The organism is Halomonas sp. YLB-10 (assembly GCF_003856855.1).
Taxonomy (GTDB): Bacteria; Pseudomonadota; Gammaproteobacteria; order Pseudomonadales; family Halomonadaceae; genus Halomonas; species Halomonas litopenaei.
In genome coordinates this window covers 801,519-858,022 of record NZ_RRCU01000001.1, presented here as the reverse complement: position 1 = coordinate 858,022, position 56,504 = coordinate 801,519, and the positions used below count along the sequence as shown (strand labels likewise).

The 56,504-nt window shown below is 64.1% G+C and carries 50 protein-coding genes and 8 tRNA genes (2 of these 58 cut by a window edge); 32 read left to right on the top strand and 26 right to left on the bottom strand.

Translation table 11 applies throughout. From position 1 onward, the window contains the following. From EBB56_RS03570 to dctP, 3 genes are all read right to left on the bottom strand, one after another. Positions 1–242: the start of a TRAP transporter large permease gene (locus EBB56_RS03570; RefSeq protein WP_124802791.1), read on the bottom strand. 1,108 nt of this gene lie to the left of the window's left edge; only the first 242 of its 1,350 coding nucleotides appear in the window; its start codon is at positions 240–242; its stop codon lies off the left edge, out of view. Continuing rightward, positions 242–799: a TRAP transporter small permease subunit gene (locus tag EBB56_RS03565; RefSeq protein WP_197037048.1), complete on the bottom strand. Its 558-nt coding sequence runs from the start codon at positions 797–799 to the stop codon at positions 242–244. Before EBB56_RS03565 ends, EBB56_RS03570 begins: the two co-directional genes overlap by 1 nt. A gap of 67 nt (positions 800–866) precedes the next feature. After that, complete coding sequence (gene dctP / locus EBB56_RS03560) at positions 867–1,862, bottom strand: TRAP transporter substrate-binding protein DctP (RefSeq protein WP_108131311.1); 996 nt, start codon at positions 1,860–1,862, stop codon at positions 867–869. A gap of 291 nt (positions 1,863–2,153) precedes the next feature. Between dctP and EBB56_RS03555 the strand changes: the two genes are divergently transcribed. Continuing rightward, positions 2,154–2,852: a GntR family transcriptional regulator gene (locus EBB56_RS03555; protein ID WP_045992163.1), complete on the top strand. Its 699-nt coding sequence runs from the start codon at positions 2,154–2,156 to the stop codon at positions 2,850–2,852. A 112-nt stretch (positions 2,853–2,964) separates the two neighbouring features. Continuing rightward, a complete protein-coding gene (locus tag EBB56_RS03550) occupies positions 2,965–4,488 on the top strand; it encodes a YdiU family protein (protein ID WP_124802789.1) in 1,524 nt (507 codons plus the stop codon). 90 nt (positions 4,489–4,578) lie between these two features. Here EBB56_RS03550 and EBB56_RS03545 read toward each other — a convergent pair whose 3' ends face one another. Then, a complete protein-coding gene (locus EBB56_RS03545; RefSeq protein ID WP_045992161.1) occupies positions 4,579–8,523 on the bottom strand; it encodes a NahK/ErcS family hybrid sensor histidine kinase/response regulator in 3,945 nt (1,314 codons plus the stop codon). 391 nt (positions 8,524–8,914) lie between these two features. Here EBB56_RS03545 and EBB56_RS03540 point away from each other — a divergent pair, with 391 nt between their 5' ends. The 6 genes from EBB56_RS03540 to ttcA all read left to right on the top strand — a co-directional run bounded on the left by EBB56_RS03540 (position 8,915) and on the right by ttcA (position 15,271). Further along, on the top strand, positions 8,915–9,172 hold the full coding sequence (locus EBB56_RS03540; protein ID WP_045992160.1) for a DUF4212 domain-containing protein: 258 nt from the start codon (positions 8,915–8,917) through the stop codon (positions 9,170–9,172). 38 nt (positions 9,173–9,210) lie between these two features. Further along, on the top strand, positions 9,211–11,004 hold the full coding sequence (locus EBB56_RS03535; RefSeq protein WP_108131315.1) for a sodium:solute symporter family protein: 1,794 nt from the start codon (positions 9,211–9,213) through the stop codon (positions 11,002–11,004). Positions 11,005–11,106: 102 nt separating this feature from the next. Beyond that, positions 11,107–12,930, top strand: a complete 1,824-nt coding sequence (locus EBB56_RS03530) for a DUF294 nucleotidyltransferase-like domain-containing protein (protein WP_108131316.1) — start codon at positions 11,107–11,109, stop codon at positions 12,928–12,930. Continuing rightward, positions 12,927–13,619 carry a 3'-5' exonuclease gene (locus tag EBB56_RS03525; RefSeq protein ID WP_311767522.1) on the top strand — a complete coding sequence of 231 codons (693 nt, stop codon included), beginning with the start codon at positions 12,927–12,929 and terminating at the stop codon, positions 13,617–13,619. Before EBB56_RS03530 ends, EBB56_RS03525 begins: the two co-directional genes overlap by 4 nt. A gap of 72 nt (positions 13,620–13,691) precedes the next feature. Beyond that, complete coding sequence (locus EBB56_RS03520) at positions 13,692–13,931, top strand: hypothetical protein (RefSeq protein WP_239452527.1); 240 nt, start codon at positions 13,692–13,694, stop codon at positions 13,929–13,931. 380 nt (positions 13,932–14,311) lie between these two features. Next, positions 14,312–15,271 carry a tRNA 2-thiocytidine(32) synthetase TtcA gene (ttcA, locus tag EBB56_RS03515; protein ID WP_083970319.1) on the top strand — a complete coding sequence of 320 codons (960 nt, stop codon included), beginning with the start codon at positions 14,312–14,314 and terminating at the stop codon, positions 15,269–15,271. Between the two features lie 160 nt (positions 15,272–15,431). Here the strand turns inward: ttcA and fnr are convergent, their stop codons facing one another. The 10 genes from fnr to ccoN form a co-directional block, all read right to left on the bottom strand. Next, complete coding sequence (gene fnr / locus EBB56_RS03510; RefSeq protein ID WP_045992157.1) at positions 15,432–16,172, bottom strand: fumarate/nitrate reduction transcriptional regulator Fnr; 741 nt, start codon at positions 16,170–16,172, stop codon at positions 15,432–15,434. A 154-nt stretch (positions 16,173–16,326) separates the two neighbouring features. Next, positions 16,327–17,013, bottom strand: coding sequence for a sulfite exporter TauE/SafE family protein (locus EBB56_RS03505; protein ID WP_108131317.1), 687 nt, complete (start codon positions 17,011–17,013; stop codon positions 16,327–16,329). Beyond that, positions 17,010–17,240, bottom strand: a complete 231-nt coding sequence (gene ccoS, locus EBB56_RS03500; RefSeq protein WP_253555352.1) for a cbb3-type cytochrome oxidase assembly protein CcoS — start codon at positions 17,238–17,240, stop codon at positions 17,010–17,012. Before ccoS ends, EBB56_RS03505 begins: the two co-directional genes overlap by 4 nt. Then, positions 17,237–19,711 carry a heavy metal translocating P-type ATPase gene (locus EBB56_RS03495; RefSeq protein ID WP_124802787.1) on the bottom strand — a complete coding sequence of 825 codons (2,475 nt, stop codon included), beginning with the start codon at positions 19,709–19,711 and terminating at the stop codon, positions 17,237–17,239. Before EBB56_RS03495 ends, ccoS begins: the two co-directional genes overlap by 4 nt. Then, positions 19,711–20,235, bottom strand: a complete 525-nt coding sequence (locus tag EBB56_RS03490) for a FixH family protein (protein ID WP_124802786.1) — start codon at positions 20,233–20,235, stop codon at positions 19,711–19,713. Before EBB56_RS03490 ends, EBB56_RS03495 begins: the two co-directional genes overlap by 1 nt. Further along, positions 20,235–21,653: a cytochrome c oxidase accessory protein CcoG gene (gene ccoG / locus EBB56_RS03485; protein WP_260425276.1), complete on the bottom strand. Its 1,419-nt coding sequence runs from the start codon at positions 21,651–21,653 to the stop codon at positions 20,235–20,237. The genes EBB56_RS03490 and ccoG overlap by 1 nt, the downstream gene beginning before the upstream one ends. Positions 21,654–21,769: 116 nt before the next feature. Next, positions 21,770–22,711: a cytochrome-c oxidase, cbb3-type subunit III gene (ccoP, locus tag EBB56_RS03480; RefSeq protein ID WP_045992152.1), complete on the bottom strand. Its 942-nt coding sequence runs from the start codon at positions 22,709–22,711 to the stop codon at positions 21,770–21,772. Beyond that, positions 22,708–22,920, bottom strand: coding sequence for a CcoQ/FixQ family Cbb3-type cytochrome c oxidase assembly chaperone (locus EBB56_RS03475; protein WP_045992151.1), 213 nt, complete (start codon positions 22,918–22,920; stop codon positions 22,708–22,710). Before EBB56_RS03475 ends, ccoP begins: the two co-directional genes overlap by 4 nt. Positions 22,921–22,922: 2 nt before the next feature. After that, on the bottom strand, positions 22,923–23,540 hold the full coding sequence (gene ccoO / locus EBB56_RS03470; RefSeq protein WP_108131320.1) for a cytochrome-c oxidase, cbb3-type subunit II: 618 nt from the start codon (positions 23,538–23,540) through the stop codon (positions 22,923–22,925). 23 nt (positions 23,541–23,563) lie between these two features. After that, positions 23,564–24,988, bottom strand: coding sequence for a cytochrome-c oxidase, cbb3-type subunit I (gene ccoN / locus EBB56_RS03465; RefSeq protein ID WP_045992149.1), 1,425 nt, complete (start codon positions 24,986–24,988; stop codon positions 23,564–23,566). A gap of 165 nt (positions 24,989–25,153) precedes the next feature. Here ccoN and EBB56_RS03460 point away from each other — a divergent pair, with 165 nt between their 5' ends. The 10 genes from EBB56_RS03460 to EBB56_RS03415 all read left to right on the top strand — a co-directional run bounded on the left by EBB56_RS03460 (position 25,154) and on the right by EBB56_RS03415 (position 34,281). Further along, positions 25,154–25,864 (top strand): alpha/beta family hydrolase, encoded by a 711-nt coding sequence (locus EBB56_RS03460; RefSeq protein ID WP_124802784.1) that lies wholly within the window; start codon positions 25,154–25,156, stop codon positions 25,862–25,864. A 179-nt stretch (positions 25,865–26,043) separates the two neighbouring features. Then, positions 26,044–26,119, top strand: a tRNA-Val gene (locus EBB56_RS03455). 40 nt (positions 26,120–26,159) lie between these two features. Then, a tRNA-Asp gene (locus tag EBB56_RS03450) sits at positions 26,160–26,236 on the top strand. Between the two features lie 29 nt (positions 26,237–26,265). Next, positions 26,266–26,342: transfer RNA gene (locus tag EBB56_RS03445), tRNA-Asp, on the top strand. Positions 26,343–26,405: 63 nt separating this feature from the next. Continuing rightward, a tRNA-Val gene (locus tag EBB56_RS03440) sits at positions 26,406–26,482 on the top strand. Between the two features lie 3 nt (positions 26,483–26,485). Beyond that, positions 26,486–26,562: transfer RNA gene (locus tag EBB56_RS03435), tRNA-Asp, on the top strand. Between the two features lie 430 nt (positions 26,563–26,992). Next, a complete protein-coding gene (locus tag EBB56_RS03430) occupies positions 26,993–29,005 on the top strand; it encodes an NADPH-dependent 2,4-dienoyl-CoA reductase (protein ID WP_124802782.1) in 2,013 nt (670 codons plus the stop codon). A gap of 337 nt (positions 29,006–29,342) precedes the next feature. Continuing rightward, positions 29,343–31,265, top strand: coding sequence for a PrkA family serine protein kinase (locus EBB56_RS03425; RefSeq protein ID WP_108131323.1), 1,923 nt, complete (start codon positions 29,343–29,345; stop codon positions 31,263–31,265). A 63-nt stretch (positions 31,266–31,328) separates the two neighbouring features. Continuing rightward, positions 31,329–32,615, top strand: coding sequence for a YeaH/YhbH family protein (locus tag EBB56_RS03420; protein WP_045992146.1), 1,287 nt, complete (start codon positions 31,329–31,331; stop codon positions 32,613–32,615). A 100-nt stretch (positions 32,616–32,715) separates the two neighbouring features. Next, a complete protein-coding gene (locus tag EBB56_RS03415; protein WP_124802780.1) occupies positions 32,716–34,281 on the top strand; it encodes a SpoVR family protein in 1,566 nt (521 codons plus the stop codon). Positions 34,282–34,409: 128 nt separating this feature from the next. Here the strand turns inward: EBB56_RS03415 and EBB56_RS03410 are convergent, their stop codons facing one another. Then, a complete protein-coding gene (locus EBB56_RS03410; RefSeq protein ID WP_045992144.1) occupies positions 34,410–34,724 on the bottom strand; it encodes a high-potential iron-sulfur protein in 315 nt (104 codons plus the stop codon). 346 nt (positions 34,725–35,070) lie between these two features. Between EBB56_RS03410 and EBB56_RS03405 the strand changes: the two genes are divergently transcribed. After that, positions 35,071–35,346: an Lrp/AsnC family transcriptional regulator gene (locus EBB56_RS03405; RefSeq protein WP_045992143.1), complete on the top strand. Its 276-nt coding sequence runs from the start codon at positions 35,071–35,073 to the stop codon at positions 35,344–35,346. Between the two features lie 115 nt (positions 35,347–35,461). Continuing rightward, a complete protein-coding gene (locus tag EBB56_RS03400) occupies positions 35,462–36,334 on the top strand; it encodes a DNA/RNA non-specific endonuclease (RefSeq protein ID WP_260425275.1) in 873 nt (290 codons plus the stop codon). Between the two features lie 201 nt (positions 36,335–36,535). Here EBB56_RS03400 and EBB56_RS03395 read toward each other — a convergent pair. The 3 genes from EBB56_RS03395 to EBB56_RS03385 form a co-directional block, all read right to left on the bottom strand. Then, positions 36,536–36,622, bottom strand: a tRNA-Leu gene (locus EBB56_RS03395). A 65-nt stretch (positions 36,623–36,687) separates the two neighbouring features. Beyond that, positions 36,688–36,774 (bottom strand) — tRNA-Leu (locus EBB56_RS03390). A gap of 65 nt (positions 36,775–36,839) precedes the next feature. Then, positions 36,840–36,926: transfer RNA gene (locus EBB56_RS03385), tRNA-Leu, on the bottom strand. A 263-nt stretch (positions 36,927–37,189) separates the two neighbouring features. Between EBB56_RS03385 and rnr the strand changes: the two genes are divergently transcribed. The 9 genes from rnr (at position 37,190) to EBB56_RS03340 (ending at position 45,346) form a co-directional block, all read left to right on the top strand. After that, a complete protein-coding gene (gene rnr, locus EBB56_RS03380; protein ID WP_124802778.1) occupies positions 37,190–39,637 on the top strand; it encodes a ribonuclease R in 2,448 nt (815 codons plus the stop codon). A 165-nt stretch (positions 39,638–39,802) separates the two neighbouring features. After that, positions 39,803–40,543, top strand: a complete 741-nt coding sequence (gene rlmB / locus EBB56_RS03375; protein ID WP_185696378.1) for a 23S rRNA (guanosine(2251)-2'-O)-methyltransferase RlmB — start codon at positions 39,803–39,805, stop codon at positions 40,541–40,543. A 164-nt stretch (positions 40,544–40,707) separates the two neighbouring features. After that, positions 40,708–41,079 carry a 30S ribosomal protein S6 gene (rpsF, locus tag EBB56_RS03370; RefSeq protein ID WP_045992140.1) on the top strand — a complete coding sequence of 124 codons (372 nt, stop codon included), beginning with the start codon at positions 40,708–40,710 and terminating at the stop codon, positions 41,077–41,079. A 45-nt stretch (positions 41,080–41,124) separates the two neighbouring features. Continuing rightward, positions 41,125–41,352, top strand: coding sequence for a 30S ribosomal protein S18 (rpsR, locus tag EBB56_RS03365; protein WP_016853668.1), 228 nt, complete (start codon positions 41,125–41,127; stop codon positions 41,350–41,352). Positions 41,353–41,362: 10 nt separating this feature from the next. Beyond that, complete coding sequence (locus EBB56_RS03360) at positions 41,363–42,214, top strand: hypothetical protein (protein WP_124802776.1); 852 nt, start codon at positions 41,363–41,365, stop codon at positions 42,212–42,214. A 16-nt stretch (positions 42,215–42,230) separates the two neighbouring features. Beyond that, a complete protein-coding gene (rplI, locus tag EBB56_RS03355) occupies positions 42,231–42,677 on the top strand; it encodes a 50S ribosomal protein L9 (protein WP_045992138.1) in 447 nt (148 codons plus the stop codon). Between the two features lie 209 nt (positions 42,678–42,886). After that, positions 42,887–44,275: a replicative DNA helicase gene (dnaB, locus tag EBB56_RS03350; RefSeq protein WP_045992137.1), complete on the top strand. Its 1,389-nt coding sequence runs from the start codon at positions 42,887–42,889 to the stop codon at positions 44,273–44,275. 78 nt (positions 44,276–44,353) lie between these two features. After that, on the top strand, positions 44,354–44,647 hold the full coding sequence (locus EBB56_RS03345; protein WP_045992136.1) for a hypothetical protein: 294 nt from the start codon (positions 44,354–44,356) through the stop codon (positions 44,645–44,647). Between the two features lie 396 nt (positions 44,648–45,043). After that, a complete protein-coding gene (locus EBB56_RS03340) occupies positions 45,044–45,346 on the top strand; it encodes a DUF6482 family protein (protein ID WP_045992135.1) in 303 nt (100 codons plus the stop codon). A gap of 141 nt (positions 45,347–45,487) precedes the next feature. Here the strand turns inward: EBB56_RS03340 and EBB56_RS03335 are convergent, their stop codons facing one another. Then, positions 45,488–45,868: a thiol-disulfide oxidoreductase DCC family protein gene (locus tag EBB56_RS03335; RefSeq protein WP_124802774.1), complete on the bottom strand. Its 381-nt coding sequence runs from the start codon at positions 45,866–45,868 to the stop codon at positions 45,488–45,490. Then, the gene (locus EBB56_RS03330) at positions 45,865–47,445 is read right to left on the bottom strand and encodes a cryptochrome/photolyase family protein (RefSeq protein WP_124802772.1); all 1,581 of its coding nucleotides are present in this window, start codon (positions 47,443–47,445) and stop codon (positions 45,865–45,867) included. The genes EBB56_RS03335 and EBB56_RS03330 overlap by 4 nt, the downstream gene beginning before the upstream one ends. Positions 47,446–47,553: 108 nt before the next feature. Here EBB56_RS03330 and hemH point away from each other — a divergent pair, with 108 nt between their 5' ends. After that, on the top strand, positions 47,554–48,624 hold the full coding sequence (hemH, locus tag EBB56_RS03325) for a ferrochelatase (RefSeq protein ID WP_124802770.1): 1,071 nt from the start codon (positions 47,554–47,556) through the stop codon (positions 48,622–48,624). A gap of 91 nt (positions 48,625–48,715) precedes the next feature. Here the strand turns inward: hemH and EBB56_RS03320 are convergent, their stop codons facing one another. The 6 genes from EBB56_RS03320 to EBB56_RS03295 are packed head-to-tail and all read right to left on the bottom strand — an operon-like array spanning position 48,716 to position 54,578. Next, positions 48,716–49,099 (bottom strand): Na+/H+ antiporter subunit G, encoded by a 384-nt coding sequence (locus EBB56_RS03320; protein WP_045992131.1) that lies wholly within the window; start codon positions 49,097–49,099, stop codon positions 48,716–48,718. A gap of 15 nt (positions 49,100–49,114) precedes the next feature. Then, positions 49,115–49,384, bottom strand: coding sequence for a K+/H+ antiporter subunit F (locus EBB56_RS03315; RefSeq protein ID WP_045992130.1), 270 nt, complete (start codon positions 49,382–49,384; stop codon positions 49,115–49,117). Then, positions 49,378–49,878 carry a Na+/H+ antiporter subunit E gene (locus EBB56_RS03310; RefSeq protein ID WP_045992129.1) on the bottom strand — a complete coding sequence of 167 codons (501 nt, stop codon included), beginning with the start codon at positions 49,876–49,878 and terminating at the stop codon, positions 49,378–49,380. The genes EBB56_RS03315 and EBB56_RS03310 overlap by 7 nt, the downstream gene beginning before the upstream one ends. Next, on the bottom strand, positions 49,875–51,383 hold the full coding sequence (locus EBB56_RS03305; protein WP_108448056.1) for a monovalent cation/H+ antiporter subunit D: 1,509 nt from the start codon (positions 51,381–51,383) through the stop codon (positions 49,875–49,877). Before EBB56_RS03305 ends, EBB56_RS03310 begins: the two co-directional genes overlap by 4 nt. Next, positions 51,380–51,724: a Na+/H+ antiporter subunit C gene (locus tag EBB56_RS03300; protein WP_045992127.1), complete on the bottom strand. Its 345-nt coding sequence runs from the start codon at positions 51,722–51,724 to the stop codon at positions 51,380–51,382. The genes EBB56_RS03305 and EBB56_RS03300 overlap by 4 nt, the downstream gene beginning before the upstream one ends. A gap of 1 nt (position 51,725) precedes the next feature. Then, entirely contained in the window at positions 51,726–54,578 is a 2,853-nt protein-coding gene (locus EBB56_RS03295; RefSeq protein WP_124802768.1) for a monovalent cation/H+ antiporter subunit A, read from the bottom strand. Between the two features lie 320 nt (positions 54,579–54,898). Here EBB56_RS03295 and EBB56_RS03290 point away from each other — a divergent pair, with 320 nt between their 5' ends. Together EBB56_RS03290 and EBB56_RS03285 are read left to right on the top strand one after the other, a co-directional pair. Beyond that, positions 54,899–56,200 carry a DASH family cryptochrome gene (locus EBB56_RS03290; protein ID WP_124802766.1) on the top strand — a complete coding sequence of 434 codons (1,302 nt, stop codon included), beginning with the start codon at positions 54,899–54,901 and terminating at the stop codon, positions 56,198–56,200. 204 nt (positions 56,201–56,404) lie between these two features. After that, positions 56,405–56,504, top strand: the 5' end (the start) of a protein-coding gene (locus EBB56_RS03285) for a lytic murein transglycosylase (RefSeq protein WP_124802764.1). It continues 1,199 nt past the right edge of the window; 100 of the gene's 1,299 nt are visible here — the first part of the coding sequence; the start codon lies at positions 56,405–56,407; its stop codon lies off the right edge, out of view.

Sequence of the window (56,504 nt, the reverse complement as noted above, 5' to 3'; positions counted from 1 at the left end):
CGGCCGGTGGGGGAGGAGGCCACGGCAGCACCCATCAGGATGAACATCGGAATCGCGACGAAGCCGAACGACGCCAGGCTGCCGAAGAAGGTCTCGCCGAAGTAGGTCAGCTCGCTGACGCCCCGGTCCATCACCAGGGCGGCGAGCGACACGCCGCCGAGGGCGAAGGCGATGGGCGTGCCGATGGCCATCAGCACGAACAGGGCGGTAACGATAAGGATGCCACTGGTAACTGGATCCATCAGCGTGCTCCTCCCAGTATTTCCGCCAGGTACTGCAGCGCCAGCAGGGTCGAGCCCAGTGCCAGCGGCACCAGCGCCGGCCACAGCGGCGGATTCCATACCGTGCCGGTGGTCCAGCCTCCGTGGTAGGCCTCCAGCAGGTAGAGCCAGGAGCCGTAGGCCAGGGCGATGCAGAAGGCCAGGCCGCACAGCGAGGCGATCAGGTTCATGGCGCACTTGATGCCGCCCTTGAGCGCATCGGGCAGCACCGTGACCGCCACCTGGCCGCCGGTCAGCAGCACATAGGGGGCGCCCAGCAGCATCGCGCCGGTGATCGAGAAGATCGCGAATTCGGTCTGCCAGGTGGTGCTTTCACCGAGCAGGTAGCGCACGAAGATCATGTGGCAGACGGCCAGCACCCCTGCAAAGAGGGCGGCGCCGGCCACCACTGCCATAGCGATGGATAGCCGGTCCATCAGCCGACAGAAAGCGCCCACCGGGCCGGAGGCATGTCGCCGGGAACCGGGGGCTGCGGGTGCAGAGACGTGGGGGGGAGAGTGGGACGGTGTGTGTGACATGGAGCCTCCGAGGTGACACGACAGCGACGAACGACGAGGCGCGGCCAGCGGCCGCGCCCACCTCGGTCTATTCCACCGCCAGGGCGGCGTCGATCAGTGCCTGGCCGTTGTCGACGTTCTCGGCAAAGCTCTTGTAGGCGCTCTCTTTCGCTACCTCGAGCCAGGCGTCGTAGTCTTCCTGGGACATCTGGACCACTTCGACGCCGTTTTCCTCGAACACTTCCACCATGGTCTGGTCGAGCTGGGCGGCCTGCTCGGCGAAGTACGCCTCGGCCTTCTCGCCAGCGTCGATCAGTGCCTGCTGCTGCTCCTCGTTGAGCCCGTTCCAGCTCTGTTCGGAGATCAGGATCGGCTCGTACATGAACCACAGGGCGTTCTCGCCCGGCGCCGTCAGGCAGCTGACCTGCTCGTAGATGCGATAGGAGACGAAGGAACCCGACGAGGTGTTGGCGCCGTCGAGCACGCCGGTCTGCATGGCGGTATAGATCTCCGACGATGGCATCGAGGCGATGGAGGCGCCGGCGGTGGCCAGCATCTCGTCGAAGGCCGGGCCAGCCGCACGCATGGTCTGTCCCTGCACCGTGTCGGGCGAGGTGATGCACTGCTGGTTGGAGGCAAAACCGCCGGCCAGCCAGGCGTCGGCCAGCACGCGAGCGCCGGCGTCCTCGATCACCTGCTTGATCATGTCCATGAACTCGGAGTCGTTGAGGCGCTGGGCACGCTCGTGATTACGCACCAGACCCGGCATCAGGGTGGCCGAGAATTCGGGATGGCGACCGCTGGCGTAGTCCAGCGGCAGCGAGGTCATGTCCAGGCGGCCGCGTACCAGCGCGCCCCACTGCTCCTTGGCCTTGAACAGGGACTGGCCGGGATAGACCTGCAGGGCCAGGTCGACGCCGGCGGCTTCGACCTCCTTGGCCATCAACTGGACCATTTCGTCGCGCACGTCGCCCTGGCCACCGGGAAACTGGTGGGACACGCGCAGGGTGGTCTCGGCGCTGGCAATAGACGCGCTGGCGGTGGCGATGGCGGCGACGGCGAGAGTGAGAGCTTGGCGTTTCATGGTGACTCCTCGAGGCGTTGTTGTTGTGATGATTGTTGTAGTGGGTGTTGTAGCGAGCGTGATGATCAGTGTTGTGGTGGTGGGATAAACGCGCCGAGGTCGGCGCGGGGGATGGAGGCCAAACATTTTTTATCTGCTATGATGTATACATCAATAGCCAGCATGTATATTCCTGTCAATTCGTAGGGCTTAGACCATGGTGGGGTGAGGGCGCCGAGGGGTCAGTCGCATCAGGACAGGATATGCTGGAACGATTCGAGTTCAGCCAAGGGACAGCCAGGGGACAGCCATATGAGCAAGAAGCCCTCCAACGCCCAGCGTCTGCGGGACTCTCTCGAGGACGACATCATCAATGGTCGGCGCACACCGGGTGAGCGACTGGACCCCGAAGAGCTGTGCAGGACCTACCAGGTATCGCGTACCCCGGTGCGCGAGGCCATCCAGCAGCTGGTGGCCAGTGGCCTGGTGACCGTCTACCCCAAGAAGGGCACCTTTGTCGCCAGGCTAGGGCTCGAGCGACTGATCGAGATGTTCGAGGTGATGGCCGAACTCGAGGGCATGTGCGGTCGACTGGCGGCGCGGAGAATCTCAGCCGATGAACTCAAGGCCTTGCGCGACGCCTTCGAAGGATGTCGCCGCGCCGGCGAGACCGGTGACAGCGACGACTACTACTACGAGAACGAAGCCTTCCACAGCGTCATCTATCAGGCCAGCCACAACGCCTTCCTGGCCGAAGAGGCCCAGACCCTCAAGCAGCGGCTCAAGCCCTATCGACGCCTGCAATTGCAGGTGCGTTCACGCATGCAGAGCTCGCTCGATGAACACCGTGAGGTGCTCCAGGCGATCGAAGCCGGTGATGCCGAGAGCGCCGAGCGCATCCTGCGTGACCACGTGCTGATCCAGGGCGAGCGCTTCAGCGACTTTGTCTCCAGCGTGCGCAAGCTGGAGGAGGGTGGGGGCGAGTTGCGACGCGCCACTGCCTCGAACTAGCCGGGCTCTGCCGTACCGGGATGGTGGTGTCGCAAGCAATGTCGCTTGACGACCACCACAGGCAGGGCCGAGGGTAGTCGGCATCCCACTTGCCAGCCTGAGGTAGCAGCCCATGTTTCCTGCCTTTTCCGGGCGCTATGCGTCCCTGCCCGATCGTATGCGCGCCGAGATGGCGCCCACCCCTGTGGCGGCGCCGCGTCTGCTGGCCTTCAATCGTCCGCTGGCCGAGGCGCTGGGTTTCGACCTTGACGCCTTCGACGCGACCCGTGCCGCCGAGGTGCTCGGTGGCAACGCCGTGCCCGATGGAGCGACGCCGATCGCCGCGGCCTACGCAGGGCATCAGTTCGGCAACTTCGTGCCACAGCTCGGCGATGGTCGGGCGATCCTGCTGGGCGAGCTAGCCCATCGAGACGGCGGCCTGCGTGAGGTCCAGCTAAAGGGCGCCGGACGCACGCCCTTTTCCCGCGGCGGTGATGGTCGCGCGCCGATCGGACCGGTGCTGCGCGAGTATCTGGTGTCAGAAGCCATGGCCGCACTGGGGGTGCCCACCACCCGGGCGCTGGCGGCGGTGGCCAGCGGCGAGCAGGTGGTGCGCCAGATGGTGGAGCCCGGGGCGGTACTGACCCGGGTAGCCTCGAGCCATGTGCGGGTCGGCACCTTTCAGTATTTTGCCGCCCGCCGTGACAGCGAGGCGCTGTCGCTGCTGGTGGACTTCTGCATCGAGCGACACTACCCCGAGCTGGCCGACTTGCCCGAGGCCGAGCGCGCGCTGGCGCTGGTCGAGGCGGTGGTCGAGCGCCAGGCCAGCCTGGTCGCCCAGTGGAAGGGGCTCGGCTTTATTCATGGGGTAATGAACACCGACAACTGCGCGATCTCGGGGGAGACCATCGACTATGGTCCCTGCGCCTTCATGGACGCCTTCCACCCGCACAGGGTGTTCAGCTCCATCGATGAGCGCGGGCGCTACGCCTGGGACAACCAGCCGGCCATCGCCCAGTGGAACCTGGCGCGCCTGGCCGAGACGCTGCTGCCGCTGATCAGTGACGATCAGGAGCGAGCGGTGGCGCTGGCCACCGAGGCCATCGAGGCCTTCGCCGAGTGCCATGACGCCGCCTGGACGGCGGTGCTGCGTGCCAAGCTGGGACTCGGGGCTGATGACTCGCAAGGCCAGCCGGAAAGCCGCTCGACCGATGGGCAGGGGGGCCCGTTGGCAGACGAGGACCTGGCCCTGGGCGAGGACTTCCTCAAGGCCATGGAAGAGGGCAACGCCGACTTCACCCTGAGCTTTGCCCATCTGCCCCTGGCGCTGGCCGGCGATGAGGCAGCGCTTGCCGAGGGCTTTGAGCGCAGTGGCAGGCTCGAGGCCTGGCTGCCGCGCTGGCGCGAGCGTCTGGCCCGTGAAGGCGTCGCCGACGAGGTCGTCGGCGCGCGCCTGGCGGCGGCCAACCCCCAGTTGATACCGCGCAATCATCTGGTCGAGAAGGCCATTCGCGCCGCCATCGATGACGACGACCTGAGCGTATTCGAGACGCTGCTCGCCGCCGTGACCCGGCCCTACCAGACCCCGGATGATACCAGCCTGCTGGCCCCGCCCGGGCGCGACGAGCGAGTGCTCAGAACCTTCTGCGGTACCTGAGGGGCCCCACCGGCACGCCGTCGCCGCCGGTGGGCTGCTTGCCAGCAGGGCTTACGCCGACAGAACTTTCGCCAGCACGGCTCGCGCCGGCTACTGCGGTGCCTGGCTGGCCTGCAGGGTGCGCGTCAGCAGTGCCCGCAGGGCGGCCGGGCGCACCGGCTTGAGCAGCAGCTGGTAGCCGCCGCGGCGGACCTCTTCGGCCACCTCCTCGGTGCGGTCGGCGGTGATCACGATACCGGGCACCGCGCCGGTCAGGCGCTCGCCCAGGGCGTCCAGCGCCATCAGGCCGGTGACCTCGTTGTCCAGGTGATAGTCGGCGAGGATGGCGTCGGGGTCGTCGTCCAGATGGCGCAGCACCGACTTGGCGCCACCGATGGAGGTGGCGGTGAACACCTCGCAGCCCCAGCCCGACAGCATCGCCTTCATGCCCTCGAGGATCAGCGACTCGTTGTCGATGCACAGGATGCGCTTGCCGTCGAGCTTGCTGGCGACCTTGCGCGCAGGCCGGGAGTCCGTGTCCTCGGCCGGGGCCTTTGCCTCGACCCTGGGCACGCTGACCGAGAATACCGTGCCCACGCCGACCCAGGAGCGCACCCGGATGGGGTGGTCGAGCACCCGGCTCATGCGGTCGGCGATGGACAGGCCGAGGCCCAGTCCCTTCTCGCTTTCCTTGTGGCGCGAGGCCTGATCCAGGCGACGAAACTCCTGGAAGATCTCGGCCTGCTTGGCCTCGGGGATGCCGGGGCCGCTATCCCATACCTCGATCAGCAGGCGCTCACCGCGCCGTCGAATGCCCAGCAGCACCCGGCCTTCCTGGGTGTAGCGGATGGCGTTGGACAGGAAGTTCTGGATGATCCGGCGCAGCATCTGGCTGTCGCTGTCCACCCACAGGGCCGAACCCACCACCTTGAGGTCCAGGCCGCGGTCTTCGGCCATCACCGCAAACTGGGCCTGCAGCGGGCGCAGGATGTCGGTCAGCGCAAAATGGCTGCGTCTGGGAGTCAGCGCGCCGGCGTCCAGCTTGGAGATGTCCAGCAGGGTGCCGAGCAGCTCTTCGGCGGACTGCAGTGAGCTGTCGATATGGCCGATGGTGCGCTTCATGTCCTCGGCGCCCATGTCCTGGGACAACGCCGAGGTAAACAGCCGCGCCGCGTTGAGCGGTTGCAGCAGGTCATGGCTGGCTGCGGCCAGGAAGCGCGTCTTGGAGGCGTTGGCGTCCTCGGCCACCTGCTTGGCCTGGCGCAGGGCCTGCTCGGCTTCGGCGCGCACCCGGTTCTCCTGGCGCAGCGCGGCGTTGGCTTCGGACAGGGCCAGGGTGCGCGAGCGTACCCGCTCCTCCAGGGTCTCGTTGGTTTCCTTGAGGGCGATCTCGGCCCGCCGGCGTTCGGTAATGTCCTGATAGAGCGCGAAGAAGCCGAGGATCGCGCCGCTGTCGCCGAAGTGCGGAGTATAGGTCACCAGCATGTAGCGCAGGCCTTCGTTGGTGATCTCGAGCGACACCTCGAAGCTGACCCTTTCGCCACTCAGGGTGCGCTGAATCCAGGGAATGCGCTCCTCGGCCATGGTCTCCGGAATCACCTGGGTCACCTTCTTGCCGATGACCTCGTTGCGGTTGATGTTGAAGGCCTGCTCGTAGGCACGGTTGGTAAAGAGGTAGCGACACTCCCGGTCGAAGTAGGCGATCAGCGCCGGCACGTTGTCGGTATAGATGCGGATATTGTTTTCCGAGCGGATCAGCGCTTCTTCGGTGCGTTTCTGCTGGGTGATGTCCTGATAGGTGTAGACGAAGCCGCCACCGGGCATGGGGTTGCCCTGGACCTCCAGCACGCTGCCGTCCTGGCGATATCGCACGTAGCGGTGGGGCTGGCCCTCGCGGATGTTGTCGAGCAGCAATTCCACGTGCTCTTCCGGGTCGCCGGGGCCGTACTCGCCGTTATGGGCGTTGTAGCGGAAGATGCGGTCGATCGGGGCGCCGACACGGATCAGGTGGTCAGGGAAGCGGAACAGCTCCAGATAGCGCTGGTTCCACACCACCAGGCGCAGGTTCTGATCCACCACGCTGATGCCCTGGTTGATGTTCTCGATGGTGGCCTGGAGCAGGGCGCGATTGAACTCCAGCACCTGGGAGGCCTCATCGACGATGGAGATGACGTCGGAGATGCCGATGCCACGCCCCTGCAGCGCCGAGTTGACGACGATCCGCGCCGACGAGGCGCCCAGCACCGAGGCCAGAAAGCGCTCGGTGAACTGGATCACGTCGATGGACGCTCGGGCACTGTCTTCCAGCGCCTTGCCGTTGCGCCGGGCGTAGTCCGAGAAGGCGCGGTCGACCTGGCCGGCGCTGAGGAAGCGCTGGCACAGCACCTTCAGGTCGCCGACCGTGGTAGCCCCGGTCCAGGGGCGATTGACCGAGGTCTGGCGGGTCTCGACGCTGTCGACGAACAGCGACGCCTGAATCCGTTCCACCACCCGCTGAGGGGTTACCTGGGAGACAAAGATGTAGGCCACCAGGTTGACCCCCAGCGACAGCATCACGCCGTGGGTAAAGCTGTCACCCACGTGCAGGCCGAACAGCGAGGTCGGTGACAGCCAGGCGATCCCCAGCGGCCCACCCTGGAGCCAGCCGGAGGGCAATACTCCGGCGTTGATCATCGCTGGCAACAGCAGGGTGTAGGCCCAGATGGCGAAGCCCGCGTTCATGCCGACGATGACCCCCAGGCGATTGCCGCGCTTCCAGTAGAGCCCGCCGATCAGCGCCGGGGCGAACTGGGCGGCGGCGGCAAAGGACAGCATGCCGATGGAGGCCAGCGAGGTGAATTCGCCGATCAGCTGATAGAAGCCATAGGCCATGGCCAGGATCACGGCGATGGTAATGCGCCGTGCCCGCAGGACCAGGCGGCCGTAGTCGCGGGCCTTGGTGTCGAACCAGCGCATGCGGAACAGCGCCGGGATGACGATCTCGTTGGAGATCATGATCGAGACCGCCACGGCGGCGACGATGACCATGCCGGTGGCGGCGGAGAAGCCGCCGATAAAGGTCAGCAGGGCCAGCCAGCTCTGGTTGGCGGCCATCGGCAGCGACAGCACATAGGTATCGGGTGATACGTCGGTGCCGGCGAAGATGGTCAGGCCGGCGGCGGCCAGCGGCAACACGAAGAAGGCGAACAGCACCAGGTACAGCGGGAACATCCAGCGCGCGCGGGCGGCGTCGTCGCGGTGGGTGTTCTCCACCACGGTGACGTGAAACTGACGCGGCAGACACAGGATCGCCAGCATGGCCAGCAGGGTCTGGGCCCAGAAGCTCTGGCCGAAGTCCTGCTGGGCCAGTTGCCGCTGCAGCTGCAGGTGGGTGTCGGCCCGGGTCATCAGGTCCTGCAGGCCATCGAACATGCCCCAGGTGACGTAGGCGCCGAGGATCAGGAAGGCCACCAGCTTGACCAGCGACTCGAAGGCCACCGCGTGGATCAGGCCCTCGTGGTGCTCGGTGGCGTCGGTATGGCGGGTACCGAACAGGATGGCGAAGATCGCCATGACGATGGCCACATAGAAAGCGGTGTCACCGAACAGCGGCGCCTGGGTGATGTCGGAGGCGTCGGTGAGCACGGCAAAGGACGTGGACACTGCCTTCAACTGCAGGGCGATGTAGGGCAGGGTGCCGATCAGCGCGACCAGGCTGGCGAAGGCCGCCAGAGACTGGGTCTTGCCGTAGCGAGAGGCGATGAAGTCGGCGATCGAGGTGACGTTCTGGTGCTTGGCGACCCGCACCATCTTGGCCAGTACCGGCCAGAACAATAGAAGCGTCAGTACCGGACCGACGAAGATGCTGGCGAACGACCAGCCGGAGGTCGCCGCCTGGCCCACGGCGCCGTGGAAGGTCCAGGAGGTGCAGTAGATCGCCAGCGCCAGGCTGTAGACCAGCGGGCGACGATGGCTGGCCCCCAGGTGGCGTGCACGACGATCGCCGCGCCAGGCGATGGCGAACAGCACGGCGATGTAGAGCAGTGAAACAGCGATCAATAGCCAACCGGCAAACATGGGCACCTCCTCGACGTCAGCGGCCATTCTAGGGCATTGGCGGCCTGCTCGGCAGGGGCGCAGCGTGGTTGCCTCGATTCGGGCGCCTGAAGTGCGAAGCATTGACGGAATTTTGCGCCATCAAGGGAAAGGCATTGCCTGGTCTCAAGGCCTTGAATCGCGACTAAGGTGGATTGCACCTTTGTAGTGATAGACCATCGGCTAATATTCCAGGAATACTTGTAACTTACTGAAATGCTTTGTTTAATAGTTTTCTTGGTGCAGTGCATTTATGCTTTTCGACTAAAGTTATCGTTCCAGGAAAGGCCATTTTGTCTAGTCTGCTTCTCGAGCCTTTGTGTCGTCTTTGCGGCGGCATTTGGCGATCAAACCACTTCTTGAGGGTAGCCTTATGCTAGACAAGAGCGCACAGGCCTACTGGAAACGAAACATACGAACCATCCTCGGCTGTCTGGCCGTATGGTTCATCGTCTCCTATGGCTTCGGCATTCTGCTGGTGGATGTACTCAACAATATCCAGTTCTTTGGCTTCAAGCTCGGCTTCTGGTTTGCACAGCAGGGATCCATCTACACCTTTATCGTGCTGATCATTTTCTATGCCTGGAAGATGAACAAGCTCGATGAAGAGTACGACGTCCACGAACAGTGACACCCGCAAAATAACGTCAATGAACGGGAATTGATTCCATGGATGTACAACTACTTACCTATATATTTGTAGGGGCGTCCTTCGCGCTCTACATCGGTATCGCGATCTGGTCGCGTGCCGGGTCTACCAAGGATTTCTACGTCGCCGGCGGCGGCGTCCACCCTGCCGCCAATGGCATGGCTACCGCGGCAGACTGGATGTCGGCGGCCTCTTTCATCTCCATGGCGGGCCTTATCGCCTATCTGGGTTACGACGCCTCGGTCTACCTGATGGGCTGGACCGGTGGCTACGTCATGCTGGCCATGCTGCTGGCGCCTTACCTGCGCAAGTTCGGCAAGTTCACGGTGCCAGACTTTATCGGTGACCGTTACTACTCGAATATCGCCCGTACCGTGGCGGTCATCTGCGTTATTTTCGTGTCCTTTACCTATGTCGCCGGTCAGATGCGCGGCGTCGGTATCGTCTTCGCCCGTTTCCTCGAGGTCGAGGTCAATCTGGGCGTGGTCATCGGCATGGTCATCGTGTTCTTCTACGCGGTGCTCGGTGGCATGAAGGGCATCACCTACACCCAGGTGGCCCAGTACTGCGTGCTGATCACCGCCTTCATCGTGCCGGCGGTGTTCCTGTCGATCATGATGACCGGCCACGTGCTGCCGCAGACCGGGCTCGGTGCCACCTTCGTCGATGCCGCCGGCAACGACAGCGGCCAGTACATTCTCGATCGTCTCGACGGTCTGCTGACGGATCTGGGCATCACGCCCTACACCGACGGCAGCCAGCCGATGATCAACGTGTTCTTCATCACCGCCGCCCTGATGTGCGGTACCGCGGGTCTGCCCCACGTCATCGTGCGCTTCTTCACCGTGCCTCGGGTGCGTGACGCCCGGGTCAGCGCCGGCTGGGCGCTGGTGTTCATCGCACTGCTCTACACCACCGCTCCGGCGGTCGGCGTGTTCGCCCGCACCAACATCATCGAGACGGTACACGAGACCAGCTACGAAGAGGCACCGGCCTGGTTCAAGAGCTGGGAAGGCGTGGGCCTGATCGGCTGGCTCGACAAGAACGACGACGGTCGTGTGCAGATGGGGCCGGGCGCACCGTTCGAGGGCAAGCCGACTTTCGAAAGCGGCCCGCTGGAAGAGGAAACTCCTGGCGAGCACGGGCAGCGGGTGGTGACCAATACGCCTACCGACAGCCCCAACGAGGTCTATATCGACCGCGACATCATCGTGCTGGCCAACCCCGAGATCGGCGGCCTGCCGGCCTGGGTGATCGCCTTGATGGCCGCCGGTGGCGTGGCCGCGGCGCTGTCCACCGCAGCCGGTCTGTTGCTGGTGATCTCGGCGGCTGTGTCCCATGACCTGATCAAGAAGCAGATCAATCCCAACCTCAGCGAGAAGGGGGAGCTGCTGGCGGCGCGTAGTGCTGCTGCGGTGGCGGTGGTGGTAGCCGGCTACTTCGGCATCAACCCGCCGGGCTTCGTGGCCCAGGTGGTGGCCTTTGCCTTCGGTCTTGCTGCCTCGTCCTTCTTCCCGGCGATCCTGCTTGGCATCTTCGACAAGCGCATGAACCGCGAAGGGGCCATCGTCGGCATGGTGCTGGGTCTGAGCTTCACCTTCATCTACATCGTCTACACCAAGTTCATCAACACCGATCCTTCGATCTGGTGGTTCGGCATCTCGCCGGAGGGTATCGGTACCCTCGGCATGATCCTCCACTTCGTTGTGGCCTTCGTGGTCTCGCGGGCAACCGCGGCACCGCCGGAGCACATCCAGGAACTGGTGGAGAACGTGCGTGTGCCGAGAGGCGCGGGTGAGGCCCACGCTCACTAGAGCGGGCCATCAGGCAGGGGCGTCGGCCCACCATCCGTCGCCCCCTGCCAGACGACAACACTCCCCGACCCCGGCCTCGCCGGGGTCGGTCATGGAGCAGACATGATCGACATCGACTTCACTCATCCACCGTTTTCATTGCTCGACGAGGCCGAGCGCGAGCGGGTCCTGGGCGGGCTGGATATCGCCTACTACGGGCGGGATGACGTGATCCTCGATGCAGGGCAGTCCGGCGAGTTCGTCTTTGTGATCCACAAGGGCGAAGTCGCCGAACTGGACCCGGCCGAGGGCCCCGCCGGGGGGCGCATCGGCCACTACACCGGGGGCGATCTGTTCGGTGCCATCAGCGTGATCAACGGCCAGAGCCGTTACCGCTTCGTCGCCGAAGAAGAAAGCCTGTGTTATCTGATGCCGCACACCTTGTTTCTGTCGCTGTGCGAGAACAACGCCGCCTTCTCGGACTACTTTCACCAGCGCCTGATCAGCAAGACGCGCTTGCTGGCCGAACGTCGCGCCGAGGGCGGGGTCACCCTGGCCGGATTCATGCTCGCCCGGGTGAACGAGTGCATGCGTGAACCGCTCAAGGTCGGCTCGACGACATGCATTCGCGACGCCGTGCTGACCCTCAAGGACAAGGGCGCCGACAGCCTGCTGGTCGAGACGCCCGATGGTCCTGGCATGCTGACCAAGACCGACCTGCTCGAGGCCCTGGTGCTGGAGGGGTGCGACGGTAATGCCGAGGTCGGTGGCATCGCTCATCTGTCGCTGGTGACGGTGGACGAAAGCCAGTACCTGTTCGAGGCACTGATCGAGATGACCCGCCACAAGGTGGCCAGGGTGGTGGTGCTTCAGGGCCAGCGGCTGATCGGTGTCGTGGAGCTGACCGATGTGCTCAGCTTCTTTTCCAGCCGCAGCTACGTGGTCAGCCTGCAGGTCGAGCAGGCGACGACCCTGGCCTCGCTCAGCGAAGCAAGTCAGCGTGCGCCGGAGCTGGTCGAGGCGCTGATGGCCCAGGGGGTACGCATGCGCTTCGCCATGGGCATGCTGTCGGCGCTCAATGGGCGCATCATCAGCAAGGCCTGGCACTTCTCGATGCCGGCCCCTCAGCGCGAGCGCGCCTGTCTGCTGGTGCTCGGCAGCGAAGGGCGCGGCGAGCAGATCCTGAAGACCGACCAGGACAATGCGCTGATCCTGGCCGATGACCAGCAGTGGGACGAGCTCAGCGCAGATACCGCGCGGTTCACCAGCGTGCTCGACGATCTGGGCTATCCGCGCTGCCCGGGCAACATCATGGTCTCCAACCCCCAGTGGGTCGGCACCCTTGCGCAATGGCGCGCGCGCATCCGTCGCTGGGTCAGCGAACCCGACGGAGAAAGCCTGATGCGTCTGGCGGTGCTTGCCGACGCCTCGGGGGTGGCCGGTGACTTTGCCCTGGTGGACCGACTCCACGACGTGCTGATCGAAGAAACACGGGGCAATGAACTGTTGCTGACCCATCTGGCGAGGGGGGTGTTGCGGTTCTCGACGCCCTTGACCCTGTTTGGAACGCTGAAGAAGCCCGAGCACGGCGTCGACATCAAGAAGGGTGGCATCTTTCCTATCGTCCATGGTGTTCGCACCATGGCACTGGAGTGCGGGCTGCGCGAGACCTCGACCCACGACCGGCTGGCGGCGCTGGCGTCACTCGGGCGCATCGAGCGGGTGGTGGCGGAGGATCTCGGCGAGGCGTTGTCGCTGTTCTGTGAGCTGCGGCTTCGGGCGCAGCTGGCCTACCGGCGCGACGATGCCCGGGCTACGGACGCCCCGGACAGAGTGGTGGTTCAGTCGCTCAATTCGCTGGAGCGGGACCTGCTGCGCGAGGCGCTGCATCTGGTCAAGGAGTTCAAGGCCAGCCTGTCCCACCGCTATCACCTGGAGTATGCATGAGTGTCGAGGCAGCCCCCCAGGGCAAGCTGCCTTGGCGTCAATGGTTTCGCTTGGGAGAGTACCCGATGCTGAGAGCGATCAGGCGTGTGGCCGACAGGCGTCGGCAGGCCGATGGCGATTTCGCCTGGCTGTTCAATCCCTATACCGGCGATGAGCTGGTGTCCCTGGACTGCGAAACCACCGGTCTGGATACCCGTCATGCGGAGCTGGTGTCCATCGCTGCGGTACGCATTCGTGACGATCGCGTCTTGACCAGCGAGTCGCTGGACCTGCGGCTCGCGCCTCCTGCCAGCCTGAGTGGAGACTCCATCTGCATCCATCGCCTGCGAGGGGTCGACCTGGAAGGCGGCCTCGAGGTGCGCGAGGCCTTGACGACGCTGCTGGAATTTATCGGCAATCGCCCATTGGTCGGCTGGTGTATCGACTTCGACCTGGCCATGCTGGATCGCTACCTGAAGGCGGAGTTCGGCTTCTCGCTGCCCAACGCCACCATCGACGTGGCCCAGCAGTACCGCAAGCGGCTGCGCCGAAGTCACCCGGAAATCGAGGTGCAGCCGACCTTTGAACAATTGGCAGAGCGACTGGGAGTCCCGATCATGGGACGCCATACGGCCCTGGGCGACGCCGTCACCACGGCGCTGATGCATCTGCGCCTGGAGAGCGGGGCACTCACGGCGCCATCGCGCTGACCCGTTGCCGCCATCCGCGCTGACCCGGTGCCGCCCGCACCGGCAACCATTCACCTGCAAGGAGATCCTGTCATGAGTCTGCACGCCATGTTGACCCTTCTCGAGCCCACGCTGCTGGCGCTGGGCCTGGTCTCGGTGCTGGTGGCCTACCTCCAGTACTATCGCCGTACCCGGGACCTGTGGGGCATGGTCAAGTTCTGGGAGAAGCGCCTGACCCTGACCGTGCGCGAGTTTGGCTGGCAACGTGCCGGCATCCTGCTGCTGTTGCTGGGCGTGGTGGTGCGCTATCTGCTGGCGCTGAACGTCGTCTAGGGCTTGTCTGAAAAGTGCCTGCGCTCGGTAATACGGCGTTAAAAATCGGATCAAAATGCTCATTTACACCCCGTAAACTGCGCTTTCTCACCGATTTTTGCCTTGTCTAACCTTCGCTCGTCGACTTTTCGGACAGCGCCTAGGGCCTGGCTGACAGGCACTTGCGTTCTTCGACTTGCCAGACCAGACCAGACCAGGCCACGACGCGCAAGGGCGCCACTACGGCGGTGTCGTCCTTGGCGGTTTCCGATGTGCTGCCGACGAAAAGCCTCTCCCGTATTGTCCTCGCCGGGGTAAGCGGTCGCTGACCTCTTCGCCACTAAAGCGTCCGGATGGTAGACTGGCGCCTCTTTCATTTTCAGCCGTGATGTCCCGCTCCCATGTCGCCACAGTCCGCCTCCGCCACCCTGTTCGATCCCCGTACCCCCGAGGATGACCATCTCTCGATCGATGCCGGTGTCAGCCCGGCCGACCCTGCTGCGGATGGCGATCAGACGGAAGCCCAAGTTCAGGCCAAGGCACGGCGTGAGTTCAACAAGCTGCAGAAGCGCCTGCGCCGCCAGGCCGGCAACGCCATCATTGACTACGGCATGATCCAGGAAGGCGACAAGATCATGGTGTGTCTGTCTGGTGGCAAGGACAGCTACACCATGCTCGAGATCCTGCGCAGCCTTCAGCGCAACGCGCCGGTCAACTTCTCGCTGGTGGCGGTGAATCTGGATCAGAAGCAGCCGGGCTTTCCGGAGCATGTGCTGCCGAACTATCTGGACAGTATCGGCGTGGACTACCACATCCTCGAGCGCGACACCTATTCGGTGGTGAAGGAGAAGACGCCGGAGGGCAAGACCACCTGCGCGCTCTGCTCACGCCTGCGGCGCGGCTCTCTCTATGGCTTCGCCGAGGAGATCGGGGCGACCAAGATCGCCCTGGGCCACCACCGCGAGGACATTCTCGAGACGCTGTTTCTGAACATGTTCTTCGGTGGCAGCCTCAAGGCGATGCCGCCCAAGCTGCTCTCCGACGACGGCAAGAACATCGTCATCCGCCCGCTGGCGTACTGCCGCGAGGCCGATATCCAGGCCTACAGCGAGGCGATGGAGTTCCCGATCATCCCGTGCAACCTGTGTGGTTCCCAGCCCAACCTGCAGCGCCAGGTGGTCAAGGAGATGCTGGCCGAGTGGGAGGTCAAGCATCCCGGGCGCCTCGAGAGCATGTTCAAGGCGGTGACCAATGTGGCGCCGTCGCAGCTGGCGGATCGGCAACTGTTCGACTTCGAGGGGCTGGAGGCCGTACAGGCCGAACGCCAGGCCCGGCGCATCGACGTGGTGGATGCCGGCTGATCTCGCCAACAGCGAATGTGCATGACGCCATGACAGCAAAAGAGGCCGCATCTCCGGATGCGGCCTCTTTCTTGTCACACGCCATCTATTACGCTTTGCTTTCCAGATCCTGGGTACCGGGCGCTGCTGGCCAAGCCCGGCACACTGCCGCCAGGCCCGCTCAGGTAACTTCGGTGTCGGCCAGGGTCGACAGCGCGGTCAGGTCGAGGATATTGACCTCACGTCCCGATACCGCCACCAGATCCTGCTGCTGGAAACGCCCGAGGATACGGCTGACCGTTTCCACCGCCAGCCCCAGGTGATTGCCGATGTCGGCGCGGGACATGGACAGGCGGAAGCTGAACGGTGAATAGCCGCGGCGGCGGAAGCGGTCCGACAGGCCGAGGAAGAAGCAGGCCAGGCGCTGATCGGCGGTCTTGCGTGACAGCAGCTGCATCATCCGGCGGTCCTCTCGCAGCTCCTTGCTCAGGGTGCGAAACAGCTGGGCACGCAGCTCCGGTAGGGTCTGGGTCAGCGCATCGAGGCGGTCGAAGGGAATCTCGCACACCGTGGTGGTCTCCAGCGCCACCACGCTGCCGGGATAGCGGCCGTCGTCGATGCCATCCAGGCCAACCAGTTCACTGGGCAGGAAGAAGTTGGTCAACTGAGCTTCGCCGCTGCCTTCGGTGGTGATCTGCTTGAGACTCCCCGATCGGACCGCGAAGACGCTGGTGAAGCGATCTCCCTGCTCGACCAATCGTGTGCCTTTCTTGATCGGCGGGTGACGACGGATGATGGAATCGAAGCGCTCGAGGTCGGCGGTCTCCAGCGACAGCGGAAGGCACAAGGAACTCAGGCTGCAGGACTCACAGCGAGTCTCATGCAGCATGGGACGCCGCCGATCTTGGGCCGTAGGACTCATTCGCAGCTCCTGTGGATCTGGGATCGATATTGACTGGGCCATGGGGAGAACAGACGTCGCCCGTACAGCACGTTGATGGCACTATTCTACACCCTCAGATCAGCTAAAAGTGGCGTCTACCTCTTTAGGATTAATAACTTAGAGGTAGGATGCGTCATTGGTGCAGCCCAGTCCAAAGTTGCCAGACGGCAAAGGCGATGATCATGCCAGCGGCGACAAGGCGTGTTGCCCGATGCGCCAGCAGGGCCTGCATTTGTCTTGCGGCGAGGCCCGTCACCACCAGCGCCGGAAGCGTACCAAGACCGAAGCTCGCCATCAGCAGTGCGCCCTCGAGGGGCTCGGCCCGTGCCAGGCTCCAGGCCAGCATCGAGTACACCAGGCCACAGGGCAGCCAGCCCCAGATGGCGCCCAGCGCCACCGCCTGGGGCAGACGCACCACCGGCAACAGGCGTCTGCCTGCGGGTTCCAGGTACCTCCAGAGGTGACGTCCCAGTGCCTCGACGTGACGCAGGCCTTTCCATAGATCGGCAATGTAAAGCGCCATCAGGATCAACATCAGGCTGGCGACGATCTGCATCAGGCCACGCAGGGTCGGCGAAAGGCCGATCACCGAACCCAGGGCGGCAACCAGAGCGCCCGCCACACAGTAGCTGGTGATACGACCTACATTGTAGCCGAGCACAAGTGTGCTCACCCGCCAAGGTTGACGCATGCTGGGTGGGATGGCAAAGGTCAGGGCGCTCATGATACCGCCGCACATGCCAATACAGTGTGCACCGCCGAGCAGGCCAAACACGAAGGCCGCCATCATGGGAGGCAGCTCGAGGCCGGTAGGATTCACTCAGGCCCTCTGGACGATGGATCACGATCGGATGTCTGCGCAGGCGTTTCGGACGAGGAAGCGCCGTCATCGGCACTGCGAGTGTCGTCCTCATCCTCGAACAGGATGCGATAGGCGGGGCCTTCGAGGTCCTCGAACTGGTCGTTGCGCACCGCCCAGAAGAAGGCCCAGACCGCCAGGCCCAGCAGGATCAACGACAAGGGTATCAACAGGTAAAGGATGCTCATGGGCCGGGGCTTGCGGTGACGGGTGAAGGTGTCGCGGTCGGCCTGGTGCGTCCGCGCCGCAGACGCAGGGCATTGCCGATGACCAGCAACGAGCTGAGTGACATGCCGATGGCGGCAAGCCATGGGGGCACGAAGCCCAGCGCCGCTGCGGGCAGCGCCACGACATTGTAGAGCACCGACCAGGACAGATTCTGGCGAATGATGCGACGGGTCTGGCGGGCCACCTCGATGGCTTCGACGATACCCGTGAGCGGTTCGCCCAGCAATACCAGATCGGCGCGGGTGCGGGTGAGGTCGCTGGCCCCGGCCATGGCGATGGCAAGGTCGGCGCCGGCCAGTACCGGCACGTCATTGATGCCATCACCGACCATGGCCACCTTTTCACCCTGTGCCTGTCGCGCCTTCAAGTGCCCGAGCTTGTCCTCGGGGGTGGCCTCGCCACGCCACTGATCGACGCCCAGCGTGCGGGCCAGCTGGCCGACGTTGACTGCGCGGTCGCCCGACAGGATCTCGATGGCAAGCCCCCGCTGGGCGAGGGCGGCGAGGGTCTCGGCGGCGTCGTCACGGGGCTGATCGTCGAGCTTGAACCAGGCCTGGGGCTTGCCTTCGCAGGCCAGCAGCAGCCAAAGCCCTGCGCCAGGGAGCTCAGTAACGGGTTGGCCCAGGCAGGCAAAACGCGGCTGGCCCAGTCGCCAGCGCCGGCCGTCGATCACGCCTTCCACGCCCTGACCCGGGTGATTGCGCAGTTCGCTGGCCTGGCAGCTGGCGTCGCGCCAGGCAGCGAAGGCACGGGCGATGGGGTGCTCCGAGCCGGTCTCCAGTGCCGCCGCCAGTGCCAGATGCCGGCGCTTGGCGGCAGCGTCCATCTCGCCATTGTTGGCGCTTCCTTCGTCGTCGCTCAGCGGCCGGTGTTCGGCGAGTTGCATACGCCCCCGGGTCAGGGTGCCGGTCTTGTCGAAGACGACGCGATCGAGGCCGGCCAGGGTCTCCAGCGCATCGGCTCGGGTCACCAGTACCCCGGCACGTCTCAGCCGGCCGTGGGCCACGGTCAGGGCGGTGGGGGTCGCCAGCGCCAGGGCGCAGGGGCAGGTCACCACCAGTACCGACAGGGTGATCCACAGGCTGCGGCTAGGGTCGATCAGGCTCCAGACCAGCGCCACCAGGGCGGTGATGACCAGCAGGTTCAACACGAAGCGATGGGCCACCTGCTCGGCCAGGCGGGCGATACGTGGACGATGGGCGAAGGCACGGTCGGTGAGATCGAGAATGCCGGCGGCGCGGGTATCGTCGCCGACGCGGGTGACCATCACTTCGATCGGGCTGTCCATGCACAGGGTACCTGCGTGCACGGTATCTCCCTGGCGACGCAGGCAGGGCAGCGATTCGCCGGTCAGCAGCGACTCGTCGATCTGGGCCAGGCCCGAGGTAAGGGTGCCATCTGCAGGAATCTGGGCGCCGGGGCTGACCCGAACCCGGTCCCCCGGGACCAGCTGACTGGCGGGGATGACGCGTTCATCGCCCTGCTCGTCGAGGCGCACCGCGGCACTCGGCAGCGCGCTGGCCAGGGCATTGCCGCTGCGGCCGTAGTGGGTACGGGCGCGAGACTCCAGGTAGCGTCCGAACAGCAGGAAGAAGGTGAACATGCTGACCGAGTCGAAGTAGCGGTCCCCGGAGTCGCTCACGACCGACCAGGTGCTGGCGACGAAGGCACCACCGATGGCCAGCGCCACCGGCACATCCATGCCCAGCACGCGGGTTCGCAGATTGCGCAGGGCGCCGACGAAGAAGGGTTGGGCCGAGTACAGTACCACCGGAGTGGTCAGCGCCAGCGATAGCCAGGCAAACAGACGCTCGAACTCGGTGCTGAGATCACCGCCGTCGACGTAGTGCGGGATGGAAAACATCAGCACCTGCATCATGCCGACTGCCGCCACGATCAGGCGCCTTATCATCTGGCGCGACTGTTGCTTGAGCCGCTGCTGGGCCTGGTCCGGCTCGTAGGGCTGGGAGGGATAGCCAATGGCGGCCATCTCGGCCAGCAGGCGCGACAGCGACAGGCGTTCGGGATCCCAGCGCACCTGAAGGCGATGCTGGGAAAGATTGACAGCGCAGCTCTCCAGGCCGTCGAGGGCATTCAGGCGGTGTTCGATCAGCCAGGCGCAGGCGGCGCAGGTGATGCCATCCACCGCCAGGGTCGCTACCTTGGTGTCGCCATCCTGACGCACGAAACGATCCTGCAGGCCCGGATCGTCGAATACCTGATAGCGGGCCTCGTCGGCGGGTGTCGGCGATGGGCGCTCCGGCAGGGCGGTGCGAAAGCGATAGTAGCTGTCCAGGCCGCCGCCGACGATGGCCTGGGCCACCGCCTCGCAGCCCGGGCAGCACAGCGGATGGCGCTGGCCATCCAGGGTGATCGACCAGGATGCTGTGGCCTCCACCGGGGCGCCACAGTGGTAGCACGAGGCCGCCATCAGAGTCCCGGTGTCAGGCGCACGGAGGTCTCCCGCGGGAACTCTGCCTCGCCGGTCAGGCGCCATTCAGGCTGCTGTCCCGACGCGCCTTCTGCGTGGGGCTGCAGCTGAAGGTACCAGCGATAGCGCAGATTGCGCTCGAGGGTGCCGACATAGTGGCCTTCACGGGTGTGGGTCAGCACCAGTGCCCGGTCGCGGGCGCCATCGGTGGGGAACTTCAGCGCCAGATCCAGCCGCTCTGGGCGTTCGTCGCCATCGAGTGTTACCACCACGTCGCCGGTGGTGGCGTCGATGCGCAGCTCGGCCGCCAGCCCCAGCGCCTCGGCACGTTGCTGCTTTTCGAGCTGGACGTTGATGGCCAGACCTTCCTTGTAGTAATCGTCCGGCACCGAACCGTCGAAGTAGCGGATCGAGAAGGCCAGGTAGACCATGCTGAAGGTGACCGACGACAGCAGCAGGGCGATCAGGAACCAGGGCCAGAACTGCTTGTACCAGGGCGGCACCTGGGGATCGGACAGGGACATCAGGGGGTAACTCCTATAAATCGGCTTTCACGTTCGATGGCCACGGACGGATCGTCCTCGGCGAGGACGCGAACGCTGATATCGGCACTACGTTGTTCCATCTGATCAGGATTCACGCTCAAGGTCATCACCAGTTGGCGGGACTGGTTGGCGGGAACCTCGATGGCGGTGGTGTCGCTCTCGAGACCCTCGATGCCGGCTACCTCGATCACGTAGCGATGAGGGCGGTTGTCGAGGTTACGCACGGTCATGGCGTAGGAGTTGGCGATGCGTCCATCGGTCAGTGTCTGGTAGAGCCGAGCGCGATCGCGCTCCACATCCACATCCAGCGGTGTGCGGTCGGCGATGGTCCAGACGAACAAGCCGATCATCACCACCAGGGCGACCAGGTAGCCGATCAGTCGAGGCCTCAACAGGTGGGTCTTGTTGCCGTCGAGGGCGTGCTCGGTGGTGTAACGCACCAGGCCACGGGGGTAGCCCATCTTGTCCATTACGCTGTCGCAGGCGTCGATGCAGGCGGCGCAGGTGATGCACTGGTACTGCAGACCGTCGCGGATATCGATGCCGGTCGGGCAGACCTGAACACAGAGGTCGCAGTCGATGCAGTGGCCAAGGCCCTGCTCTGCCGGGTCGGCGTTGCGCTTGCGCGGGCCGCGAGGCTCCCCGCGGTGGTAGTCGTAGGACACGATCAGGGTGTCGCGATCGAACATCACCGACTGGAAGCGGGCGTAGGGGCACATGTACAGGCAGACCTGCTCGCGCAGCCAACCGGCGTTCAGGTAGGTGAAGACGATAAAGAAGCCGACCCAGAAATAGGACCAGCCGCTGGCCGACAGGGTGGCAAGGTCCGTCACCAGGCCACCGATCGGAGTGAAGTAGCCGACGAAGGTGATGCCGGTGGCCGCCGAGATGATCAGCCAGATGGCGTGCTTGGCGCTCTTGCGCCAGGCCTTGTCGGCGTCCCAGGAGCGCTTGTCGAGCTTGATGCGACGATTGCGCGGCCCCTCGATGCGGTGCTCGACCCAGATGAACAGGAAGGTCCAGACGCTCTGGGGGCAGGTGTAACCGCACCATACTCGACCGGCAAAGACGGTGATGAAGAACAGGCCGAAGGCGCAGATGATCAAAAGCCAGGACAGCAGCACGAATTCCTGGGGGTAGAAGGTGGCGGCGAAGATATGAAATTCGCGCCCCGGCAGATCAAACCAGACCGCCGGTCGATCACCCCAGGGAATCCAGGGCAGCAGCAGAAAACCGAGCATCAGCGCCCAGTTGGCGACCCGACGAACACGCTGGAACACGCCTTTGATCTCGCGTACGTAGATGTGCCGGCGGCTCTCGTACATGCTCTGGCTGTCGGGGGAATGGTGCGACACCGCAGGGTCGGTGACGTCGTGGGCAGGGATCTTGTCGCTCATGGCAGACTCACATCGCGTCGATGGGGCCGAAGCCCCAGTCTAGCGATTGACGGGTAGGTGGGTGGCGAGTGCGGCCAAGCGCCGCACTCGCCGCGGGAGCGATCCCGCTGGGGTCACTACTGACTCTGGTCCTGATTCTGGCTCAGACCATAGACATAGGCGGCGACCAGGTGGACCCGCTCCTCGCCGATGTAGGCGGCCTGCGCCGGCATATGGCCGTTGCGGCCGTTGCGCAGCGTCTGACGCACGGAGTCGGCCAGGCTCTGGCCCGGTGCCTGGTACAGCCAGCTGTCGTCGGTCAGATTGGGCGCGCCCAGCGCCTGGTTGCCGGTACCGTCAGGCATATGGCAGGCGGCACACACCGAGGTGAAGACGGCGCCGCCTTTTTCGGCACGTTCGGCGTCCTCGGCCTGGCCGGACAGCGACAGCACATGCTGGGTCAGGTTCTCGATATTGTCCGCGCCGAGCTGCTGCCATGACGGCATCAGGCCATTGCGTCCGTTGTTGATGGTGGTGACGATGTGCTCGGGCTCGCCGCCGTAGAGCCAGTCGTCGTCGGTCAGATTGGGGAAGCCGTAGCCGCCCTTGGCGTTGGAACCGTGGCAGATGGCGCAGTTGTTGAGGAAGATGCGCTCGGCCACCTGCATGGCGTCACCGTCCTGGGCGAGTTCCGGGATGGGTACCTGCTGGTACTTCTCGAAGATCGGTGCAAAGCGCTCTTCGGCCTGGGCGACCTCTTCCTCCCACTGACCTTCCTGGCTCCAGCCCAGCACACCGGCGAAGTTGCCGAGGCCCGGATACAGCACCAGATAGCCCAGGGAAAAGATCACCGTGGCAACGTAGAGCTGAAACCACCAGCGAGGCAGCGGGTTGTCGTATTCGTCGATACCGTCGGCGGTGTGGCCGGTGGTCTCGACGGTGCCGTCGGCGTCAGGGCGCTTGTCGGTCTTGCGGTTGGCCCACAGAAGCCAGAACGCAAAGCCGATGGTGCCGAGCGTGATGACGATGATCCAGGCACTCCAGAAGCCTGAGAGGGCATCACCCCAAAGCGTATTCATGTGTTCTTCTCTCCCCTGTCCTCTCGGGAATCGGCCTGTCGCTCGGCCGTGCGGTCACGATTCGGTTGTTCGTCGTCGTCGGCGAACGGCAGCTGCGCCGCCTGATCGAACTCGCGCTTGCGGCGGCTCGAGTAGGCCCAGGCCACCAGGCCCAGGAAGGCGATCAGCAGGATGCCGGTCAAGATGCCGCGAAAGGTTCCGATATCCATGGTTACGGGCTCTTCGCCGAGCTGGGCAACACCGTGCCAAGCTGCTGCAGGTAGGCGACCAGGGCGGTGATTTCACGCTCACCGCGGACCTCGCTGGTGGCGTTGGCGATCTGCTCGTCGGTGTAAGGCACGCCCAGTTTCTGAAGGGTGCGCATCTTGGCCGGGGTGTCCTCGCCGTCCAGGGTGTTCTCGAACAGCCAGGGGTAGGCCGGCATCACCGATTCCGGCACCACGTCCCGCGGGTTGTAGAGGTGGGCACGATGCCAGTCGTCACTGTAGCGACCGCCGACGCGGGCCAGGTCCGGGCCGGTGCGCTTGGACCCCCACAGGAAGTTGTGCTCGTAGACGGATTCACCGGCCACACTGTAGTGGCCATAGCGCTCGGTCTCGGCACGGAAGGGGCGAATCATCTGCGAATGACAGCCGACGCAGCCTTCGCGGCGATAGATGTCCCGGCCTTCCAGTTCCAGTGCGGACAGCGGCTCGAGGCCCTCGACCGGCTCCGTGGTCTGCTTCTGGAAGAACAGCGGTACGATCTCGGCCAGGCCACCGAAGCTGATCACCACCAGCACCAGCACCGCCATCAAACCGACGTTCTTTTCTATGATCTCGTGTTTCATGTCAGTCTCGGTCCTTCGTTGACTCAGGCGGTCTGGGGCAGGGGCGCGCCGCGCTTGGCGGAACCCTTGACGGTCATGGCCACGTTGACGGCCATGATCAGCATGCCGGTCACCCAGAAAAGGCCACCGATCAGGCGCACGATGTAGCCGGGGCCGCTGGCCTCGACGGTCTCGACGAAGGTGTACATCAAGGTGCCGTCTTCGTTGATGGCGCGCCACATCAGGCCCTGCAGGATGCCGTTGACCCACATCGCGGCGATGTACAGCACGGTGCCGATGGTGGCCAGCCAGAAGTGCACCGCCACCAGCTTGACGGAGTACATCTCGGTGTGACCGAACAGGCGTGGAATCAGGTGGTACATCGAGCCGATGGTGATCATCGCGACCCAGCCGAGGGCGCCGGCGTGGACGTGACCGATGGTCCAGTCGGTGTAGTGGGACAGGGCGTTGACGGTCTTCACCGCCATCATCGGGCCTTCGAAGGTCGACATGCCGTAGAACGACAACGCGACGACGAGAAAGCGCAGGGTCGGGTCGGTTCGCAGCTTATGCCAGGCCCCGGAGAGGGTCATCATGCCGTTGATCATGCCGCCCCAGGAGGGCGCCAGCAGAATGATCGACATCACCATGCCCAGCGACTGCGCCCAGTTCGGCAGGGCGGTGTAGTGCAGGTGGTGGGGGCCGGCCCACATGTAGACCATGATCAGCGCCCAGAAGTGGACGATGGACAGGCGGTAGGAGTAGACCGGGCGCTCGGCTTGCTTGGGCACAAAGTAATACATCATGCCGAGGAAGCCGGCGGTCAGGAAGAAGCCTACCGCGTTGTGGCCGTACCACCACTGCACCATGGCGTCGATGGCGCCGGAGTAGATGGAGATGGAGTAGGTGGCGGTGACCGGAAGGGCCGCGCTGTTGACGATGTGCAGTACGGCAACGGTCAGGATGAAGGCGGCGAAGAACCAGTTGGCCACGTAGATGTGGGAGGTCTTGCGGACCTTGATGGTGCCGAGGAAGACGGCTGCGTAGGTCACCCACACCACCGCGAGCAGAATGTCGATGGGCCATTCCAGCTCGGCGTATTCCTTGACCTCGGTGAGGCCCAGCGGCAGGGTGACGACCGCGCACAGGATGACCGCCTGGTAGCCCCAGAAGGTAAAGGCGGCCAGCTTGTCGCTGATCAGCCTCACCTGGCAGGTGCGCTGGACGACGTAGTAGGACGTCGCGAACAGGGCGGAGCCGCCGAAGGCGAAGATGACCGCATTGGTATGCAGCGGGCGAAGCCGACCGAAGCTTGTCCAGGGCAAGCCAAGGTTGAGTTCCGGCCAGACCAGTTGGGCGGCGAGAATCACACCGAGGGTCATGCCCACGATGCCCCACACCACCGTCATGATCGCGAACTGCCGGACCACCTTGTAGTTGTAGGTCGGATGTTCAAATGCTGTGCTCATGATCAGTTTCCCATCGATCGCGTAAAGGGGACGATCCCCCGGCCATAGTGCCTGCCCGGCAATTGCCTCAGAATGATGCAGATCAACAACCACTCAGAATTCTAGCCCAGCCTGGCAGTGAGAAGAACTTAGCCTCTGGTGGCAGTGAACTTTGGAAACTTGGCCGTGTCACAACTCGTTTTACCCGACGCTTTTACTCAGGAATTCAGCCAGGCACTCGCCGCCGGGCACCGTGGCGAGTGGCAGGTGCCCGACCTGGCGCCGGTGATCCTGGAGGGACCACCTTGCCGAGACGTGTTGTTGCTGGCGCATGGGGCCGGTGCCGGACACGATTCACCCTTTTTGCTTGAATGGCGCGCGGCGCTGGCCCGGGCCGGCGTACAGACGCTGTCATTCGAGTTTGCCTATCTGCGCGAGATGCGTGCGGCGGGGCGTCGGCGGCCGCCGCCCAGGGTGGCTCGGCTGGTGGAGGAAATGCGCCTCTGGCGTGACGTTTTGTCGCAGATGGTGCCAGGGGCGCTGTGGCTCGGCGGCAAGTCCATGGGCGGGCGGGTGGCCAGTCTGCTGGCCGCCGAGGACGGTGCACCGGGGCTGGTGCTGGCTGGCTACCCCTTTCATCCCGTGGGCAAGCCCGAGCGCCTGCGGCTGGATCACTGGCCGTCGCTGGCTTGCCCTCTGGTGGTGCTGCAGGGTACCCGGGACCCTTTCGGTACTCGAGACGAGGTGGCGGGCTATGAGTTGCCGGCGCATGCGCGTCTTGAATGGCTCGAGGATGGTGACCACGACTGGTCGCCGCGGCGCTTGAGTGGACTGTCGCGTCAGGACCTGATGGCTAAGGCGGCGCGCGCTACCGCGGACGCCATGGGCAAGTCGTGAGCGCTTCTTTCTGCAAGGGTGGATATCACGGCGCTGTGGCGCCAGCCCTTGCGCCGTCTGGCTTTCGGCCCAAGTCGATGAATGCACGGGCAAAAGTCGGGACAAAAAAAACGAGAAAGATGCGTGGAGCGCGTTGACATCCCCCGGATGTTCTGTAGAATGCAGCGCCACGTGACCAGGGGTGGTTAGCTCAGCTGGGAGAGCACCAGCCTTACAAGCTGGGGGTCACAGGTTCGAACCCTGTACCACCCACCATCATGAAAATGATGGATGGACACGTAGAGTAGAGAGCGCTGGACCGGTAGTTCAGTTGGTTAGAATGCCGGCCTGTCACGCCGGAGGTCGCGGGTTCGAGTCCCGTCCGGTCCGCCAGCGTCTCTTCTCGAATTGGTCATCATTGCGGACCGGTAGTTCAGTTGGTTAGAATGCCGGCCTGTCACGCCGGAGGTCGCGGGTTCGAGTCCCGTCCGGTCCGCCACGATGACAAGCCAAAGACGACGTCTTCAGGAAACTCGAGACATCGCACCGTGTGAAATAACGTGGGTGATTAGCTCAGTTGGTTAGAGCACCAGCCTCACATGCTGGGGGTCACTGGTTCGAATCCGGTATCACCCACCACGCGGACCGGTAGTTCAGTTGGTTAGAATGCCGGCCTGTCACGCCGGAGGTCGCGGGTTCGAGTCCCGTCCGGTCCGCCAGTTTCACTTGATCCAGTTCGCTGGAAAAGTCCGGTCCTGTTACCGGCGCTTATTTCGGAAGGCCCCGCTGCTACGCAGCGGGGCCTTTTTCGTGTGCGTCAGGTCAGCGGTGGTGGACGAGGGTTGACTGGAGGGCTATCCAGAGAGCTGTTCCAGGAGGGCGATTCCAGGGGCTATTTCAGGAGCTGTTTCAGGAGCTGTTTCAGGAGCTGTTTCAGGGGCCCTTTCAAGAGCTAGCCCCGGAGCTGGCCGGAAAGAAACCTTTGCCCGACGATGCGTTTTGCGCGCATTTTCATCGAGGGGGGTGGCAGAGGGTAGACTGCTATCATACAGTTGTTTGAAATTGGTCGATGAGTGGCGCCAATTGTGTGAGCGCGCCATCCGACACCGCCAACAACAACGCGCAGCCTGTGCTGCGAAGGACCGCCCCGTGACCGCCTATCCCCAGCTCTTCACTCCCTTGCGCCTGGGCCATCTGAGCCTGCCCAATCGTGTGCTGATGGGCTCCATGCATACCAACCTGGAAGAAGCACCGCGCGGCTTCGAGCGTCTTGCCGCCTTCTACGCCGAGCGCGCCCGCGAGGGAGTGGCGCTGATTGTGACCGGCGGCATCGCCCCCAACGCCGAAGGCGCCGTCTTCCAGGGGGCCTCGCAGTTGACCAGCGAGGACCAGCTCGAGGGACACCGTCAGGTCGTCGAGGCGGTGCACGCCGAGGGCGGACGCATCTGCATGCAGATCCTGCACGCTGGGCGCTACGCCTACTCGCCGGAGCTGGTGGCGCCGTCGGCGATCCAGGCGCCGATCAACCCCTTTACCCCGCGTGAGCTCACTGACGAAGATGTGGAGCGGCAGATCGACGACTACGTGCGCTGCGCGCGCCTGGCCCAGCAGGCCGGCTACGATGGCGTCGAGATCATGGGCTCCGAGGGCTACCTGATCAATCAGTTCATCTGTCGGCGCACCAATCAGCGCCAGGATCGCTGGGGCGGCGACTTCGACAATCGCTGTCGCTTTGCGCTGGAGATCCTGCGCCGGGTACGTGCGGCGGTGGGGGATCGTTTTCTGCTGATCTACCGGCTGTCGATGATCGACCTGGTGGAGGACGGCAGCACCCATGACGAGGTCATCGCCCTGGGGCGGGCGGTGGAAGCCGCCGGTGCCGACGTCATCAACACCGGCATCGGCTGGCACGAGGCCAGGGTGCCGACCATCGTCACCAGTGTGCCGCGGGCGGCCTTTACCGAGGTGTCCCGGCGCATGCGTCAGGCGGTGACGATTCCGCTGATCACCACCAACCGCATCAACATGCCCGAGGTGGCCGAACGGGTGCTCGCCGAGGGCCACGCCGACATGGTCTCCATGGCCCGGCCTCTGCTGGCCGACCCCGCCTGGGTGGCCAAGGCTCGTGGCGACAGGGCAGACGAGATCAACACCTGCATCGCCTGCAACCAGGCCTGCCTCGACCACACCTTCCAGGGCAAGCTGACCTCGTGCCTGGTCAACCCTCGCGCCTGTCACGAAACCGAGCTGTCGCTGGAGACGGCCGCCACGCCGCAGAGGGTGGCGGTGGTAGGGGGCGGTCCTGCCGGACTCGCTACCGCCGTCAGTGCCGCCGAGCGGGGCCACAGGGTCACCCTGTTCGAGCGCCAGGCCAGTCTGGGTGGGCAGTTCAACTTTGCCCGTCGGATCCCCGGCAAGGAGGAGTTCGACGAGACGCTGCGCTACTTCCGGGTCATGCTCGACAAGACCGGTGTCGACGTCAGGCTGTCCTGTGAGGCAACGCTGGCCGACCTCGAGGGCTTTGATCATGTGGTGCTGGCCACCGGCGTCCGTCCCCGCCAGCTTCAGTTGCCCGGTGCCGATCATCCAAGTGTGCTGAGCTACGCAGAGGCAATCGAGTCACCCGGCCGGGTCGGGCGGCGGGTCGCCATCATCGGCGCCGGCGGTATCGGCTTTGACGTGGCGGAGCTACTGACCCACGTCGCCCCGGGTGACGACCCCCTGGCCGAGTGGTGTGACGAGTGGGGCGTGGATCTCGCAGTGAGCGCGCCGGGAGGGCTCAAGCCCGCACAGCGTCCCGAGTCACCGCGGGAGGTCTTTCTGCTGCAGCGCAAGAGCTCCAAGCCCGGCAAGGGGCTCGGCACTACCTCTGGCTGGGTGCATCGGGCCTCGCTGCGCCATCGGGGAGTCCAGGCGATACCCGGCTGCGAGTATCAGCGTATCGACGACCAGGGCCTGCATCTGAGCGTTGACGGCGAGGAGCGCACCCTGGCCGTGGACAGTGTGGTGGTGTGTGCCGGGCAGGAGTCGGTGCGTGAGCTGGTAGCGCCACTTGAGGCCGCCGGCGTTCGGGTGTCGATCATCGGTGGGGCGGACAAGGCAGCGGAGCTGGACGCCAAGCGCGCCATCGATCAGGGCGTGCGTCTGGCGGCGTCACTGTAGGATTGTCGACAATAAAATATGCAGATTCGGTAATCCTCAGGAGGTGCGCTGTCGTGCCTCATGAGGACCGGGCAGGTGGCGTCCGGCGCTGGCTTCCCGGCCGTCGGCTACCTCGGCTTTGGTGCCTCTTGACCCTCTTAGGTCGAATTACGTCTGGACAATGAAACGCTTCTGCTGGCATGAGTTCTTATAGGTAAGGACGTTCAGCGTTGAAGATCCGAGCATCGTCATTGGCTAATGCTGTTCTACGCTGAGAGTACCCCCTCGACAAGGGCGATGGCAGGCAAGGGTGGGTGACGTCGTCCAGATCGAGTCCCGGGCATCACAGGAGGCATCGATGAGCATCTTCGACCACGTGCAGAACCGCTTCGCTCGCGTCCAGCAGGAAGAAATGTCCCTGCAGGAATATCTGGAACTCTGCCGTCAAGACCCTTCCGTCTACGCCAGTGCGCCAGAGCGCATGCTGGAGGCCATCGGTGAACCGGAGGTGATCGACACCGCCAAGGACCCGAGGCTGGCGCGGATCTTTTCCAACAAGGTGATACGCCGCTACCCGGCGTTCAGTGAATTCCATGGCATGGAGGAGGCCATCGAGCAGATCGTGGCCTACTTCCGCCACGCCGCTCAGGGCCTGGAAGAGAAAAAGCAGATTCTCTACCTGCTGGGGCCGGTGGGGGGCGGCAAGTCGTCGTTGGCCGAGCGGCTCAAGCTGTTGATGGAAAAAGTGCCGTTCTACGCCATCAAGGGTTCTCCGGTGCACGAGTCCCCGCTTGGCCTGTTCTCGCCCGAAGAGGACGGCGAGCTGCTCGAGAAGGAGTACGGCATTCCCGGTCGCCACCTGCGCAGCGTGATGTCGCCCTGGGCAGCCAAGCGACTCAAGGAGTCCGGTGGTGACATCTCCCAGTTCCGGGTGGTGCGGCTGTATCCCTCGCGGCTCAATCAGATCGCCATCTCCAAGACCGAGCCTGGCGACGAGAACAACCAGGACATCTCCTCGCTGGTGGGCAAGGTGGACATCCGCCAGCTCGAGCTCTACTCCCAGGATGATCCGGACGCCTACAGCTTCTCCGGTGGCCTGTGTCGAGCCAACCAGGGCCTGATGGAGTTCGTCGAGATGTTCAAGGCGCCGATCAAGGTGCTGCACCCGCTGCTGACCGCCACCCAGGAAGGCAACTACAACCCCACCGAGGGCATGGGCGCGATACCCTTCGATGGCGTCGTGCTGGCCCACTCCAACGAGAGCGAGTGGCAGGCGTTCCGCAACAATCGCAACAACGAGGCCTTCCTCGACCGGGTCTACATCGTCAAGGTGCCTTACTGCCTGCGGGTCTCCGAAGAGATCAACATCTACAAGAAGCTGCTCGAGCACTCCTCGCTCAACCAGGCTCCCTGCGCGCCGGATACCCTGCGCATGCTGGCCCAGTTCTCGGTGCTGTCGCGGCTCAAGGAGCCGGAGAACTCAAGCGTCTACTCCAAGATGCGGGTCTATGACGGCGAGAACCTGAAGGACACCGATCCCAAGGCCAAGTCGATCCAGGAGTATCGCGACAGCGCCGGGGTGGACGAGGGCATGGACGGGTTGTCCACACGCTTCGCCTTCAAGATCCTGTCGAAGGTGTTCAACTTCGACAACCATGAGGTGGCGGCCAATCCGGTGCACCTGCTGTATGTGCTGGAGCAGCGTCTGGAGCAGGAGCAGTTGCCCAAGGAAACCTTCGAGCGTTATCTGCGCTACATCAAGGAGTACCTGGCGCCGCGCTACGTCGACTTCATCGGCAAGGAGATCCAGACCGCCTACCTGGAGTCCTACTCCGAGTACGGTCAGAACATCTTCGACCGCTACGTCACCTACGCCGACTTCTGGATCCAGGATCAGGAGTACCGGGATCCCGAGACCGGCGAGCTGTTCGATCGCCAGTCGCTCAATGACGAGCTGGAAAAGATCGAGAAGCCGGCGGGCATCTCCAATCCCAAGGACTTCCGCCACGAGGTGGTCAACTTCGTGCTCAGGGCGCGTGCCCAGAACAACGGCATGAATCCGGGCTGGCAGTCCTACGAGAAGCTGCGTGGTGTGATCGAGCACAAGATGTTCGCCAACACCGAGGAGCTGCTGCCGGTGATTTCCTTCAACGCCAAGGCATCCTCTGCCGACATCAAGAAACACGAGGACTTCGTGGCGCGGATGAAGGATCGAGGCTACACCGAGAAGCAGGTGCGCCTGCTGTCGGAGTGGTACCTGAGGGTGCGCAAGTCGCAGTAGCCGTGAAGGCACCGGGAGCGTCCCGGTGCCTGCCACCCTTGTCGACTGCGCCCAGGAGGTCCCATGACCTACTTCATCGATCGCCGAGCCAACGCCAAGAACAAGAGCGCGGTCAACCGCCAGCGCTTTCTTGACCGTTATCGGACCCATATCAAGCGCTCCGTGGAGGAGGCGGTGAATCGCCGTTCCATCACCGACATGGAGCGCGGCGAGAAGGTCTCGATCCCGAGCCGTGATATCTCCGAGCCGGTATTCCAGCACGGCAGTGGGGGGCGTCGCTCCATCGTCGCGCCGGGCAATCGCGAATTTCAGGAAGGGGATCGCCTGCGCCGTCCGGACGGTGGCGGCGGTGGTGGCGATGGCAGCGGCGAAGGCGGCGCTTCCAATCAGGGTGAGGGCATGGACGAGTTCGCCTTCACCCTGACGCGGGAGGAATTTCTCGAGTTTGTCTTCGACGGCCTGGAGTTGCCCCACCTGGAGCGCAAGCCGCTGGTCGACGTCGAGGAGGTGCGGCCGGTGCGCGCCGGGGTGTCCCGGGACGGGGTGCCGGCGAGGATCAACATCGTGCGCTCCATGCGCGAGGCCCAGGCCCGACGTATCGCCATGCGGGCGCCCATTCGTCGCGCCCTGCGCGAGGCTCAGGAGGCACTGGAGGTCGAGGAGCGCAAGGATCCGGTGCTCCGAAACCCCGCCCGCATCCAGGAGCTCAAGGACGAGATCGAGCGCCTGGAGCGGCGCCTGGAGGCGGTGCCCTTCATCGACACCTACGATCTTCGCTACAACCACCTGATCAACCAGCCCCAGCCATCGAGCAAGGCGGTGATGTTCTGCGTGATGGACGTCTCCGGGTCGATGACCCAGGCCCACAAGGACATCGCCAAGCGCTTCTTCCTGCTGCTGTACCTGTTTCTCGAGCGTAGCTACGAGCGGGTCGAGCTGGTCTTCGTCAGGCATCATACCGCCGCCAAGGAGGTCGACGAGGAGGAGTTCTTCTACTCCCGGGAGACCGGCGGCACCATCGTCTCCAGCGCCTTGACCCTGGTCGACGAGATCATCGACAAGCGCTACCCGCCGGGGCAGTGGAATCTGTACGTGGCCCAGGCCTCGGATGGCGACAACTGGGACGATGATTCGGTGAACTGTCGTGAGCTCCTGACCAAGTCTCTGATGGGGCGCCTGCAGTACTTCACCTACGTGGAGATCACGCCCCACGCCCACCAGGCCCTGTGGGAAGAGTACGAGCGGGTGGAGGCGGCCTATCCTGACCGTTTCGCCATGCGTCAGATCGTCGAGCCGGGGGATATCTATCCGGTGTTCCGTGCCTTGTTCAAGCGTCGCGCCGAGAGTTGACCCCTCGGTCGACTCGACAGCCGACCGGGGCCTTGCGGCCCCTGAACAAGCGCTACGCAACTCCGGGCGATGATAGAGCCCCGGAGAGGAGGGGAGCTCCATGACCACCTTGACCAAGCGCCACGCCAAGCCCATCGCCACCGGCTCCGACTGGAGCTTTGACGATCTCACCGAGTTCGAGGCCGAGATCGCGCGACTGGCAGACGAGTACCGGCTCGATACCTACCCCAACCAGATCGAGATCATCACCACCGAGCAGATGATGGACGCCTACGCCAGCGTCGGCATGCCGGTGGGCTATCACCACTGGTCCTTCGGCAAGCAGTTTCTGGCGGTGGAGCAGGCCTATCGGCGTGGTCAGATGGGGCTGGCCTACGAACTGGTGATCAATTCAGATCCCTGCATCGCCTACCTGATGGAAGAGAACACCCTGATGATGCAGGTGCTGGTCATGGCGCACGCCTGCTATGGCCACAACTCCTTCTTCAAGGGCAACTATCTGTTTCGGACCTGGACCGACGCCTCCTCGATCGTCGACTACCTGGTGTTCGCCCGCAAGTACATCAGCCAGTGCGAAGAGCGCCACGGTGTCCAGGCGGTGGAGCAGCTGCTCGACGCCTGTCACGCCCTGCAGAATTATGGCGTCGACCGCTACAAGCGTCCGTCCCCGGTATCTCCCGAGGAGGAGGCTCGCCGTCAGCAGGAACGCGAAGACTACCTGCAGACCCAGGTCAACACCCTGTGGCGCACCATTCCAACCGGTGATGTGGGCAGCATCGCAGAGCCCATGGCGTCCGAGGACGATCCGCTGGGGCTGCGAGGCGGCGGGCGTTATCCGCCGGAGCCCCAGGAAAACCTGCTGTACTTCATCGAGAAGAACGCTCCGCTGCTGGCGCCCTGGCAACGCGAGGTGGTGCGTATCGTGCGCAAGCTGGCCCAGTACTTCTACCCCCAGCGCCAGACCCAGGTGATGAACGAGGGCTGGGCGACCTTCTGGCACTACACCCTGATGAATCGTTTGTTCGACGAGGGCGCGGTGGACGAGGGGCTGATCCTCGAGTTCCTGCAGTCGCATACCGCCGTGGTCAGTCAGCCGGCCTTCGATAGCCCCTACTACAACGGCATCAACCCCTACGCCCTGGGGTTCGCCATCTTCACCGACCTTAAGCGTATCTGCGAGGCGCCCAATGACGAGGACCGCGAGTGGTTCCCCGACATCGCCGGCAGTGACTGGCGCGAGACGTTGAACTTTGCCATGCGCGACTTCAAGGACGAGTCCTTCATCCAGCAGTTTCTCTCGCCCAAGGTGATTCGCGATCTGAAGCTGTTCCAGATCGTCGACGATGATCAGGAGGAGACCCTGGAAGTCGGCGCCATCCACGATGAGCGAGGCTACCGGCGGGTGCGCGAGGCGCTGTCCACGCAGTATGCGCTGTCGCTGCGTGAGCCCAATATTCAGGTCTACGAGGCGGATATCCGTGGTGATCGTTCGCTGACGCTGCGCCACGTGCAGGATCAGCGGCGACCGCTGGCACGCAGTGTCTATCCGGTGATCCGTCATCTGCATCAACTGTGGGGCTTTCCGGTCAAGCTGGAGTCCTGGGACGGCGACGAGGTGGTGCGTCGCTATCAGTGGCCGCTGCCGGACAGCGAAGAAGGCGCTTGAGACTCGGCAAGAGCGGCAAACGACAACACCCCGGGCCATCGGCCCGGGGTGTTGTCGTTCTGGTGTGGCTCAGGGGCGAGTTCTTTTCAGCCTACCCCTGGTAAATCCGACGCTGGGTCAGCCAGACGTCAAGGCTTGGCGGTCCAGGACTGGCACCACCCGCCCGGCTCCACACTGTTCTGCGGGAACAGCTGGCAGCCTTCGGTCTCGGCGTTGAAGAACATGCAGTTGGCGCAGGTCTCTCCCTCTTCGTAGGCGGCGTTGCCACTGGCGTCGCTGGCGTTCTCGACGTAGCCGAGCGCCTTGGCCTGGGCGTTGTCGGTATCCAGGCGCGGCAGGCTCTGGGCCAGGGCGGTGCGGGACAGTACGCCAGCGCCCAGAGGCAGGGCGGCGATGCCCAGCAGACTGTGGCGCAGGAAGTCACGGCGGCTGTGCTTGGCCATGGTGGGGCTCCTCGTTGTGGCTCGATCGATGGTGATCGAAGTCGATAGTCGAACGGTCTTGGTTGGGCCCGTTTCTGCTGGACCGATGTTATCGAGTGTGCCCGGTGAGCCTGGGCGACCTCGTGCGCTCTAGGCGGCGCTGAACATTCAGATTAGCTAAGCCTTTGAGTCTTGGCGAATCCTCGCTACTCCGCTGCGGCAATCCGCCACGCAGGTGGTGCCTGTCGGGTGGTGCTGCCCGTGCCGCGCCGGCGCTGATATACTGCGCCGCGAGCACACCACATCTTGCCGTCTGTGCCGTGGGCTTGGTTGGCCTGGCGAAGACGGACATCGAAGGAGGGCGACCATGCAGAATGCAGTGATCCTGATCAATGCCGAAAAGGGACAGGTCAAGGCGGTGGCGGAGCGCCTCGCCGAGGTCGACGGCATCAGCGAGGTGTACTCCACCTGCGGTCGCTACGACCTGGTGGCGATCGCGCGCACCCGTGATTTCGAGAGCCTGGCCGAACTCGTCACCGGGCGCCTGAACGCGGTGGAAGGGATCGCCGACACCGAGACCCTCAACGCCATGCAGGTGCACTCCCGTCACGACCTGGAGACCATGTTCTCGCTGGGGTGGTAGCAAGGTCGCGTGTGCGGCCCGGTGACTGCGCCGGGCCGGCGCAACGCCGCTCGTTCGACGCGCCGGCGACCAGCACCTCTTCGCCATCTCGTGACTCTTTGCATCAAGGAAGCGTGTGGACCTTTCACTCGATCGCCTGATACCCCGCCCCCGAAACCTCCTTGTCTCGCTGGTGCTGGTCGCCGCGGGTGCCTTTCTGTGGCACAGCACAGAGCAGGGCTACCGTGATCGCATGAGCTGGATGGGGGTAACCGAGTGGGCCGAGCCCGGCGTCTTGTCCTTCACCCGCGTCATGCGTAACGATGGCTATCTGCTGGGATGGTCGGATGTCCGCGTCGGTGCGCTGTGGGTCAGCTATGAGCTACGCCAGAGCGGGGATCGGCAGATCGGGCCGCGACCCGGTTTCCGCCAGGACTGGCGCACGCTGTGGCCTGTCAGCACCACGAGCTACTCGGGCAGTGGTTACGACCGCGGCCACCTGGCCCCGAACTACGCCATGGCCAAGGTGTGGGGAGAAGACGCCCAGGACGACAGCTTTCTGATGAGCAACATGATGCCGCAGAAGCCCGCGCTCAATCGGCAGCTGTGGCAGCGCCTGGAGGAGGTGGTGATGGACCACTTCCTGCCGCGCTTCGGCCGGCTGCAGGTGATCACCGGCCCGATCTACGCCGAGACACGAATCACCGATATCGAGATCGATCGTCTACTCAATCGCGTCGGCTTCGTCGAGGTGCCGGTGGCGTTCTACAAGATCGTGGTGGTGCCGGGGGATACGCCGCTGGCGGTGGCCTTTGTGATGCCCCAGGACGTGCGTGGCGACGAGTCGCTCAAGCAGTTTCTGGTCAGCATCGACGAGGTAGAAGCAAGCACCGGGCTGAATTTCCTGCCGCGGCTGGCGGCGAGCCAGGAAGCCGACTGGGAGTCGGTCGCGGGGGTCGGCGACTGGGCATTGTCCCAGGTGGCCGAGTTGCCCTCTCGATTCGACTAGGTAGAGAGTTCGCGGGTGCCGGAAAGACGGCGGAGCTGGCTGTTGCTGTTCTGCTGCGTCAGGAGGGGGCGCAGAGGGATAGTGCAAGAGGAAGGTGAGGTAGAGGGATAGCCGGGAGCGGTGCAGATTTCAGGCACAAAAAAACCGCGACGAGGCGCGGGTTCTTGTTGATCCGATGTGGATCCGTTGTCTGCATGACGATGGTGCCCAGGAGAGGACTTGAACCTCCACGTCCATAAGGACACTAGCACCTGAAGCTAGCGCGTCTACCAATTCCGCCACCTGGGCATGTCATGCGATTCTCTTGTCAATCTTGCATCAGTCTGTCGTGTTCGTCGACCCTGACGAGTCGATGGTGCCCAGGAGAGGACTTGAACCTCCACGTCCATAAGGACACTAGCACCTGAAGCTAGCGCGTCTACCAATTCCGCCACCTGGGCGAACACGTGCTGCTTGACTGACAAAGAGCGTGACGACTTGCATCGTCGTGATCCCGAAGGATCGTTGGTGCCCAGAAGAGGACTTGAACCTCCACGTCCATAAGGACACTAGCACCTGAAGCTAGCGCGTCTACCAATTCCGCCATCTGGGCAAGTGGCGCGTATGTTACCGAATCATCTGAATAATGCAAGCGTCTCGATAGGGAATCGCGCGATTTTTTTTGCCGTTGTGACCATCGCCTGAATGGGCCCTCGGTGGGCGGCGGGTCTATCCACGGGCGCTTATGGTTGGGTCAAGGCCGCGCCAGCGCTATACTGCGCGCATGTTACGACAAATTTTCGACAAGACCGCACGCTCGCGCCCGGGAGTCGGCGCTCACCTGCCGTCCTCGACCCTGCCAAGGATGCCTTTCGCATGACCCATTGGACGCTCGACGCCGACGAACACGCTCTCCGCGAAGCCCACAAGTACGACAACCCCGCCCCGTCCCGCGAATACCTGCTCAAGCGGCTCGAGGAAATCGGGGCGCCGGTGACCCATGAGGCCATGAGTGATCAGCTGGGTCTCGATGACGAGGACCTGCGCGAGGCGGTGCGTCGCCGACTGTCCGCGATGGAGCGGGACGGCCAGGTGCTGCGCAACCGTCGCAACGCCTATGCGCTGATCGACAAGCTCGATCTGATCAAGGGCAAGGTGCTGGGGCATCGGGACGGTTTCGGCTTTCTATTGCGCGACGACGGCAAGAAGCCTGATCTGGTGATCCCCCCGCGACAGATGCGCCGGGTGTTTCACGGTGACCACGTGCTGGTGCGCATCAGCGGACGCGATCGCAGGGGCCGTGACGAGGCCACGGTGGTGGACGTCATCGCGCGCAACACCCAGACCATCGTCGGTGTGTATCGCGAGAATACTCCCGAGTTCGGGGTACTGATCCCCGAGAACAATCGGATCACCCAGGAGGTGATCATCCCGCACAGCGCCTGTGGTGGCGCCCAGGACGGCCAGGTCATCTCGGCACGCATCGTCAAGCAGCCCGAGACCCGGGTGCAGCCGGTGGGTGAGGTCATCGAGGTGCTGGGAGAGCGTATGGATCCCGGTATGGAGATCGACATCGCGCTGAGAAGCTACGAGATCCCGTCCGAGTTTCCGCCGGATGTCACCGACCAGATCGCCAGCATGTCCGCCGAGGTCGCCGAGGAGGACAAGCTCCACCGCATCGACCTGCGTGACAAGCCGCTGGTCACCATCGATGACGAGACCGCCAAGGACTTCGACGACGCGGTGTGCGCCTACAAGACGCGTTCGGGCAGCTGGAAGCTTCTGGTGGCCATCGCCGACGTGTCGCACTACGTGCGTCCCGGCAGCCCGCTCGATCAGGAGGCCATCGCCCGCGGCAACTCGGTGTACTTCCCGGGGCAGGTAGTGCCGATGCTGCCGGAGCTGCTGTCCAATGGACTGTGCTCGCTGAATCCGGACGTCGATCGTCTGGCGCTGGTGTGCGAGCTCAACATCTCCAAGACCGGGGCCATCAGCCGTTATCGCTTCTACGAGGCGGTGTTCCGTTCCCATGCCCGGCTGACCTACAACAAGGTGGCGGCGATCCTTCAGGACGAGGGGGAGGAAGGCGAGGCCCTGCGCCAGGAGTACAAGTCGCTGGTGCCGTCGCTGAAGAACCTGCACAGCCTCTACCAGTTGCTGCGAGAAGCGCGTACCGAACGGGGTGCCATCGACTTCGAGACCACCGAGACCGCCATCGTCTTCAACGACGAGCGCAAGATCGAGAAGATCGTGCCGCGCTCGCGCAACGACGCCCACAAGATCATCGAGGAGTGCATGCTGGCGGCTAACGTTGCCACCGCGCGCTTCCTCGACAAGCACGACCTGCCGGCGCTGTACCGTATCCACGAGCGTCCGTCGCCGGAACGCCTGGACAAGCTGCGGCTGTTCCTCAACGAGATCGGCATGTCACTCGGCGGTGGTGATGAACCGACGCCCCAGGACTACCGTGACCTGGCCGAGGCGATCAAGGGTCGCGACGATGCCGACATCATTCAGACGGTGATGCTGCGCTCGATGAGTCAGGCGGTGTATTCGCCCCACAACGAGGGCCACTTTGGCCTGGCCTACCCGGCCTACGCCCACTTTACCTCGCCGATTCGTCGCTATCCCGATCTGCTGGTGCACCGCGCCATTCGTTCGGTGATCCGCGGACCGCGCCAGACCAACACCGTGCTGCGCGCCGAGGGAGCGCCGGTGGAGCCGCCGACCAAGTGGTGTCCCTATACCTTCGAGCAGATGCTCGAACTTGGCGAGCACTGCTCGATGACCGAGCGTCGTGCCGACGACGCCACCCGTGACGTCGAGGGCTGGCTCAAGTGCGAGTTCATGTCCGACAAGCTCGGCGAGGTCTACGACGGTACCATCGCCTCGGTCACCCAGTTCGGTATCTTCGTGCGCCTCGACGCGTTCTATGTCGAGGGACTGGTCCACGTCACCTCCTTGCCGTCGGACTACTACCACTACGAGCCCGAGAAGCATCGTCTCAAGGGCGAGCGTACCGGCACCAGCTATCGTCTGGGCGATGGGGTCACCGTTCAGGTGGCTCGGGTCGACCTCGACGAGCGCAAGATCGACTTCGAGATGGCCGACGACAAGCCGCGCCCTCGTCGGGCACCGCGCAAGCGTCGCGACGCAGGCGCCCAGAGTCAGGGCAAAGGCCAGGGCAAGGGGCGCGGCGGCAGGACGGCCCAGGGCGACACCAAGCGCCGTGCCGACGGCCCTTCCGGGGTCGGCGAACAGGATGCCCCGAAGAAGAAGGGCGGACGTCGGCGCCGCGGTCCGCGGCGTGGCAACAAGGGATGAACACCCGCGTGATGATTGACCAGGAGGCCGCCCGTGGCCAAGCATGATTCCAGACGCCGTCGCCACGGCCAGAGCCAGTCCCAGACGCATGACCAGGCGCGTACTCAGGTGCGTGGCAAGGGACGTGGTCAGCATGGTCCGGCAGTGCCGAACGGCCTCGACAGTGTGTTCGGCGTCCACGCCGTCCGGGCGCTGCTGGAGCGTGGCGAATCACCCAGGGAGCTGTGGGTGCAGGAGGGCGACGCCGGGCGTCGTCTGAGTGAGCTGGTCGATACCGCGCGCAGTCGCGGCGCCAGGCTCAGGAGCGTGCCCCGTGAAGAGCTCGACGGCCTTTCCCAGGGTGCCTCCCATCAGGGTATCGTGGCGTTCTGCCCGCCACTGGCGCCGGAGGGCGAGGAGTCCCTGTGGCACAAGCTCAAGGCCTGGCCGCTGGAGACGCCGCCGCTGCTGCTGATCCTCGATGGTGTCACCGACGTTCACAACTTCGGCGCCTGTCTACGCAGTGCCGACGCCGCCGGGGTGCACGGCGTGATCGTGCCCAAGGACAAGTCGGCACCGCTCAACGCCACCGTGCGCAAGGTGGCCTGCGGTGCCGCCGAGAGCGTGCCGGTGTATCAGGTGACCAACCTGGCTCGCGCCATGGCGCGACTGAAGGAAGAAGGGGTGTGGATCACCGGTACCGCCGGCGAGGCCGATGCCAGCGTCTTCGCAGCCGACTTCACCGGGCCCATGGCGCTGGTGATGGGGGCCGAGGGCAAGGGCATGCGTCGGTTGACGCGGGAGGCCTGCGACACCCTGGTCAAGCTGCCCATGGCGGGCACCGTCTCGAGTCTCAATGTGTCGGTGGCCACCGGCGTTTGTCTGTTCGAGGTGGTGCGCCAGCGCGAGCTCAAGGCCCGCGGTTGACGGTGTCGCCCCAGCATCGGCTTGCAACCCTGATCACAACTCCGTAGAATCTGGGCGCCCGTGCGTTCTGCGCGGGACAGGCTAATTGTTATTCACTCCTTGCTTCCCCCGGCGCCGAGACGACTCAGGCCCCTGCGGAAGCTGCCAAACCGAAAGGAGAATCCATGCGTCACTACGAGATCGTCTTCATGGTCCACCCGGACCAGAGTGAGCAGGTTCCGGCCATGGTCGAGCGCTACACCAGCATCGTCACCGAGAACGCCGGTACTGTTCACCGTCTCGAGGATTGGGGCCGCCGTCACCTGGCCTACCCGATCAACAAGATCCACAAGGCTCACTACGTGCTGATGAACGTCGAGTGCAGCGGCGAGACCCTCGAGGAAATCGAGAACATCTTCCGTTTCAACGACGCCATCATTCGCAGCCTGGTGGTGCGCTGCAAGGAAGCCATCACCGAAGCGTCTCCGATGATGAAGCCGGTGGAAGAGAAGCGTGCCCGTCGCGAAGAAAAGCCGCGCACCGCTGAATCCGCCTGAGCCGCGCATCACTAGCTCTGCAACGCACGTATAAGGAGTCTTTCCATGGCACGCTTTTTCCGTCGCCGCAAGTTTTGCCGTTTCACCGCTGAAGGCGTGAAGCAGATCGACTACAAGGATCTGGACACGCTCAAGGCCTACATCACCGAGACCGGCAAGATCGTTCCCAGCCGCATCACCGGTACCAAGGCCCGTTACCAGCGCCAGCTGTCCACCGCGATCAAGCGCGCACGCTACCTGGCCCTGCTGCCTTACACCGACAGCCACCAGTAAGTCGTCGCCGATGCTGCCCGTCGCCCGATGGTCGATGAAAGGCATGCCCCAGGCGGCGCTGGTCGCTCTGGTGGCATCTGCGGTGCCTTGGCTGTTCTGGTTCGGGGCGGCGATTGCCGCTCTGGTCACCTTGCGCAAGGGCATGGCACCGGCGATGCCGGTGATCGTCGCAGCAGCAGTGCCGGCTGGCTGGTGGTGGACCCAGGGAGATCCGATCCCCCTGGCGACCACCCTGCTGGCGTTGTTGATGGCCATCGTGCTGCGCTCCCGCATGCGCTGGGGCGAGGCGCTGATCCTGGGGTCGCTGGCCGGCGCCGCGATGATCCAGCTGGGGGTGTTCCTGCCCAAGGCGGATACCGCCCTGATGCTGGAGCAGCTGCGCCAGAGTTCCTCCGAGGTAGCCGCCATGCTCGACGAGTTGGCTGCCCAGGGACTCGACGCCAGTCGGCTGGCCGAACTGGTTATCAGCGGTGTCACCGGTCTGGTGGTGATGCTCGCTGCGGTGGCCTGTCTGGCCCTGGCACGCAGCTGGCAGGCGGGGCTCTACAACCCGGGAGGTTTCCGGGAAGAGTTCCACGCCCTGCGGCTCACCCCGAGGGAGCTGATCCTGTTGGTGGTGCTGGTGATCGCCGGCACCCTGCTGGGTCTCCCCGGGATCGGCATGCTGGCCTGGATTCCGCTGCTGATGGCCGGCATCGGCCTGACACATGGTGTAGTTGGACGTAAGGGAATGAACGGGTTGTGGCTGGTCGCGTTCTATCTGCTGCTGATCACCACCTGGCCCATGATTCTCATCGTGCTGGTTGTGGCCCTGATCGATACCTTCGCGGACTTCCGCGGGCGTCTGGGTCACAGCAACTGACATAGAGGTTTACGAGATGGAAGTCATTCTGCTCGACAACATTGGCAAGCTGGGCGGTCTCGGTGACAAGGTCACCGTCAAGCCTGGTTACGGCCGCAACTACCTGGTGCCCTACGGTCTCGCCGTGCCGGCCACCAAGGACAACATCGCTGCCTTTGAAGCCCAGCGTGCCGAGCTCGAAGCTCAGGCCGCCGAGCGCAAGGCCGAAGCCGAAGCTCGCGCCGAGCAGCTCAACGACATCGAGCTGTCTCTGGTCGCCAAGTCTGGCGACGAAGGCAAGCTGTTCGGTTCCATCGGTCCGCGTGACCTGGCCGAGGCGATCTCCAGCGCCGGTATCGACGTCGCCAAGAGCGAAGTCCGCATGCCGGAAGGCCCGATCCGCCAGACCGGCGAATACGACATCGTGCTGCACCTGCATGCCGACGTCGACGCCACCGTGCGCGTGGTGGTGGTGGCCGAGTAAGGTCGTCTCCCACGGCAGTGGCAAGGGCGCGGGAGTCACATCCCGCGCCCTTTTTTGTGGCTCGCGATCGCCCGCACGGGTGATCGTGCGACGGACCCGGCTTCGGGTAGACTAAGGCTTGTCTGGAGAGTGGCTGCGCTCGTCGACTTTTCGGACACAGCCTGGATCCAGTGGCATGGCGCCGTGAACAACAGCGAAGAGACAAGCGCATGAGTGACGTCCAGACCATCGATCGTGAAGCCGCGGCGCTGAAGGTTCCGCCGCACTCGGTGGAGGCCGAGCAGTCGGTGCTGGGTGGCCTGATGCTCGACAATCAGGCCTGGGACAATATCGCCGACCGGCTGGTGGCCGACGACTTCTATCGCTACGAGCATCGCCTGGTGTTCAACGCCATGGTGGCGCTGGCCGAGTCGAGCCGTCCGCTGGACGTGGTGACCCTGTCCGAGGCCCTGGAGGGGCGCGACCAGCTCGACACCGTGGGCGGGCTCGCCTACCTGGCGGAGCTGGCCCGCAACACTCCCTCGGCCAGCAATATCCGCGCCTATGGCGACATCGTGCGCGAACGCGCCACCCTGAGAAAGCTGATCCAGGCGGCCAACCAGATCGCCGACGGCGCCTTCAGCCCCAATGGGCGTCCTGCCGATGAGCTGGTCAACGAGGCCGAGCGGCTGGTGTTCCAGATCAGCGAGGATCGCCCCAAGGCCGGTGGCCCCATCGGCATGAGCGAACTGCTGACCAAGGCCGTCGATCGCATCGACGAGCTGTTCAACATGAAAGGCGAGATGACCGGCCTGTCGACCGGCTTTCGTGATCTCGATGACATGACCTCCGGGCTGCAGCCCTCCGACCTGGTGATCGTTGCCGGGCGTCCGTCCATGGGCAAGACCACCTTCGCCATGAACCTGGTGGAGCACGCGGTGGTGTCCAGCGACAAGCCGGTGATGGTGTTCTCCATGGAGATGCCGGCAGACTCGATCATGCTGCGCATGCTGTCGTCACTCGGCCGCATCGACCAGACCCGAGTACGCTCCGGTCAGCTCGAGGACGAGGACTGGCCGAGGTTGACCTCGGCGGTCAACCTGCTCAAGGACAAGCAACTGTTCATCGATGACACCGCTGCGCTGTCGCCCAACGAGATGCGCTCACGGGTGCGTCGCGTGGTGCGCGAGCACGGCAACCTGGCGATGATCATGATCGACTACCTTCAGTTGATGCAGGTGCCGGGGTTCGGTGACAACCGTACCGGCGAGATTTCGGAGATCTCGCGCTCGCTCAAGGGGCTTGCCAAGGAGTTCGGCTGCCCGGTGATTGCGCTGTCGCAGCTCAACCGCTCGCTGGAGCAGCGCCCCAACAAGCGTCCGGTGATGTCGGACCTGCGTGAATCCGGGGCCATCGAGCAGGACGCCGACCTGATCGGTTTCGTCTATCGTGATGAGGTCTACAACCCGGATAATCCCGACAACAAGGGGCTCGCCGAATTCATCATCGGCAAGCAACGTAATGGTCCCATCGGGACGGTGCACATGGCCTTTATCGGCAAGTACACCCGCTTCGAGGATCTGGCGCCGGACAGCTACGGTGATACCTTCGGCGAATAAACGTGCTTGAGCCTGACCGACGGGCTCGTATAATGCCGCCCCTTGCGATTTCGACAGACACAGTGAAGGAGACCTGACATGGCAGGCGGATTTCGACGCGGCAATCGCCGTCGCGCGCCCAAGCTGGAAGCCCGTGGCGAATTGACCTCGGTGGAACGGGAAGGCCCGTTCAAGGAATGGCTCGGCATGCCCGATCTGTATCGCTATCACCTGGTAGTGGACGGCGTGGACTACAGCTACCAGACAGAAGACTCCGAGCTGCCGGTGCAGATCGGCGACAAGGTGGTGTTTCGCTACAAGGAGACCAAGGCCGGCAATTGGGTCGACCGCAACTCCCTCGGCAAGGCCATCGATCCCTCCGACTACCAGTAGTCTCACCGCCGGATCCGTCGCCCGCGAGCATTCGTGTCGCGGGCCTTCGTTTTCCCTCCTTCAAGCTCTCCACTTCCTCCCGCAAAGGCGCTGCCTGCCGCTGAAGACCCCCTTTTCTCCGCCGCGATCATGGAGGTCGTTTAACCCGCTGTGCGCGCGAAACGGCCAATATGTATCCAGATCAGAGAAATTCTTCACACCGTCACGGGAATGTCACCCGAAGGGCCCAGGCTGTGCCATGATCAGAGAGTCACATGCGCGGCACAGGGAAATGAAACGAGCGTCATGGTCTGCCGAAATATCATCGGCACGCTCGTCGCCGTAGTGTCGTCACATAAGGAGGGCGGGGGCCACAGGACCCCCGTCGCGACAGGATGAAAAGAGGCGAAAGATACGATGGAAATTAATGATCTCAAGGCCTTTGTCGGCCGCCACGACAACTTCGAGATTCGCGTGATCGGCCATGCCGGCAGCCGTTTTTACCAGGTCGAACTGGAAGACGTGGAAGGTGCCCGCAAGATGCTCTGCCGCCGCGGCAAGCCGGTGTTGTTCCGCTCGCTGGACGACGTCTACCTGGAGCTCAAGCGTGCCGGTATCCACCGCGCCTACCTGGTCCAGCACGTGGCCCACGACGAGGTGATCGGTCGCGAGGCCCACTATGCCGAACCGCTGGCCTCACGTATGCCCCTGGTGTTTTGAGTGACATCGTTCCACACCAACCTGGTGCTGGAACCCTCTCGACGGCAGTCTCGCCGTCTCTGCCTTGCCACTGATGTACCCACGTTCACCGAACAAGTCCCTGGCGCAAGCTGCCAGGGCCCTTGGCGGTGTCGACCTGCCTTATCGCTTCCTTTGAGTCCCTGTTAGCCAGGGGCGCAGTCGGGCGAAGCCCAGATAGCCGATGTCCAGCAGTCCACGCAAACCGGGTACGCTGCTTAGCTGCACCCAACGGCGATGACCCAGCGTCGCGTACAATGCGCGAGTGGCATCCATGCCGATGAACCAGCGACCTGTGGCGTCGCGCAGGTGCAGCTTGCCCAGCATGTCATCGAAGCGCTGGCCCCAGGCCTCGGCGCAAAAATCGTCGTCGCGGATATCGATAAAGTGGATCAGCCGGCTGCGCGGATGCCGCCTCAGCCAGGCGATCTCCTTGCGGCATAGTGGGCACTGACCATCATGAAACAGCGCAAGCGGTGTGGCGAGTGTCTCGAACCGATTCATGGATTCGCTCCCTGAGGTCGATAGCCGTCGCGGTGGGGACCCTGACCGTAGCTCGGTTCGCATGCCAGGTTGTCGAGAAAGGACGTGGCCTGGCGGCGCATGGCGCTGCGCTTGTCATCGCTCATGCGGCGCAGCGAGCCATAGATCAGCTTCATGCGAGGATTGCTCGCCAGGGTGTCGGCGTGACGTTCGAGAAAGTCCCAGTAGAGGCTGTTGAAGGGACAGGCGTCTTCGCCCAGGGTCTTTTTCACGTCATAGCGACAGTGGCGGCAATGGTCAGACATCCGATCGATGTACTTGCCTGACGCACAGTAGGGCTTCGAGCCCATCAGTCCACCGTCGGCGTGCAACACCATGCCAAGCGTATTGGGCAATTCGACCCATTCACAGGCGTCGGCGTAGACCGCCAGGTACCAGTCGCACAGGGCCTCGGGGCTGACGTCGCACAGCAGAGCAAAGTTGCCGGTCACCATCAGACGCTGGATATGGTGCGCGTAGGCGTTGTCCCGGGTCATGCCGATCGCGCGGGATAGACAGCGCATGCCGGTGTCACCGCTCCAGTAGAAGTGGGGCAGACCCCTGCGGGCCTGCAAGGCGTTATAGCCCTTGTAGTCCGGCATACGGGTCCAGTAGATGCCCCTGACGTACTCTCGCCAGCCGAGGATCTGGCGGATAAAACCTTCCACCGCATTGATCGGTGCATGCCCCTCGAGATAAGCGGTTTCGGCGGCCTCGCAGACTTCTCTCGGGCTGAGCAGGCCAAGGTTCATGGGAGCGGACAGGCGCGAGTGGAAGAGAAAGGGATCGCTGTCGCTGATGGCGTCCTGGACGTCACCGAAGCTCGGCAGCAGGTGATCGATGAAGTGTCTGAGATCGACCAGCGCCTGGCGTCGGGTGACCGGCCAGTGGAAGCCATCCAGACGACCGAAGTGTTCATCGAAGTGTTCCTCCACCAGTGTCAGCACCTCACGGGTCATGTCGTCGACGGTGTGGCGGGGAGGCTTGGGCAGCGTGTAGTGCTGGGGCAGGGGTCGTCGGTTGTCCTTGTCGAAGTTCCACTGGCCGCCCATGGGTTCATCGCCCTCCATCAGCAGGCCGGTGCGGCGACGCATCAGTCGATAGAAGCCCTCCATGCGAGGCTGCCGGCGATGGGACAACCAGTCGCCGAATTCACCAGGCGTGCAGTAGAAGCGGTCGTCCTCGACCCATTGCCAGGGTATCCCGCCCTGGCGGCGCTCCATGGCATCCAGTAGCCGCCATTCGCCGGGCCTTGTGGTGACAATCCGCGAACAGTCGTAGGCTTGCGCGAGGCGTTCCGCCTCCGCCAGCAGGCCATGGGCGTTGTCCGGATCATCGAGGGCGCTGTAGTGGACGCGATAGCCCTTGTCGCGAAGAGTGGCGGCGAAGTGGCGCATGGCCGACAGCATCATGGCGATCTTCTGAGGGTGATGCGGCACGTAGCGGCCTTCCTCGGCGACCTCGCACAGCGCGACGACGTCGTTGTCGCCAGCGGTCTGCAAGAGTCCGAGGTCCAGGCTCAACTGGTCGCCGGTGATCAAGATCAAGGATCTGGACATGGGTTCACCAAAAATTGTACAAATCCTCTTCATAGTAACACTTCATTCGAGCCTGATACCCACCGGTGATAGGCTTTGTGCATTCGCTACCAAGAGGAAGTCACCTTCATGGATCAGTCCGTTCCCCCCTCAGTGGTGGAGGCCCACCGCCCGGAGCAGGCGCCGGTCGACCACCCCGCCGTCGCACGTGAAAAGATCGGCGTGCTGGTCGCCAACCTGGGTACGCCGGACGATACCGACTACTGGTCCATGCGCCGCTATCTCAGCGAATTTCTGTCGGACCAGCGGGTGGTCGACTATCCGCGCTGGCTCTGGCAGCCGCTGCTGCAGTTGATCATCCTGAGTCGCCGGCCATTTGCCTCCGGGGCGGCCTATCGCAGCATCTGGAACACCGACAAGGACGAGAGTCCATTGCTGACCATCACCAGAAGCCAGAGCGAGAAGCTGTCGACGCGGCTGCGCGCTGAGCTGGGGGACAATATCGAAGTCAGCTTCGGCATGCGCTACGGCAATCCCTCCACCGACAAGGCGCTCAAGGAGCTGGAGGAGAAGGGATGTCGGCGTATCCTGTTCTTCCCGCTGTATCCCCAGTACGGCTCACCCACCACCGCCACCGCCTGCGATCAGTTCTTCCGCCAGCTGATGAAGCGCAAGTGGCAGCCATCGGTGCGAACGGTGCCGGCCTACTTCGACGAGCCGGGCTATATCGAGGCCCTGGCCGCCTCTGTCAGCGAACGCCTGGAGAACGAGACGCACCAGCCCTCGGTGGTGGTGGCGTCCTATCACGGCGTACCCAAGCGCTTTCTGGAGGAAGGCGACCCCTACTACTGTCAGTGCAGGAAGACCACGCGACTGCTGCGCGAACGGCTGGGGCAGGCCGAGGACGAGGTGGTTACCGCCTTCCAGTCCAAGTTCGGGCCTGAAGAATGGGTGGGCCCCGCCACCGTCGACAAGGTGGCGGAGCTGGCGCGTCAGGGGCACAAGAGTATCGCCGTACTGTCCCCCGCCTTCAGCGCCGACTGCGTGGAGACCCTGGAAGAGATCGAGGAAGAGATCCGCGACGCCTTCATGGAGGCCGGCGGCGAGCACTTCATCTACATTCCGTGTCTCAACGATCGCGACGACCATATCGCGGTGCTGGCCGATATCGTCAAGCGCGAACTGGGCGGCTGGATCTGATCGCTCGGCCTTTCGCGCCACGATAGCCAGACACAGAACGGGCAGCCCATGGGCTGCCCGTTTCGTATCCAGCTTGCATGAAGCTAGGCTTTTAGTCTCGGTCGGGGTGGGGCACCGGCTTGTCCCCAACCTCTTCCTCACGGAATTCGAGCGGCTTGCCGCGGGTCTTGTCCAGATACTTGAGGCGCTGGTGCAGGCCAGTCTTGGCCAGCATGTGGGCGCTTACCGGGGCGGTGATGAACAGGAACAGGGTGATCAGCATCTCCTGCAGGTGGGTGCCTTCCTGGGTGGCGCTGAAGTACACCATGGAGCCGGACAGGATGCAGCCCATGCCCAGGGTGGTGGCCTTGGTCGGGCCGTGCAGACGCATGTAGAAGTCCCGCAGGTGGGCCATGCCCAGCGAGCCGATGAAGGCAAACAGCCCGCCGGCGATCAGCAGCACCGAGATCAGCCCCTCGAGAATGACGTAGAACATGGAATTCTCCCGAAGTTACTCGATGATATCGCCGCGCAGCAGATACTTGCAGACGGCAATGGTGCTGATGAAGCCGAGCAGCGCGATCAGCAGCGCGGCTTCGAAGTAGGTCTTGGAGTTGAGCCACACTCCCATCAGGATGATCAGGGCGATGGAGTTCACGTACATGGTATCCAGCGCCAGGATCCTGTCGGGCATGTCCGGGCCCACGGTCAGGCGAAACAGGTTCAGCAGCAGCGCCAGGCAGACCAGCGCCAAACTGATGGTCAAGGCGGTGTCTAGCATTCGAAGATCTCCTTCAGCGGCTGCTCGTAGCGTTCGCGGATGGTGCGGATCAGGGTCTGTTCGTCACGCACGTCCAGAGCGTGGATCAGCAGCGTCTTGCCGTCCATGCGCAGGTTGGCCGACACCGTTCCTGGGGTCAGGGTGATGGTGCTGGCCAGCAGGGTGATGGTGAATCGCTCCTCGAGCATCAGCGGATACTCGACGAAGTGGGGCCGAGTGCGGCGCCAGGGATTGATGATGATCCAGGCCACCTGCATGTTGGCCACCACGATGTCACCGATCACCCGGAAGAAGAAGCGCAGCAGTTTCCAGGGCTTCTTTACACCGGGCTGCATGTCCCAGAAGGGGTAGGTCAGCCAGGGGATGAGCACGGCCAGAAAGCCGCCAAGCAGCAGGTGACCGACCGAGACCGTGTTGACCAGCAACAGCCACACGACCAGCAGCAGCAGGCTGAGCAGCGGTGTCGGCAGTAGTGAGCGAGTGCGTCGGTTCATTGGGCGTCTCCCTGATCGATCAGAACGGCCTGAATCATCGGTTGCGGGTCGCTCAACTGTTCTGCCGTGGCCTCGGTGTAGCCGGCCAGGGGGCCGGCCAGGATCACCAGCAACGGCGATGATGCCAGCAGCCAGCCGGTGCCCGCCCACTGCCAGGGGGACAGCGAATCGCCGTCATCGCTGGCCTGGCTGCGCCAGAACAGGGTGGACCCTGCCCGCGACAGCGCCACAATGGCGCACAGGCCGGTGGCCAGCAGCAGAGGCCAGAACCAGAGACGTTGGGCGCTGTCGCCGGCGTTCATCAGCATGACCTTGCCCAGCGCCCCGGACAGCGGAGGCAGGCCCGCCACAGCCATGGACCCGATCAGGAACATCAGGCCCAGCGCCGTGGCGTTGCGCGGTATCCGGCCGCGCACCAGGCGGGTACCGGCCTTGCCACGTTGGACGCCGATCATGTCCGCCAGCAGGAACAGCCCGCCGGTGACCAGGGTGGTGTGCACCAGATAGAACAGGAGGCCCGATACCGCTTCGGGGGAGCGCATGCCGACGCCGGCGAGCAGGGTGCCCACCGACACCAGTACCAGATAGGCCACCAGCAGACGCAGGTCGCGGGCGGCCAGCACGCCGACACCGGCAATCGCCAGGGTGCCGAGCGAAAGCCACCACACCCAGCTCTGCTCAAGCGCCTCCAGGGGGCCTGCCTGGTCGCCGAAGACCAGCCAGTAGACCCGCAGGATGGCGTAGACGCCGATCTTGGTCATCACCGCAAACAGGGCGGCCACCGGCGGCGGCGCGCTGGCGTAGGCCCGCGGGAGCCAGAAATACAGTGGCAGTACCGCCGCCTTGAGGCCAAATACCACCAGCAGCAGCAGAGCGCCGGCGACGACCATGCCCTGACGCTCTCCCGGCAGCTGACTCACCGCCTGGGCCATGTCCGCCATGTTGAGGGTGCCGGTAGCCCCGTACAGCAGCCCCACGGCGAACAGGAACAGCGCCGATCCCGCCAGGTTGAGCACGGCGTAGTGCACCGCCGACTGGATGCGCGCCTTGCCACCACCGTGGACCAGCAGGGCGTAGGAGGCCAGCAGCAGCACCTCGAAGAACACGAACAGGTTGAACAGGTCGCCGGTCAGGAAGGCGCCGTTGATTCCCATCAGTTGGAGCTGGAACAGGCCGTGGAAGTTGCTGCCCTTCTCGTCGTCGCCGCCGCAGGCGAACAGCACCGCACCAACCGCCAGCATCGAGGTCACGAACAGCATCAGTGCCGATAGCCGGTCCAGCACCATGATGATGCCGAAGGGCGGCTGCCAGTTGCCCAGGGCGTAGTACTGGATCTCGCCGCTGGCCGCCTGGCGCAGCAGCATCACGCTGATCACCAGCAGCGCCAGGGTGGTGGCAAGGCCGAGACCACGCTTGAGCGTGGCATTGCCGAATCGGGTCAGCAGCAGCGCCACCGCTGCTGCCAGCGGCAGCACGATGGGCATCACGATCAGGTGGGACATCAGCGTCGCTCCTCCTTGTCCTCGGCCTTGCGCCCGTCCACGTGGTCATTGCCCATGTCGCCCCGTGCACGCATCGCCAGGATCACCGCGAAGGCGGTCATGGCGAAGCCAATGACGATGGCGGTCAGCACCAGCGCCTGGGGCAGCGGATCGCTGTAGTCGCTCTTGCCGTCGATGATGGCGGAACCACCGGTGGTCAGTCCGCCCATGGAGAACAGAAAGAGGTTGGTGGCGTAGGAGAGAAGCGTCAGACCTACCACCACTGGGAAGGTTCGGCCGCGCAGCATCAGATACAGGCCACTGGCGGCGAGCACGCCGGTCGTTATGGCATAGAGCATTTCCATGTCACACGGTCTCCTTGCCGTCGGGGGTGGGGTCGTCGGTGCGGTGCAGGCCGCGTTCCGTCGCGTCATGGTCTTCCTTGGCCGGACGGTGGGGGGTGGTCACCTTGCCCAGGTTGGCCAGGATCATCAGGGTCGCACCGACCACCGCCAGATAGACACCGAGATCGAACAGCATCGCGGTGGCCAGTTCGATATCGCCGATCAGCGGGATATGGAAATGGCCGAAGGACGAGGTCAGGAAGGGTGCGCCGAACAGCCAGCTGCCGAAGCCAGTCAGGGCGGCGACACCGACGCCGAGGATCGCCACCGGCTGGTAGGGGAAGTCGAGACGCTTCTGGGTCCAGGCAACGCCCCGGGCCATGTACACCAGGATCAATCCCACCGCGGTGATCAGGCCGGCGATAAAGCCGCCACCGGGCTGGTTGTGGCCGCGCAGGAAGATGAATACCGACACCAGCAGTGCCAGCGGCAGTACCGTCTGGGAGATGGTGGTCAGAATCATCGGGTAGCGATCCGGCGCCCAGATGCGCCCCTCGCTGTCGCTGTGAGGCATGAACAGGCGCAGACGGTTGAGCAGCTTGAAGATGGCGAGACCGGCGATCGCCAGCACCGTGATCTCGCCCAGGGTGTCGAAGCCACGGAAGTCGACCAGGATGACATTGACCACATTGTGGCCGCCGCCGCCGGGCACGCTGTTGTCGAGGAAGAAGTCCGAGATGCTTTCGGTGTCGCGGGTCAGCACGGTGTAGTTGAGTCCGGCGATCACTCCGCCCAGACCGGTACACAGCACCAGGTCGCGCAGCGCCCGCGCCGGGGTGGATTCCCGAGGGGTCTTCTGGGGCAGGAAGAACAGCGCCAGCATCAGCAGGATCATGGTGACCACCTCGACCGATAGCTGGGTCAACGCCAGGTCCGGTGCCGAGAAGCGGGCAAAGGTCAGCGATACCAGCAGGCCCACCACCGACAGCATCAGCAGCGAGATCAGACGATGGCGATGGGTAATGGCGGTGCCAATGCCGGTGAACACCAGCAGCAGGGCGCCGACCAGCAGCACGCCGTCCACCGGTTGGTTGCCCTTGGCCCCGGTCAGGGTATCCATCTGGGCCAGACCGATGGCGCCGACCACCAGGGAGGCGGTCAGCAGCAGGGTCATGAAGCGCTGCAGCGAGGCGTTGTCGACGCATTCGGTGATGCGCTCGGCGCGATCGCCGATGCACTGGATGACACCCTCGAAGATACGGCTGGCATCACGCGGCGGGAAGTCCCGCACGAACTGGCGAATCTTGCGATGCAGGATATAGGTGATGACGCCGGCGACCAGTGCCACCGCGCTCATCGCCAGCGGCAGGTTGAAGCCGTGCCACAGGGCCAGGTGGAACTCCAGCGGCTCGAGCAGCACCGCCTCGACCGCAGGCGCCATCAGCCAGGTGGCCATCAGCGCCGGGAACAGGCCGACCAGGATACACAGCACTGCCAACAGCTCCGCCGGAGCCCGCATCAGATGGGGCGGCTCGTGCGGCGTCTTGGGCGGCGCGTGGCGCGGAGGGGAGAAGAACACCGCGTGGACCAGCCGCGCGGAGTAGGCCACCGACAGCACGCCGCCAATGGTGGCCAGTACCGGCAGCACCAGGCTGAGGCCACCGAAGGCGTGAGTCTCGAGGGCCTCGGTGAAGAACATTTCCTTGGAGATGAAGCCATTGAACAGCGGCACGCCCGCCATGGCGGCGCCGGTGATGCTCATCACCACGCAGGTGACCGGCATCGCCTTGGCCAGTTTGCCCAGCCGGGCCAGGTCGCGGGTGCCGGCCTCATGGTCGATGATCCCCGAACACATGAACAGTGCGGCCTTGAAGGTGGCGTGGTTGAGGATATGAAACAGCGCCGCCAGGACCGCCATGGGACTGCCGATGCCCAGCAGTACGGTGATCAGGCCCAGATGGCTGACGGTGGAGAACGCCAGGATACCCTTGAGATCCGCCTTGATCAGAGCAAACCAGGCGGCATACACCATGGTGACGATACCGATCACGGTCACGATGGCCGACCACAGCTCGCTGCCGGCGATGGCGGGATGCAGGCGCGCCATCAGGAAGATCCCCGCCTTGACCATGGTGGCGGAGTGCAGGTACGCAGACACCGGAGTCGGTGCCGCCATGGCATGGGGAAGCCAGAAGTGGAACGGGAACTGGGCGGACTTGGCGAAGGCGCCGAGCAGCACCAGGACCAGCATCAGCGGGTAGCGCGGGTCGGCCAGGATCGTCTCGCCGCTTTCCAGCACCACCTGCATGTCGAGACTGCCGACGATATCGCCCAGCAGCAGAAAGCCCGCCAGCAGGGCGAGGCCACCGGCGCCGGTGACCGTCATCGCCATGCGCGCGCCCTTGCGCGCCTCCGAGCGGTGTGACCAGAAACCGATCAGCAGGAAGGATGACAGGCTGGTCAACTCCCAGAAGAACCACAGCACCAGCAGGTTGTCGGCCATGGCGATGCCCACCATGGAGGCCATGAACAGGATCAGGTAGGCGTAAAAGCGGGCGTAGTTCTCGCTGGGGTCGAGATAGTAGTGGGCGTACAGGATGATCAGCAGGCCGATGCCCAGGATCAGCACATTGAACAGCAGTGACAGGCCATCGAGGCGAAAGGCCAGGTCCAGCCCCAGTTGGGGCACCCAGCTCAGGGAGACCCGAGGGATATCCCCGGCACCCAGGGCGGGTAGCTGGGCCAGGGTCATGGCCAGGGCAATGGCGGGAAGGACCGCCGTGGCGAGGGTGCAAAGAGGGCGGCCTCTAGATCCGGTCAATGCGGGAACCAGCACACCGAGAAGGGGGAGCAAGGGAATCCATAGCAAAGTCATCTGTCGGTCATCCTGCCTGTCCTTGAACGTGGTGAGCGCCGCGATGGTCTGAAAACACGAGCCCTCACAATGCCTTGGCCTACCGCCAGGGGTGTTGATCAGCTCACCCTGAAGCGCCGACCCACTTTACCCGAAAGATGGACGGACCGCTGCCCCGTGCGGATTCAACGTGATAGCCGTAGGCGCTCTAAAAATTGTACATGTAGTGTACAAGGCCTATATATTATCGCTATGCAGTAGGGCAATGCCTCCGTCGGTAGCGCACGATCTGTGCCCACGGGGCGCGTGCCGCGAATCCTCAGGCCTGTCGGGAGCGTGACATGGAAACAGAGCTGGTGTGGTTGCGTGGGGAACTGCGGCTGGCCGACAACCCCTTGCTGGACATCGCGCCCTCGGTCAGCGAGCGCCTGGTGGTGTTCGTGATCGACGAGGCGCTGCTTGATGGCACATCGGCAGACGGCGTGGCCGGTATCGGCGCTCGTCGGCTGCGCTTTCTGTGGCAGTGTCTCAAGGAGTTGCGTGGGACGCTGTTGAAGAAGGGTAGCGACCTGCTGGTGGCGGTGGACGAGCCGGTATCGCTGGTCGCCCGGCTGGCCGAGCAGTATCAGGTGACACGGGTGGTGGCCAGCGAGGCAGCAGGCGGGGACGACCAGCTTGAGCGACTGGCACGCTGCCTGCCAAGGCAGTGTCGACTGGAGCGTCGTGGTACGGGCACGCTGTGGACGTCGCAGACGTTGCCGATGACGTTGGATGAGGTACCGGCAAGCTGGTCGGCTTTCCGGCGTCGCCTCGGCGAGGCGTCTCCTCGAAGTCACAGCCGTCCGGCCCCGGCGACGCAGCCGGCGTGGCCGGAACGAGCGCCGCGCGGACTGCCCTCGTTGCAGCGATTGTCACGCGAAGCGGACGCCTTGAACGACGTGCCCGACAGCGCCGGGCTTGCCTTTGTCGGCGGTGAAGCGCCCGCCTGGCAGCGTCTCGACGACGTCGTGTGGGAGTCCGATTTGCTGGCGACCTATCAGCAGACGCGCAATGGTTTGATCGGCGCTGGCTTTTCGTCCCGTCTATCGCCCTGGCTGGCGCTTGGCTGTGTGTCGGCGACCCAGGTCCTCGAAGCACTGAGAGAATGGGAAGACCGGCGGGGTGCCAACGCATCATCTCGCCACTTCTATCACGAGTTGTTATGGCGCGAGTACTTCCACTGGGTGGCACGCCAGGAAGGCAAAGCGCTGTTCGGCGATCCCCCATCATCGCCGGGGCAGGCATTCGAGTGCTGGCGCCTGGGCGCTACCGGGCAGCCGCTGATCGATGCAGCCATGCGTGAGTTGTCGGTCAGCGGCTGGCTCTCCAATCGAGCGCGTCAGCTCGTCGCCAGCTACCTGGTGCACGATCTCGGGGAGGACTGGCGCCACGGCGCCGCCTGGTTCGAACGCTGTCTGATCGACCATGACGTTGCCAACAACTGGGGCAACTGGAAGTACATCGCAGGAGTGGGCCGCAACGCCAAACCCAGGATCTTCGATATCGACGAACAGAGCCGGCGCTACGACCCCGATGAACGCTATGTCCGCCACTGGAAGGAGGTGAGCTTGCAGCCGTCTTCCTACGAGGCACTGGGGCATTGAGGCACCGGTGTATGGAAGGACGAGCGATGCCCAGTTCACCACGTTGTTCGACCTCCCGTATGAGGTCTCCTGTCCCTGCGGGTGGCTCTCACCTTGGTGGTAGTGGTGCCACATCTTGCGATGCTCTGGTGTCCTGACTGGCTGGTATGACAGCGGGTCCTGGGTCATCATGCCCGCATATTGATCGCCAAGGATTGCTTCATCATGCTGACCCGATTGTTCCCCGCCCTTCTCGTGGTGACCCTGGCCGGTTGCCAGAGTACCTCCGCCGCCCCCTCCGGCGATGCCGCGGCCGGTACCAATG

Excerpts from the sequence above, each read along its gene's own strand:
- EBB56_RS03565 (WP_197037048.1), bottom strand. The coding sequence starts at position 799 with ATGTCACACACACCGTCCCACTCTCCCCCCCACGTCTCTGCACCCGCA.
- dctP (WP_108131311.1), bottom strand. The coding sequence starts at position 1,862 with ATGAAACGCCAAGCTCTCACTCTCGCCGTCGCCGCCATCGCCACCGCC.
- EBB56_RS03555 (WP_045992163.1), top strand. The coding sequence starts at position 2,154 with ATGAGCAAGAAGCCCTCCAACGCCCAGCGTCTGCGGGACTCTCTCGAG.
- EBB56_RS03550 (WP_124802789.1), top strand. The coding sequence starts at position 2,965 with ATGTTTCCTGCCTTTTCCGGGCGCTATGCGTCCCTGCCCGATCGTATG.
- EBB56_RS03545 (WP_045992161.1), bottom strand. The coding sequence starts at position 8,523 with ATGTTTGCCGGTTGGCTATTGATCGCTGTTTCACTGCTCTACATCGCC.
- EBB56_RS03540 (WP_045992160.1), top strand. The coding sequence starts at position 8,915 with ATGCTAGACAAGAGCGCACAGGCCTACTGGAAACGAAACATACGAACC.
- EBB56_RS03535 (WP_108131315.1), top strand. The coding sequence starts at position 9,211 with ATGGATGTACAACTACTTACCTATATATTTGTAGGGGCGTCCTTCGCG.
- EBB56_RS03530 (WP_108131316.1), top strand. The coding sequence starts at position 11,107 with ATGATCGACATCGACTTCACTCATCCACCGTTTTCATTGCTCGACGAG.
- EBB56_RS03525 (WP_311767522.1), top strand. The coding sequence starts at position 12,927 with ATGAGTGTCGAGGCAGCCCCCCAGGGCAAGCTGCCTTGGCGTCAATGG.
- EBB56_RS03520 (WP_239452527.1), top strand. The coding sequence starts at position 13,692 with ATGAGTCTGCACGCCATGTTGACCCTTCTCGAGCCCACGCTGCTGGCG.
- ttcA (WP_083970319.1), top strand. The coding sequence starts at position 14,312 with ATGTCGCCACAGTCCGCCTCCGCCACCCTGTTCGATCCCCGTACCCCC.
- fnr (WP_045992157.1), bottom strand. The coding sequence starts at position 16,172 with ATGAGTCCTACGGCCCAAGATCGGCGGCGTCCCATGCTGCATGAGACT.
- ccoS (WP_253555352.1), bottom strand. The coding sequence starts at position 17,240 with ATGAGCATCCTTTACCTGTTGATACCCTTGTCGTTGATCCTGCTGGGC.
- EBB56_RS03495 (WP_124802787.1), bottom strand. The coding sequence starts at position 19,711 with ATGGCGGCCTCGTGCTACCACTGTGGCGCCCCGGTGGAGGCCACAGCA.
- EBB56_RS03490 (WP_124802786.1), bottom strand. The coding sequence starts at position 20,235 with ATGTCCCTGTCCGATCCCCAGGTGCCGCCCTGGTACAAGCAGTTCTGG.
- ccoG (WP_260425276.1), bottom strand. The coding sequence starts at position 21,653 with ATGAGCGACAAGATCCCTGCCCACGACGTCACCGACCCTGCGGTGTCG.
- ccoP (WP_045992152.1), bottom strand. The coding sequence starts at position 22,711 with ATGAATACGCTTTGGGGTGATGCCCTCTCAGGCTTCTGGAGTGCCTGG.
- EBB56_RS03475 (WP_045992151.1), bottom strand. The coding sequence starts at position 22,920 with ATGGATATCGGAACCTTTCGCGGCATCTTGACCGGCATCCTGCTGATC.
- ccoO (WP_108131320.1), bottom strand. The coding sequence starts at position 23,540 with ATGAAACACGAGATCATAGAAAAGAACGTCGGTTTGATGGCGGTGCTG.
- ccoN (WP_045992149.1), bottom strand. The coding sequence starts at position 24,988 with ATGAGCACAGCATTTGAACATCCGACCTACAACTACAAGGTGGTCCGG.
- EBB56_RS03425 (WP_108131323.1), top strand. The coding sequence starts at position 29,343 with ATGAGCATCTTCGACCACGTGCAGAACCGCTTCGCTCGCGTCCAGCAG.
- EBB56_RS03420 (WP_045992146.1), top strand. The coding sequence starts at position 31,329 with ATGACCTACTTCATCGATCGCCGAGCCAACGCCAAGAACAAGAGCGCG.
- EBB56_RS03415 (WP_124802780.1), top strand. The coding sequence starts at position 32,716 with ATGACCACCTTGACCAAGCGCCACGCCAAGCCCATCGCCACCGGCTCC.
- EBB56_RS03410 (WP_045992144.1), bottom strand. The coding sequence starts at position 34,724 with ATGGCCAAGCACAGCCGCCGTGACTTCCTGCGCCACAGTCTGCTGGGC.
- EBB56_RS03405 (WP_045992143.1), top strand. The coding sequence starts at position 35,071 with ATGCAGAATGCAGTGATCCTGATCAATGCCGAAAAGGGACAGGTCAAG.
- rnr (WP_124802778.1), top strand. The coding sequence starts at position 37,190 with ATGACCCATTGGACGCTCGACGCCGACGAACACGCTCTCCGCGAAGCC.
- rpsF (WP_045992140.1), top strand. The coding sequence starts at position 40,708 with ATGCGTCACTACGAGATCGTCTTCATGGTCCACCCGGACCAGAGTGAG.
- rpsR (WP_016853668.1), top strand. The coding sequence starts at position 41,125 with ATGGCACGCTTTTTCCGTCGCCGCAAGTTTTGCCGTTTCACCGCTGAA.
- EBB56_RS03360 (WP_124802776.1), top strand. The coding sequence starts at position 41,363 with ATGCTGCCCGTCGCCCGATGGTCGATGAAAGGCATGCCCCAGGCGGCG.
- rplI (WP_045992138.1), top strand. The coding sequence starts at position 42,231 with ATGGAAGTCATTCTGCTCGACAACATTGGCAAGCTGGGCGGTCTCGGT.
- dnaB (WP_045992137.1), top strand. The coding sequence starts at position 42,887 with ATGAGTGACGTCCAGACCATCGATCGTGAAGCCGCGGCGCTGAAGGTT.
- EBB56_RS03345 (WP_045992136.1), top strand. The coding sequence starts at position 44,354 with ATGGCAGGCGGATTTCGACGCGGCAATCGCCGTCGCGCGCCCAAGCTG.
- EBB56_RS03340 (WP_045992135.1), top strand. The coding sequence starts at position 45,044 with ATGGAAATTAATGATCTCAAGGCCTTTGTCGGCCGCCACGACAACTTC.
- EBB56_RS03335 (WP_124802774.1), bottom strand. The coding sequence starts at position 45,868 with ATGAATCGGTTCGAGACACTCGCCACACCGCTTGCGCTGTTTCATGAT.
- EBB56_RS03330 (WP_124802772.1), bottom strand. The coding sequence starts at position 47,445 with ATGTCCAGATCCTTGATCTTGATCACCGGCGACCAGTTGAGCCTGGAC.
- hemH (WP_124802770.1), top strand. The coding sequence starts at position 47,554 with ATGGATCAGTCCGTTCCCCCCTCAGTGGTGGAGGCCCACCGCCCGGAG.
- EBB56_RS03320 (WP_045992131.1), bottom strand. The coding sequence starts at position 49,099 with ATGTTCTACGTCATTCTCGAGGGGCTGATCTCGGTGCTGCTGATCGCC.
- EBB56_RS03315 (WP_045992130.1), bottom strand. The coding sequence starts at position 49,384 with ATGCTAGACACCGCCTTGACCATCAGTTTGGCGCTGGTCTGCCTGGCG.
- EBB56_RS03310 (WP_045992129.1), bottom strand. The coding sequence starts at position 49,878 with ATGAACCGACGCACTCGCTCACTACTGCCGACACCGCTGCTCAGCCTG.
- EBB56_RS03300 (WP_045992127.1), bottom strand. The coding sequence starts at position 51,724 with ATGGAAATGCTCTATGCCATAACGACCGGCGTGCTCGCCGCCAGTGGC.
- EBB56_RS03295 (WP_124802768.1), bottom strand. The coding sequence starts at position 54,578 with ATGACTTTGCTATGGATTCCCTTGCTCCCCCTTCTCGGTGTGCTGGTT.
- EBB56_RS03290 (WP_124802766.1), top strand. The coding sequence starts at position 54,899 with ATGGAAACAGAGCTGGTGTGGTTGCGTGGGGAACTGCGGCTGGCCGAC.